This is a genomic window from Raoultibacter phocaeensis (assembly GCF_901411515.1).
Taxonomy (GTDB): domain Bacteria; phylum Actinomycetota; class Coriobacteriia; order Coriobacteriales; family Eggerthellaceae; genus Raoultibacter; species Raoultibacter phocaeensis.
Window position 1 is genome coordinate 288,358 of record NZ_CABDUX010000002.1, and the last position, 57,671, is coordinate 346,028.

Here is a 57,671-nt window from a genome sequence, read left to right on the forward strand (position 1 = left end):
GGCAATGCGGTCAGGCGGCGCGCATCGCCAAAGATGCCGGGTTCGACGGCGTGCAGATACACGCCGTGCACGAGGGCTACCTGCTCGACCAGTTCGCCATCTCGTTCTTCAACCAGCGAACCGACGAGTACGGCGGAACGCTTGAAAACCGTCTGCGTTTCGCACGTGAAGTATGCGAGGAGATCAAGCGAGAATGCGGGAGCGGTTTTCCCGTTACGCTGCGCTATTCTCCGAAAAGCTTCATCAAAGATTGGCGCGAAGGCGCCTTGCCGGGCGAAGCGTTCGAGGAGAAGGGGCGCGACGTCGCCGAAGGCGTTGAGGCTGCACGGCTCTTGGCGAGCTACGGCTACGATGCGCTCGATGTCGATGTGGGTTGCTACGACGCCTGGTGGTGGAACCATCCGCCGATGTACCAGGAAAAGGGGCTTTACCGCACCTACGCGAAGATAGTGAAGGAGGCTGTGGACGTTCCGGTCATATGCGCGGGCCGCATGGACGATCCCGACAGGGCGCTCGCAGCCGTGGAGGACGGCACCTGCGACATCGTGGGATTGGCGCGCCCGCTTCTGGCCGATCCCCAGTACGTGAACAAGCTGCGCGCCGACGACGTGGCGGGTATCCGCCCGTGCCTTTCATGCCACGAAGGCTGCCTTGGGCGCATGATCCGCTACAAGAACATCTCGTGCGCGGTCAACCCCGCATGCGCGCGCGAACGGTATGCGCAGCTCGTACCTGCGTTCGAGAAGAAGCGCATCGTGGTAGTGGGCGGCGGTCCCGCTGGAATGGAGGTCGCGCGCGTATGCACGGCGCGCGGCCATGATGTGGTGCTGTACGAAGCACGCGACCATCTGGGCGGAAACCTCGTGTGCGGCGGCGTCCCCGACTTCAAGGAGGACGATCGGGCGCTTGTCGCCTGGTATGTCGAGCAGCTGAAGCGTCTGGGCACAGACGTGCGGCTGAGCACGCCGATGACGGCGGAAACGCTTGCGAAGGAGACGTGCGATCATATCGTCGTCGCGACGGGGGCGCTTCCCAAGGCGTTTCCCCTCGGAGACGGTGTAGCGGTGTTCGGCGCCGAGGAAGTGCTGCTTGAGAAGGCGGACCCTGGAAGCGATGTCGCGGTGATCGGGGGCGGCCTCGTGGGATGCGAGCTCGCTCTGTGGCTTGCCAAGCAGGGCCGACGGGTGACGATCGTCGAGGCGCTTGAGGATATCCTTGCGCTCAACGGGCCTTTGTGTCCGAGCAATTTCGAAATGCTGCGCTTGCTGCTCGTGCAGCAGGGGGTCGACATCGTCGTCCAAGCGCGCGCGACGGCGTTCGAGGCAGGCGAGCTTACGGTGGAAACCCCCGAAGGAAGCAGGACCGTCACCGCAACGGGCGTGGTGGAATGCGTCGGGTATACCGAGAACGACGCGCTGTACGAGGCGTGCCGCTACGGCAAGCCCGCCGTGCACAAGATAGGAGACGCGCGCACGGTGGCGAACATCATGAACGCCCTATGGGACGCCTACGAGCTGGGAAGCTCGCTGTAGGTGCCGTCATGCGACCGAAGCGCCCCCGTACTTGCATGCGGGGGCGCAACGCATCGAGACTTTCAGTCGCCGAACTCCATAGCTTCGATGTAGCGCTCGTTGAACAGGGGGCTGCACGACAGTTCGAGGTATTCGCATCTCGTTGCTACCTGCTCGATGCCCTGCTTTCCCTCGTCGAACAACGCTTCAACGGCACCTTTGCCCGCAGCGTTGCCCAAAGCGGTGATCCGGTTGCCCAATGCGGGCGGAATGAGCCCGATCCGCTCGGCGCTTGCGGGGCGCATATGCATGCCGAAACCTCCCGCAAGAAAGACGGTGTCGATATCGCCGCAGCCCACGCCATACGTTTCCATCATCGTCTCGATGCCGGCACGAAATGCGGCCTTTGCAAGCTGCACGCAGCGAATGTCTTTCTGGGTCAGATAGACGCGGCGTTCGGCGTCGAGGTAGCAAACGGTTTGGCCGTGCTCTTCTCCGATGAGGTGCGCAAACGTTGCTTCGACTTCGTCTTTACTCGAAAGGTAGCCGGTCTCATCGACGATACCCGCTTCCACCAGGCAGGCCACAGCATCAAGCAGGCCCGATCCGCATAGCCCGAGGGGCTTCTTGCCATCGATCGTTTCGATGTCGAAGCCCTTTTCGGTGAGGGACGCTTGTGCGATGGCTCCCGGCATGGCGGGCATGCCGAAAGTGATGGAAGCGCCTTCGAATGCGGGGCCGGCTGCCGTGGCGCAGCACAGCATGCGTGTGCGATTTCCCAAAGCCATCTCACCGTTGGTGCCGATATCGATGAAGAGCTGCACTTCTTCGCGTTGTGCCATCCCCGAAACGTGCAAGCCGGCCGTGATGTCGCCGCCTACGTAGCCTGCGACCGCAGGAGCAAAGTACGCGTTTTCCGATGCGCCTTCGTTTTCCGAATAGAGAGAAAGCTCTGCGCCGAACAGGGAGCGCGGCGTGAAAGGCGTCACGCCGATCGAGGAGGGATCGAGTCCTGCGGCGAAGTGCTCCATGACCGTGTTGCCCGCAAGTGCCGTTCGCACGATACGGGAGGAATCTGCTCCGAACGTACGGCAGAGGTCCGCGCGGCCTTGATCGATGCACGTGCGCAAGAGGCCGCAGAGCATGCGCATGCCCTCGGGAGTCGAGGCGGCGTTGATGCGGGCGATAACGTCGGCTCCGAAGGCAGCCTGGGGGTTAACCTTGCCCGTTGCGCCCATCACCTTGCGCGTATCCAGATCGACGAGGTAGAACACCATCGTGGTCGTACCGATGTCGATAGCTAGGCCGAGCGGCGAAGGAGCTTTCCGAGGGGATTCGCCTCCGTGAGCCTGTGCCTCGGCATCCTCCGACCTCGCTTCGGCGTTCTCTGTTCGCGCGGGTGAGGCCGGTGCGCCTTCCACCCTCATCGCCCCGATGTCTTCCATGATGATCTCGACGCCGTCGGTTGCAGGAGTTTGGCAGGCGAGGCGGTAATCGATGCCCTCGGCGTCGCGAACGAGGATGCGGCAGCGCCCGCAGGTGCCGGCGCCCCCGCACGGAGCCAACATCGTCTCGCCCGCGCTTCTCAGGGCATCGAGCAAAGTCTGACCCGAAGCAGCCCCTATCGTGCGCGTCGTTTTGTCTTGATCGTGAATGGTCAGATGCATCGCATGTTCCTTCTCGCATGATCTATTACGGCAATGATATCGCATCGTGGGCCCGACGCACGGGACGAGGCGCCTTACGCGAGCGCGGACGGCAAAATAGGACATCACGCCCTATGACTCGGTTTTGATGCGCCTATACAATCGATGTGCCGGTTGCTCTGTACGCGTCGATGCGAACGACAGGGCGCAGCGGCTGCACTGACGTCGCGGTAGCGGGTGAAAAGCTCAGCCCGACTTCTGCCGACCCGCCACGAAAGGAAAACGATCGCATGCTTACGAAACGCCAGAACCTGCTTGAATGCATTCACGGAGGCAATCCCGACCGGTACGTTAACCAGTACGAGGCGCTGGGGCTCGTCATGGCGAGTCCCTTGAGCGATTATTCGCACCGGGATACCGAACACTACATCATCGATGCTTGGGGCTGTTACCAGATGCAGATCGAAGGGCAGCCAGGGTTGTTCCCGATGCACGATGCGGAGCACCGTGTCATCACCGACATCACTGAATGGCGCAACCAGGTGAACGTACCGGGGGCTGTCGACGATCCTTCGTTCTGGGAGCCCGTTGCGGCGCGCGCTGAGGCCATCGACCGCACCGAGCAGTTCGTATGCAGCGCTATCATCCCCGGCATCTTCGAGCGTGTGCACCATCTGTGTGAAATCACCGAAGCGCTCGTCAATTTCTACGAGGAGCCTGAAGAGATGCACGCTCTCATTGACGAGATCGTAGATTGGGAACTGCGCTTGGCCGAGGCGCACATCAAGTACGTGAAGCCCGACGCACTGTTCCATCACGACGACTGGGGCACTCAGATATCCACGTTCATGGCGCCCGAAATGTTCGAGGAGTTTTTGCTCGAACCCTACAAGCAGGTATACGGCTACTACAAGGACCACGGCGTTGAGCTGATCGTGCACCATTCCGACAGCTTCGGCGAGACGCTCGTGCCTTACATGATCGATATGGGCATCGATATCTGGCAGGGAACGCTGCGCTCGACCAACGACATTCCGAAGCTCGTGGATACCTACGGCGATAGGATCGCTTTCATGGGCGGCATCGAGTCGCAGATCATCGACAAACCCGATTGGACCGAAGGGGAGGTACGCGAGGAGGTGGAGCGAGCCCTGTCCGAAATAAACCGCACGAAGGGCTTCATCCCGTGCCTTACGGCCGGCCTGAACGACAGCGGTTATCCGGGGGTCTACGATGCCGTGAGCCAAATCATCGACGAGTGCTCGAAGCGGGATTTCGCATAGCGATTCGGAGCGAACGACCGTGCTCGGCAGCGTGCATTACGCTCTATGCGAGCTTAGAAACGGGGAAACGCGATGCTCGGAGACAGCTCCGGCCCGCTGCTCAAACCAAGAGAGCCGAAACCGCAAAGGGTTTCGGCTCTCTTTCGTCGGGGCTTTCTCGTGCGGCTCCCTTTTCTGGGCAACCGCGGTACGTCATGGGCGGCACCCTTGCAACCGAGCTCGTGGCGTGCAAGCTCACATGAACACGATGGTGATATCCTTGCGGGCGGGCTCTTGGCCTTTGTCGAGATACGCCTTTCCTCCGCCGATCTGCGTGCCCTGCGCGTCGTAGGTCATGCAGACGCCCATGTAGTTCTTCACGTGCTCTTGCCCGTCCTTCGCCTTTTCGGCGGCAAGCACGTACTTGTTCGCCTTCTCGTCGGCAAGAAACTGCGCCTCGAGGTCGAGCTTCGCGGCTTCGAAATCAATCGTGGCGTTCTCCTCGATGAACGCCTGGAACTTCTCTTCTCCCCGGATGGTCACGTTCACTTCCATGGTTCCCCCTTTGCATCGGTCTGAACGAATGATGCCCGCCGATTGCTCCCGAGCAGCCGGCGGGCAGGCGCATGCGGCACCGTCCGAAAGCAGGTACCGCATGCGCGGGTGTTAGGCTTGAAGCGGGCTGTAGAGTGCCCAGCGCGTCTTGCCGTCCATCTTCTTCGCGAGCTCTTCGATGTCGTCGTAGTACATGACCCATGCCTGGCATGCCTGGACGCACGAAGGGAGCTTTCCTTCGGCTGTACGCTCGGCGCACAGGTTGCAGGCTTTGGTGATCGTGGGGTTGTACACCCATTCGTAGGGCGTATCGGCCTTGATATCGGTCGAATACTCGTACGGGCCCACTTCGGTGAGCTTGATGCCGTATTCGCCTTTCGAGAGGCCGAGTTCGTTGCGACATGCGACTTCGCAGGAGTGGCAACCGGTGCAGTATTCGTAGTTGATGAGAATGCCTTTCATGGTGTACTCCTTAGTTCATCACGGTCACGACGGGCTCTTCGACCGGTTTGTACGGCTTGCCGGGCTCGTATTCGGCGAAGTCGCCTTTCTCGGCGATCACCTCATGCGGAAGCACATCGCCTTCCTGGCACGGGTAGATCTTGCAGAGCATGCTCTTGATGGCCGATCCGATGCCGCCCTGTCCGGTGCGGAATGCCTCGGTCATGTTGTTGAGGTTGGAATCGTATGTGCCGTAGAAGTTCGGCTCAGCGCCTTCTTGCTCGGGGAACCACCAGCCGTGCTCGGCATGCACGCGTCCCGGCTGCACCTCGATCGTTTCCTTGACTTTCTGCTTGAAGCGGGCGCCGCGGCTGTTCTCCACCCAAATCCATTCGCCGTCTTGTACGCCGTACTTCTCGCAATCGGCGGGGTTCACCATGATGAGCGGCCACGGGTGGAACTCGCGCATGGTGGGCAGTTGACGGTGCTCGGAATGGAAGAACTCGAACGAGCGGCCGCCGCCCGAAAGGATGATGGGGAACTCTTTGAACGTTTCGGGGGTCGAAAGCGGACTCTCGGGCGGTTCGATGTGATAAGGAAGCGGATCGACGCCCCAGTGGTCGTAGCCGAACGACCACAGCTCTATGCGGCCGGTGGGGGTGTTGAAGCCGGGCTGGCCGTCGGGGCGCAGCATGCCTTTTTCGTACTTGTGATACGTTGCATCCCAATCCCAGTACGCGGTGCCGTTGCAGCTGTTCTCGCTTGGGTTCTGAACCGTGTCCTCCCAGGTTCGGTCGTATTCGGTTCCGTTGGGATTGAGTTGGTCGGTCAGGTACCAGGTGCACCATTCTTTGTCGTCTTTCCACGGCCAGTGCTCGGGCTTGATGCGCTTGCCGAGTTCGAGACAGATCTGCTCGTCGGATTTCGCCTCGTAGTAATCGGTCACCTTCACCATCGTGCGTACAGGTGTCCACCACGTGCGGCACGAATTGCGCTCGCAGCTCATGGCGACGGGTAAAACGATGTCGGCGAGGGCTTGCGCAGTCGGCGTCATGAAGGGATCTGCCACCACGATGAACGGGACTTTCATGAGAGCTGCGCGGGTGCGGGCGGGGTCCATCGAGGCGCAGGCGAGCGCGTTCGAACTCTGGATCCAGAACATTTCGATCGAGTAGGGCTCTCCCGTTTCGATGGCGGCTAAGATGGCATCGGTGTCGGCGCACGAGACGATATTCGATTCGTTGATACCCGAGGTGGCGGGGATGAGCTTCTTCGCGTACACCTCCGGGTCGATGTACTCGTCGCCGAGGCCGTAGCGCTTTTCAATGAGGAACGCGCAGCGGTACAGCGCATTGCCGCCGGGGTTGTCGATGTTGCCGGTGATAGCCATGATGTCGGCGACCGCCTCGGTCACGCCGAGCGCGGCAATCTGCTGTTCGAACGCGAGGCCCCATTGGCATGCGCAGCTTGACGACGTGGCGATGAGCCGCGCCGCACCACGCAGCGCTTCGGGATCGACTTCGCAGATGGGGCTCGCCCATTCGGGCGTCTTGTCGGCTACGCGCTCAGCCAGAAGTTCGAAACCGTACGTCCAGCAATCGACGAAATCGTGGTCGTAGAGGTCTTCGGCGATAATGACGTTGAGCATGGCCATAGCGACGACGGCGTCGGTGCCGGGACGTACCGGCAGCCAGTAGGCAGCACGAGCGCCCCACCACGTCAGACGCGGGTCGACGGAGATGATTTTGGAGCCCATCTGCACGCACTGCACGAGCCAGTGGCCCAAGAATCCATCGGCATTCGATTTGATGGGCTCGTTGCCCCAAACGAGGATCACGCCCGGCGCCTGCCAATCTTCGCTTGCATAACGGTTGTAGTGCGCCTGCGATGCATCGACGATGATCATGTCGCCGTATTTGGCCGAGGTGCCGATCATGCGGGGCAGGTAGCAGGCGAAGCCGGTGAATCCGAACGTGGAGACGTTCGGCGTTTCCATGCAGGCGGAGGCGAAGTAGGGCACTTGCCAGCCGATGTTGCGGCCGGTGCCGTGTACGACCACGATCGACTGCGAACCGTGCTCCTCCTTGATCTTGAGCACCTTTTCGGTGATCTCGTCGTACGCCTCGTCCCAGCTGATGCGCTCCCATGTACCCTCGCCGCGCTCGCCCGCACGCCTCATCGGGTATTTCAGGCGATCGGGGTGGTTGACGGCTTCGGGCATGTCGAGGCAGCGCATGCACAGCTTGCCGTTCGCTACGGCGTTGAGCGGGTCGCCCTCGACTTTTTCGAGTTTGTTGTCCTTAGTGTACAAGAGGACACCGCATCCCATGTGGCAGCCGGGGGGCGACCAGTGCGTTGTGCGGGTAACGGTGAAATCCCCCTCTTGCCACTGCCACTCGCCTTCATGGTAAGCTTTTCTATCAAGCTTATCCATATACTCCTTGTAATCGGCCATAGTGCTCCTTCCTTTCGTCTGACACCATCGAGCGATGTTCGGTACGTCGCGATGCGTGACAGTTCGATTCTAGGAAGGGCGGGGCTTGCCCCGCATGCCGAGCGATGTCCTATTTCGTCTTCGGGTGCTTGAAAAGCATTAGCAATGGCGGCCTATTTCTTCGAGCGCATCTTGTTCGAGCGGTTTCACTCGGTTCGTATAAAGGAAGGGACCCAACAAGCTTGCTTCCTTCAAGGCGTTTTCGCATGCAGCTTACTTCGAGCCTGGAGCCTTCGAAGGACGCTCGGTCTGTTTCATCATGGGCGTTTGCGGCGACGCCGAGGCATTCGGAGCGATAGCCTCCATTTGCAGCCGTCCTAATACCTGAGGTATTATGATTCGCTTCGGCGAGGGGGTGATTAGGGTTTTTCGCCTCTTTGTTTCGGTGATTCGATCCCTTACCGTAACCGTATCGAATCAATCGCAATCCGAAAGCGGTGCCGGGAGACGTCGGTTGGAGGTATCCATAGTAATATATTACTCATAGAGCGGGCGCACAAAGGTTCAACGGGTGGTTTTCTCGTCCACGGAAAAGGCCGTCTGGGACGACGATCGTTATGGGGGTGATACCGTTGGTAGATAGCGGAGCAAAGGCGATGGTAGGAAAAGAAGGCGTACCGGAGCTCGGCTCGGATGGGTCTTCGTCGGACGGAGCGGGGGGATGGATTCTCGTCAACGCCCGTATCCTCGTCGGCCTGATCGGAGCCGTCTCGTGCTTCTCGTGGCTGTTCGTCATGTTGGGCACCTCGATATTTATTCCGTTTGCCGACCTCGAAGGCGTTGCAACGGGAGCCGCCCATCTTGCGTTTCTCGGAGGATGCTGTACGACGCTGCTCGCTTGCTGGCGGTTTTCCGATTGGCTTTCGGCCCATCGGATCGTGCAGGTGATCCTCGCCGCCGCTTTCACGCTGGCCGGATGCGTCGGGTTTTCGCTCTACGAGCTGGCGGCGACGTGGTACGGTGCGTTTGGATTCGTGCTCGGGTGCGGGTTTTCGCTCATCTATCCGCTGTACGGCGAATACATCTGCCTGTTCTTTCATTCCGACATCAAGCCCTATATTGTGGGTATTTTCGCGGCGAGCGTGTTCATGTGCACGGGACTACTCTTTTCGGGGCCCGATACGAGTTTTTTGTTTGCGATCATCTTTCCTGCGGTAGCTATTTCTGCGTACGCTGTCGCCATGGTGCTTCTGCGCCTCGATACAGTCGAAGGCGTGAAGGCGAAAGCGTCCGACAAGCGCAGCCAGGTGGTCTGGAGGTCGTATCTCGCAACGGCGACGTCGGGCATGGCGGCAGGTTTCGCACTCGGTTGCATTCTTTCGACCCAGAACGCGCAATCGGGCGTATTCGTGCTCATCGAGGTCGCCCTGCTCGGTACCTGCATCGGGCTGCTCGTCGATTCGCTTCATAAGAACTTCGCGAACGAAACCGCCACTATGAGGTTGTTTCTGCCTTTTTCAGCCGTGGTGGTGTTTCCGCTTTTGTTCGTGCCCGAAGAGATCCGCTACGTATTCGCCGTATTGCTTTTATGCGGCTCGATCTTTCCCACCACGTGCTCGCTCTCGGCGATATGCCGCCATGTAGTTCTCTGCGATCTTTCAGCCATCAGGGCTTTCTCATTCGGTCGTCTCATCTGTTTCGGGGGAATCGCACTCGGCATGATCATATCGTTCGCGGGGTTTTCGGAGTTGGCCGTGCAGGCCATCGGCTCGACGGCGACCATCCTCTCGATCATCCTGTTCATGGTCCTCGTCATATTCTCGGCGTCGTTTGTAATGACCGAAGACAATTATCCCGATCGGGATCGGTTCAAGCAAGCCGAGGTGAAGGCAGGATCGGGCGAGGGAGAAGCGGTACTCGTTGCCGGTCCCGGTACGCCAATCCGACGGTTGGCGGGCGAGCCTGCGGTATCAGACGAACCCGAAGTGATCGATGAGGGAAGACTCACGCGTCCCGGCATCTTCTATCTTAAATGCGATGCAGTGGCGAAGCGCTATGATCTGTCGAATCGGCAGAAAGAGGTGCTCGTCATGCTCGCCAAGGGGCGAAATGCCGAGTACATCACCGAGAAGCTCGTCATCTCGTCGCATACGGCTAAGGCTCACATCTACAACATCTACCAGAAGACCGGCGTCCATTCGCGCCAAGAGCTCATGGATCTGGTGGAAGAGATGGAGATCGAACTGCCGGGTTCCGACTGAGCGAGTGCATATCTCACGCAGCTCCCGTCCTCCTAATCCCTAGTGGCTTAGCGCAGGCGAATTAACCATTTTCACCCCATGAAAGCAGCTCTTCCATCTTCTATGGTTACGGAGAACGTGCGGTTGCGCCCAGTGCGCTTCTCACGGCAAACCGCATGCAAGACAAAAGGGAAGAGGTGTTTATGCTATTCGATTACAAGGCCTTTTTGGATGGGATCGATCGCGAAGCCTACCACGAGGGCGAATGGCAGTGGGAGGAAGACGGCTATACGGTCACCCGTACCTATAGCTATTCGGCTCCGGGATGCCATGATTCGTGCGGCGTGCTCATGTACACGAAGGACGGCAAGCTCGAGAAGGTGGAGGGCGATCCGCTCGACCCGTGCGCGAACGGCAGGCTGTGCATGCGCTGCTTGAACCTCGAGGAGGGCGTGAACTACGCCGAGCGGCCCAAGTACCCGCTTCGCCGCGCGGGGGCGCGCGGCGAGAACAAGTGGGAGCGCATCACGTGGGAGGAGGCGCTCGACGAGATCGCCGGATGGATCCATGAGAACATCGACGAAGCGGGCTACGGCCGCGAGTCCATCTTCGTGAACCACGGAACCGGGCGCAACATATCGTCGTGGGTGCCCTTCCTCGGCGGCGCGTGCCTGGGCACCCCCAACATCGGGGCCATCGGCTTCTCGGGCTATTCGTGCTACCTTCCGCGTACGTGCGGCACCGCTGCCGGCATCGGCGACTTTCCCATCGTCGACGCATCCGAGGGCCACGAGGACCGCTACGCCAACCCCGACTGGGTGCGCCCCGACGTCGTGGTCATCTGGGGCTGCGAGCCGCTCCGCTCGAATGCCGACGGATTCTTGGGCCACTGGCTCAACGTGTGCATGCAGCTCGGTACCGAGTTCGTGACGGTCGATCCGCAGCTCACCTGGTGGTCGGTGCGCTCCGAATACTGGCTTCCTATCCGTCCGGCCACCGATCTGGCTCTTGCCCTTGCGTGGCTCAACGTTATCACGGGCGAAGACCTTGTCGATCACGAGTTCATCGAGTACTGGTGCGCGTACTACGACGAGCTTAAGGAGCACGTGGCGCAATTCACGCCCGAGTGGGCATCCGAGATATGCCAGGTGCCCGCCGAGGACATAGCGGCGGCTGCCCGCTTTTATGCGAACGCCGAGCGCGGCGCCATCCAGTGGGGACTTGCATTCGACACGCAGGTCGACTCGATCCAGCTGTGCCAGACGGTCTCGAACCTCATGAGCGTCTGCGGCAACATCGACAAGCCGGGCACGAACATCCTCGTGCGCAACGGCTTCGAGATCAACCCGGGCTACGCGACCGCGCAGCTGTACTGCCCGCCCGAGACGTTCGCGAAGAAGCTCACCGTGGATCTCGTGCATCCTGGATGCGTGCAGTTCATCGGCATGGCCGACTGCGATGCGGTCAACCGCGCCTTCGAGACGGGAGAACCGTACCCCATCAAGATGTTCTGGTCGCAGGGCGCAAACGGCATCTCGTGTTCCGCCACGGCCGCACCGCGCGTTCACAAGATGCTCGAAAACGTCGAGTTCTGCGTGGTGGCCGATCCGTACATGACGCCGACCGCCGTCGCGTTCGCCGACATCTTCCTGCCTTTGAAGACCACCGCCGAGCGCGACTCGATGCGCGTGTGGTGGACGCCTTTGCGCGCGATGAAATCGGTCAGCGAATGGTACGAGGCGAAATCCGACGAGGAGCTCATCGTGGCGCTCGGAAACAAGCTCAACCCCGAGCTGTTCCAGAAGCGGTGGCCGACGCTCGAGGCGCTGCTTCAAGACTACCTCGATACCGGGTTTAACATCTACGACCCCGAGACGGGCAAGAGCTACAAGAGCGCGGGCCGCTCGAAGGCGGGCATGGTGGAGATCGACGACGCCCACACCGAGTACTGGAAGAAGCATCGCGAGGACGGCACCTGCTCATTCGACGCGCTCGTGGAAAAGGGCGGCTACGAGTACGACGACTTCTGCGACACGTACTACAAGTACGAGAAGGGGCTGCTGCGTCCCGACGGCCAACCTGGGTTCGCAACGCCTTCCGGTCGCATCGAGCTCGTGCCGTACGTGACGTTCGGCGCGTGGGGCATCCCGCCTCTGGCCGAGCATGTGGAATCGCTTTCGGTCAACCGGTGGCTCACCGATCCCGAATACAAGAAGGATTACCCTTTCATCTGCATCAACGGCTCGCGCTCCTACGAGTTCTTCCACTCCGAGAACCGCCAGCAGAAAACGATGCGCGAGTTCCATCCCATGCCCATCGTAAAGGTGAGCTCGCAAACCGCCGAAGAGTACGGGCTTTCCGAGGGGGAGTGGATCTGGATCGAGAACACCGAGGGCCGCTGCCGCCAGAAAGTGCACATCGACCCGACCCTCAACCCGAACTACATCCATGCCGAGCACGGCTGGTGGTTCCCTGAACAGGAGCCGGCGTTCCCGCATCTGTACGGCACGTTCGACTGCAACATCAACAACCTGACCGCCTCGTTCGAGACCGGTCAAGGCGGCATCGGCAACCCGCTCAAGAGCGTCGTGTGCAAAATATACAAGTGCACCGAGGATGTGGCCGAGCCGACGCCAGGCGAAGTCGTCACCAAGCTCGGCGGATTCCGCAGCGACTACGTTGCCGGGCAGCCGTTCGCATGGACAACCGATAATACGACGCGTGAGGGAGGGCGATTCTAAGTGAAGGGCATTCTCATCAACTACGAGTACTGCACGGGCTGCCACTCCTGCGAGGTGGCCTGCAAGAAGCACCTGGGCCTGCCCGCGGGCGAGTTCGGCATCAAGCTCTCCGAGACCGGGCCCTTCGAGTACGAGGGGAAATCCGGCAAGGAGCGCTGGGAGTGGACGTGGCTTCCCGTGATCACGAAGGCCTGCGACCTGTGCGCCGACCGCACCGAGAAGGGCAAGATCCCCGCCTGCGTGCAGCACTGCCAGGCGTGGTGCATGTACTACGGCGAGGTCTCCGAGCTCGCCGCCAAGATGGACGGGGAGTCGCGCTGCGCGCTGTTCACGCGCTAAGGCGCGAGCGGCAATAACCTCTGATCGGGGGCGCGGTGGGACAACCTGCCGCGCCCCTGCGCTTTTGTTCGTCCGCAGCTGCTGCGCTGCCGGACCTACATACGGGGGACCACAACGAGAGAAAGGGATGCGATGCTGTTTGATTACCGAGAGTTCTTAGACACGATCGACCGCGAAGCCTACCACGAGGGCGAATGGCAGTGGGAGGAGGACGGCTACACCGTTACCCGCACCTACACCTACTCCGCTCCCGGATGCCACACCTCTTGCGGCGTGCTCATGTACACGAAGGACGGCAAGCTCGAGAAGGTGGAGGGCGATCCGCTCGACCCGTGCGCGAACGGCAGGCTGTGCATGCGCTGCTTGAACCTCGAGGAGGGCGTGAACTACGCCGAGCGGCCCAAGTACCCGCTTCGCCGCGCGGGGGCGCGCGGAGAGAACAAGTGGGAGCGCATCACGTGGGAGGAGGCGCTCGACGAGATCGCCGGATGGATCCATGAGAACATCGACGAAGCGGGCTACGGCCGCGAGTCCATCTTCGTGAACCACGGAACCGGGCGCAACATATCGTCGTGGGTGCCCTTCCTCGGCGGCGCGTGCCTGGGCACCCCCAACATCGGGGCCATCGGATCGTCGGGGTACTCGTGCTATTTGCCACGCACGTGCGGCACCGCGGCGAGCATCGGCGACTTTCCCATCGTCGACGCATCCGAGGGCCACGAGGACCGCTACGCCAACCCCGACTGGGTGCGCCCCGACGTCGTGGTCATCTGGGGCTGCGAGCCGCTGAAGTCGAATGCCGATGGGTATTTGGGACACTGGCTCATTGCTTGCATGCAGATGGGAACCGAGTTCATTTCAATCGACCCGCAACTAACCTGGTGGGGTGCTCATGCAACGTATTGGCTGCCGTTGCGTCCCGCGACCGATCTGGCCATTGCGCTTGCGTGGCTCAACGTCATCACGACCGAGAACCTCCACGACGAGGACTTCGTCGACAAATGGTGCGCTTACTACGACGATCTGAAAAATTACGTTGCCGAGTTCACACCCGAATGGGCAGCAGAGGTGTCTGGAGTTGATGCCGACCTTATCCGCGAGTCGGCGCGCTTCTATGGAGGCGCCGAGCGCGGCGCCATCCAGTGGGGACTGGCGTTTGACACGCAGAACGACTCGATCCAGCTGTGCCAGACGGTCTCGAACCTCATGAGCGTCTGCGGCAACATCGACAAGCCGGGCACGAACATCCTCGTGCGCAACGGCTTCGACATCAACCCCGGCTACGCGACCGCGCAGCTGTACTGCCCGCCCGAGACGTTCGCGAAGAAGCTCACCGTCGACGTGATCCACCCCGGCTACGTCCATTTCATCGGCATGGCCGACTGCGATGCGGTGAACCAAGCTTTCGAAACCGGTAAACCCTATCCCATCAAGATGTTCTGGTCGCAAGGGGCCAACTGCATAACCTGCACGGCAAACGGCGCTCCTCGTGTATACAAGATGCTCGAAAACGTCGAGTTCTGCGTGGTGGCCGATCCGTATCTCACGCCGACCGCCGTCGCGTTCGCCGACATCTTCCTGCCTTTGAAGACCACCGCCGAGCGCGACTCGATGCGCGTGTGGTGGACGCCTTTGCGCGCGATGAAATCGGTCAGCGAATGGTACGAGGCGAAATCCGACGAGGAGCTCATCGTGGCGCTCGGAAACAAGCTCAACCCCGAGCTGTTCCAGAAGCGGTGGCCGACGCTCGAGGCGCTGCTTCAAGACTACCTCGATACCGGGTTTAACATCTACGACCCCGAGACGGGCAAGAGCTACAAGAGCGCGGGCCGCTCGAAGGCGGGCATGGTGGAGATCGACGACGCCCACACCGAGTACTGGAAGAAGCATCGCGAGGACGGCACCTGCTCATTCGACGCGCTCGTGGAAAAGGGCGGCTACGAGTACGACGACTTCTGCGACACGTACTACAAGTACGAGAAGGGCCTGCTTCGCCCTGACGGACAGGTCGGGTTCGCGACACCTTCGGGCCGCATCGAGCTCGTGCCGTACGCCACGTTCGGTGCGTGGGGCATCGATCCGTGGCCGAAGCACCACGAATCGATTCACTCGGTCAAGTGGCTCAACGATGCCGATTTCAAGAGAGAGTACCCCTTCATCTGCGTAAACGGGTCGCGCTCCTACGAGTTCTTCCACTCCGAGAACCGCCAACAGAAAACGATGCGCGAGTTCCATCCGTGGCCCATCGTGAGAATCAGCTCGCAGACGGCTGAGGAGTACGGCATCGGCGAAGGCGAGTGGATATGGCTCGAGAACACCGAAGGGCGCTGCCGCCAGAAAGCGCACATCGACCCGACCCTCAATCCGAATTACGTGTACGCCGAGCACGGCTGGTGGTTCCCCGAACAGGAGCCGGCGTTTCCGCACCTGTACGGTTCGTTCGACGTTAACATCAACAACCTGACCGCCTGTTATGAGACGGGGCCGGGTGGTATCGGAAGCCCCTTCAAGAGCATTGTCTGCAAAATATACAAGTGCGACGAGGCTGACGACAAGCCGATGCCGGGCGAAGTGGTCACGCAACGGGGAGGATTCCGCAGCGATTACGTGGCGGGTGAACCCTACGCCTACGGCAAGGAAGACAGCTGGCAAGAGCGAATGAAACGGGGGGAGGAGTAACCATGAAGGGCATTCTCATCAACTACGAGTACTGCACGGGCTGCCACTCCTGCGAGGTGGCCTGCAAGAAGCACCTGGGCCTGCCCGCGGGCGAGTTCGGCATCAAGCTCTCCGAGACCGGGCCCTTCGAGTACGAGGGGAAATCCGGCAAGGAGCGCTGGGAGTGGACGTGGCTTCCCGTGATCACGAAGGCCTGCGACCTGTGCGCCGACCGCACCGAGAAGGGCAAGATCCCCGCCTGCGTGCAGCACTGCCAGGCGTGGTGCATGTACTACGGCGAGGTCTCCGAGCTCGCCGCCAAGATGGACGGGGAGTCGCGCTGCGCGCTGTTCACGCGCTAAGGCGTAAACCGGTTGCAATCATGCGAGAAGAGCGCTGCGCACAAGTCCGCAGCGCTCTTTTTCTTACATACGGTAAACCTGAAAAACTCCTGATCAGAGCACAGCATAATACTTCATTGCTTAGCATCCTGACCTTATTTTGACCTCTTTTCGACCAGATAGGAATCCTCGCCCCATGAAAAACCGTCTGAAACAGAACAGAATCGTCGCAATTCGATCCCGGATCGAAGGCAAACGATCCTCAAGCGATGCTTCGGTGCGAGGACAGGGGGTGAGTGGCTGCGCCGAGTGGCCTATCCGGGTCGAGACGCAATCCTGGAGGAATCCTGGGGAAAGGTGAAACAATGACTGAAGAAAAGAAGGGGATACATCGGGCTTGGCTCGTCTTCATCGGCGTATGCATGATGATGGCAGGCGGCATGGGCTTGGTTCTCAACGTGATGGGCAACTACTTCGCCCCGATGGCGATGGCGTTCGGTCTGATCAATCCCGAAACGGGCGGTCCGGACGTTACGCAGGTAACGTTGCTCATGACCGTGTATTCGTACGTCATGCTTGTGTGGCTTCCGTTCTGCGGTCGCCTGTTCGACAAGGTTGACGCACGCATTCTGTTCGGCGTAAGCGGCATCCTCATCGTCGCCGGCCTTCTCTTGATGACGGTATGGACCGAAGTCTGGCAGATCTACATTTCCGGAGCGTTGTTCGGTTTGGCTGGCCCGGTAATCTTTCTGGTGGGTCCGTCGGTGCTCATCAACAACTGGTTTGCCCCGAAGCAGGCCGGTAAGTTCCTCGGTATCGCTTCCGCCTTCACCGGCGTTGGCACGTTCGTATGGTCGCCCGTGTTCGCAGGCATCATCCAGTCGAGCGGATACAAGACGGGCTTCATGGTGGAAGCCGTTGCCGCTGCGGTTCTCATCCTCATCCCGGCGTTTTTCTTCTTCCGCACGCGCCCCGAAGATGTGGGACTTAAGCAGTACGGCATCGAGAAAGAAGAGACCGTCGGGGGAGAAGAAGCGAAGAAGAGCGGTGTCAGCGGCAAGTTCGCACTCGGTACCATCGCGTTTTGGGCCATCCTCATCGGCGCCGGCCTCATTTCGCTCGGCGGCGGCTATAAATCGATGATGCCCACCGCTGTGCAGTCGGTCGGTGGCCCCGATCTCGCCATTCTCGGCGCGACGATGATCTCGGCTGCTGCGGTCGGCAACATTTTGGGCAAGATCACGCTCGGTACGTTGGCCGACAAGATCGGCATCCGCAACGCCATGGTCGGATTTGCCGGCGTGAGCATCATCGGCTTTCTGCTCATGGTTCTGTTCATGGGCGACAATCAGATTCCGATGCTCGTTGCGGGCTTCTGCATCGGCACGGGCGACGCCATGATGTCGGTCGGTCTGCCGCTCGTGACGCGTGCCTGCTACGGCGATCGCCGCTACGGCGAGATCTACTCCTACATGAACATGCCGATCGCCATTTTGGGCGGTCTGGGTGCAACGTTCGTGGCGCTCGTGGCAAACATGACCGGTGGTTTCCAAACCGCCTACGGGTGCGGTATCGTATTCATGGTCATCGTTGGCGCCTGCATGTTCATCGCCGTTACGACGGCTAAGAAGTTCCGCGACAAGTGGACCGTGGAAGGCGAACCGGAGAAGAGCCGTTCGTAAGCACCTGGTATTCGCATTGCATTCGGTGCGGTGGTTTCGCGCCGCACCGAATGAGCTCGATTGCGCCCGTATCGCGGAGGCGAAGCGGTGCGGGCGCACTGCGACACCATCGCCGCCCGAGCGCAGAAGCGCGTTTTGCGCGGGCAAGGCGTACTCGTAAAAACCCGGCGATCTATGTAGGATGCGCTGTGCGCATCGCCCGATAGACAGGTGATTTCCATGGAAAAAAAGGCTCCGCGGATGCATTTCGCGTGGGTGATTATGATCGGCTGCTGCTTCATGCAGGCAGGCGGTCTCGGCGCTGTACTCGACGCTGCAGGCGTGTTCTTCGTTCCCGTCTGCGAGGATCTCGGTTTGCTGAGATCTGAGATATCGCTGTACCTCACGTTCTACTTCATTGCCACCGTATTCGCCATGCCCATCGTGGGCAAGTGGATCACGAAATACAACATCAACATCCTTCTGAGCGTTTCGTTCGCGCTGGTTGTTCTCGCCGTAGCGCTCATGGGCACGTATACCGCCGCTTGGCAGTGGTGGATCTCCGGTATCGTGTTCGGTTTGGCGGGCAGCTTCATATTCGTGGTGCCTGCCCCGATTCTGATCGGCAACTGGTTCAAGAAGCGGCGCGGCATTGCGCTCGGCATCGCGATGTCGTTTTCCGGCATCGGCGGGGCTGCGCTCTCGCCGCTGTTCACGATCTTCATCCAAGAATTCGGATGGCGTAATGCGTACTTCATAGCCGCCGTCATCATGGCGGCGCTCGTGCTTCCCTGGACGATGTTCGTGTTCAAACTTCGCCCCGAGGATGTGGGCATGCGGCCTTACGGCTGGACCGAAGAAGACGAGCGCGCCGAGAAGATCCGCGAACAAGAGCACCGTGCTTTACCGGGCGTTCCGCTGAGCAAGGCACTCAAAACCGTACCATTCGTGTGCATGTTCTTGTTCGCCGGCCTCATAGCCTACTTTGCGGGATTCAATTCGCATCTGCCGGGCTTCGCCCAAACGGTGGGGCACAGCGCACTTGTGGGATCGTCGCTTCTGACGGCGGTTATGATCGGAAACGTTGTCGAGAAGCTGTTCGTGGGTTGGCTCAACGACAAAGTCGGTGTTCAGATCACGGTGAACATCCAGCTTGCGATGGTGGCGCTCGGGTTCATCGGGTTCATATTCTCGGGGGGAAACCTCGTGATGCTTTACATCTCGGCTTTCCTGTTCGGAGCGCAGAACTCGCTCGTATCGGTGTCGACGCCGCTTCTGATCCGTCAGATTTTCGGCGAACGTGATTTCCCGGCCATCTTCACCTACGCGCGCATCGGCACCGGCGTGATCGGCTGCTTCGGTCCGGTGACCGTCGGCGCCATCTTCGACGCGACGGGAAGCTTCATGCCCGCATTCGTGCTCGGCATCGGCATCACGGCTTTAGGGTTCATCGTGACGAGGCTTGCGTACGTGTACCGCAAGAAGCTGCACTGGGTCGATGAGAGCGGCACCGTACTGCCCGAAGCACCCAGCTCGAAGTTTTAAACGAAAAGCCTTCGGGGTTTCGCCCGACATCGACTTCGCACCTGCACCTCGGATGGCGCACGCGCCCCGCGACGAACTGCCGTGGGGCGCGTTGCCGTCTTCGCTTGCTCTGTCTGCAACGTTGGCTACTCTGGCTACTCTGACTCCGTCCGTAGCGTCGAGAGAGACGGGTTTCTGAAAGGTGCTATATTCCCTGTCCGTCAAGGCCCGCTAAACGACATTTTTTCAACCGCTAAATTATGCAATTAATGCATAGTACCTGATCATCGATATGTAGGCTACTAAGCAGTTTCACAAAAATGTCGTTTAGCGAGGGTTCGCGGACATCGCGGACATCGGGGGCATTCGCGGACATCGCGGGCATTCGCGGGCATTCTCAGGGTACTCGCCAGCATTCGCGGGCGATTGCGGGCGTATGCGTGCGTTTTCAAAAGCAACGGAGAGGAGGGAAGCGGCGCGAGAGGCCCTTCCGCTACATGCGCGCCAACTGCTTGTCGGTGATGGGAAGCGCTCGTTAGAAATAGCAAAATACCTGTTCAACGCGTGGTAATGTAAAAAATAACCACTCAATGCTTACGCGTTTTTCGCCTGCTGGAACAATAAGGTCGCGCGGTTCATGACAGCGGGGGAGGCGAACCGTATATTCATGTAAGCGCAGCGCAGGTGCGGGAAAGCAGCGGGTGCGGGGCGATCGGTCGCAGGGCGGAAGGTGCGGCAACTCGTCGCGTGTCCAGGGCTTGCTTCGCAGCAGTGCTCATGCGCACAAGCAGCGAGAGAGGAAGGAACGGTATGGAGTTTAAAAATGACTTGGGAAAGCCGTGGAAATACGAAGACGGCGATTTCACCGTCGTGCGTACCTCCATGTGGTCGCCCCCGGGATGCCATCCGGTGGGATGCGGCCTGAAGCTCTACGTCGACAAGGACGGCCGGCTCGACCATGTCGAAGGGGACGAGAACAATCCCATCACGAAGGGCCGGTTGTGCGCTCGGTGCCTGGCTTTGAAAGACTACGTGTACAATCCGAGCCGCGTCGTCTACCCGATGAAGCGCGATCCCGAGTTCCGCGGCCAGAGCGACAAGTGGGAGCGCATCACTTGGGACGAGGCGTTCGCCCTCGTCAAAGAGAAGCGCGATTACTTCCGCGACACGTACGGGGCGGAATCCATGGCCGTGTTCTCCGGAACGGGCCGCTCGGGGGGTATTCTTGTGTCCGATATGGCTCAGGCAGTGCTCGGTACGCCCAACGCGTGCTACACCCAGTCCGGCTACGCCTGCTATCAGCCCCGTTCGATGTCCTGTTCGCACGTGCTCGGCGCCTACTATCCCGAGATGGACTATGCGGGAGGCCTCGAAGGCACTTACGATAATCCGGCATACAACGTTCCCGAAGTTATGGTCATGTGGGGCAAGATGCCGCTCGCATCAAACGGCGACGGTCTGTGGGGCCATGCGGTCATCGATCTCATGAAGCGCGGAGCGAAACTCATCAGCGTCGACCCGCGCGTCAACTGGCTCGCCACGCGCGCCGAAGTGCATCTGCGCGTGCGCCCTGGCACCGATACGGCTATGGCCATGGCGTGGCTTTGGGTCATCATCAACGAGGATCTCTACGATCATGAGTTCGTCGAGTGCTGGACCTACGGGTTCGAGGAGTTCACGGGACGCATCAACGATCCCGAGTTGGGTATGACTCCCGAGAAGGCGGCCGAGATCTGCGAAGTTCCGGTTGAAGACATCTACAAGGCAGCCCGCATGTACGCAGCCGCAAAGCCCGCGTCCATCGCATGGGGCCTTGCGTTCGACCAGAACCAGAACGGCAACCAGGCAGCGCACTGCGTGCTTGCGCTTATGGCGATCACGGGCAACATCGACGTTCCCGGCGGTCAGATCGTCGCAGAGATCGATCCTGCCCCCGGCGTTAAGGACGAACTCGCCACCGATGGCGAGAAGGCCGAGTTCAACCTCGACAAAGCCGACGCGGGTGCAGACGACAACTCTGCTGAGGATGCAGCGCGTCCCACCCGTCGCATCGGCTGGGACAGTCTGCCCGAGGAGCTTCGCGATAAGACTGTCGGGTACAAGGAGTATCCGCTCTACGTCGACAACATCCGCAACGCTCAGGCAGACATCATGTTCGACGCCATGACCAAGGGCGAGCCGTACCGTATCCGCATGGGCTGGATCCAATCCACCACGCTGCTTGCCCCGACGTGCTGCGCTCAGCCTCACGGCTGGTACGAAGGCCTGAAGAACCTCGAGTTCTGCATGGCAACCGACCTGTTCGTAACGCCCGCCATCGAAGCTGCGTGCGACCTGTTCCTTCCCCTGGCATCCTGTGCCGAGAAGGACGACGTGGTCATGACCCATTACGGCGGGTCCCCCGTGTTCTACGGAGCCGTGAACAAAGCCGTCGACGTGGGCGAAGTGAAGGCCGATATGGACCTCATCATCGAGCTCGGCGAATACCTCGAACAGGATTGCCTGAAAGACGAGAACGGCGAGCGCATGTTTAAGGATCTCGAAGATTTCCTTACCCAGCGCCGTACCTCCGGTCCCATCCGCATGGATTTCGACAGCCTGCGCAAAAAGGTCGGCTTCCAGCGCGGCGTGAACTACCGCAAGTACGAGACCGGCAAACTGCGTCCCGACCGTCATCCCGGATTCCTCACCCCGACGGGCCGTGTGGAGCTGTGGTCGACGGCCTATGCGCAGTACGGCGAAGATCCGCTGCCCTACTACCAGGAACCGGCGTTCAGCCCGCACAAGGATCCCGAATTGGCAAAGAAGTATCCCTTCATCCTCACTACGGGCGCGCGCAACTACGCTTCGTTTCATGCCGAGCATCGCCAGATTCCCGTGCTTCGCGAACTGCACCCCAATCCGATCATCGAGATCCATCCCGAAGACGCCGCCGAGATCGGCGTAGCCGAAGGCCAATGGGTCGAGATCAAAAACGATTTCGGCCGCGCGAAGTTCAAGGCAGTTGTCTCACCCATCGTGAAGAAGGGCACCGTCCAGACCGATCATGGCTGGTGGTTCCCTGAGATGCCTGCTGACGACGAGGCGCGCGACGAGCTTGTTCCCGTCGGTGAGATCCTGGAAGACGGCCCCTTGGAGTTCGATATCAACGGAACCCATATCCGCAACGGCTACGTTAAGACCGACCATGCCGACGAGAAGGGCCTGTACGGTTTGTGGCAGTCGAACGTGAACGACCTTGTGTCCAACCACTACAACTCGAAGCTCGGTTACGGCGGCCCCTACAAGTGCAACTGCTGCAGCATTACTCCGTTGAAAGAGAGCTACGACACGGATATGGACCTTGTCGTCGAAAAATTCGGGAAGTTGGTGTAACCATGGCTGATTATGGACTGCTGATCGACTACGAGTACTGCACCGGATGCGAGACCTGCGTGGTGGCCTGCAAGGAGGAGCACGATTTTCCCGTGGGCAAATGGGGCATCCGCGTACTTGACGACGGTCCGTGGCAGAAGGACGATTCCGGCGAGGGCGGCAACTGCTTCAACTGGAACAAGATACCCGTACCGACCGATCTGTGCGATTTGTGCGCCGATCGAACGGCGGAGGGCAAAGACCCCTCCTGCGTTCACCATTGCCAGGCATTCTGCATGGAATTCGGTACGATCGACGAGCTTGCGGCCAAGCTCGGTAAGAAGCCGAAGCAGGTGCTGTGGGCACCGCTCGAGTCGTAAAGGTTTCATGCATGTGCTACTGCTGCAATCTCTGCAATAGGTGCGGTCGTGCCGACGAGATGAAGGACAAGCTGGGAAAACGGGCATGTCCTGCGTGCGGTAGGCTGGAGCCCGACAACGGCGTTGCCGTCTGTCCGGAATGCGGGGCGGCTTTGCCGCCCCCCTTCCCGCCGCTGCCGAGCAATCCGCCCCGCCGAACGTAAGGGCGCGCGGAGGGCCGTACCCGAAAGGGGGCTTATGAAGATCAAGGATCGTACCGTATTGAAGAACCTCGGCTCATGCGGGTTCGGGGGAGCATCCAATACCGGATGCGTCGATGTGCTCGACGGGAAGGTCGTGCGCATTAGACCGCTTCACTACGATGAGCACTACACGCCCGAGGACCTGAACGAATGGCGCTACGAGGTGCGCGGGCATACGTTCAGGCCGGGCATGAAAACGCTGTTGCCGCCGCTTTCGCTCGCATACAAGAAGCGCGCGTATTCCCCGAACCGCGTACCGTACCCGCTCAAGCGCGTCGATTGGGATCCGTCAGGCGATCGCAATCCGCAGACGAGAGGCATCTCCCCGTACGAGCGCATCAGCTGGGACGAGGCGACCGACATCATCGCCTCCGAAATCGAGCGCATCGGGCGCGAGTACGGGCGGCGCTCCATCCTCATCCAAGGGGAGGGCCACGGGGAGACGAAAGTGGTGAGCGGGGCGCACGGGTGCTCGTCGCTCATGCTCGATTACGTCGGCGACGAGCCGGGCGACTACCTTATCCAGGCGCGCCAACCCGACAGCTGGGAGGGGTGGTACTGGGGTGCCAAGCACGTGTGGGGCATGGAAACCCACGGACAGCAGAACCCGCAGGACAACGTCATCAAGGACGTGAGCGAGCACAGCGATGCGGTGTTGTTTTGGGGCGCCGACCCAGAGACCACGCCGTGGGGCTGGGGCGGATTGCAACCGAGCCGCCTGTGCTACTGGTTCACCGAAATCGGTGTGAAGCAGATACATATCGCACCCGATGTGAACTACACCAACGCGGTCCATGCGGACAAATGGATACCCATCCTGCCCAATACCGATGCGGCATTTCAGCTTGCGATCGCCTATGTGTGGATGACTGAGGGGCTCTACGATAAGGAGTACGTGGATGCCCACGTCGAGGGGTTCGACTGGTTCGAGTACTATGTGCTCGGCCACGAAGACGGCGTTGCGAAAACGCCCGAGTGGGCGGCCGAGAAGTGCGGGGTGCCGTCGTATCGCATCAAAGCGTTCGCGCGGTACTGGGCAACCCACAAGGTGTCCATTGCGCACTGCAACGGCGGCGGCTACATCCGCTCGTGCTTCTCGCATGAGCCGGCGCGGCTGGAAGTGTGCCTGCTCGGCATGCAAGGGCTCGGCAATCCGGGCGTCCACCAGTTCAAGTTCATCGAATGGGTGCTCCAGGGCGTGAACCCTGTTCCGCCGAGCGAGATCTATCCGACGCTCATGGGCGTGTACCACGGGTGGCGTATGGGAGCGCCCAAGCATTTCATCCCCAAAACGATGACGCCCGATGCGATTCTCGGCGGGTATACGCACGACAAGCCGATGACCTGGTTCGGTCATGTGGTGTGCTATATGAAGCGCGAGGATCAGTTCCTCGAATTCCAGTATCCCGAAGAAGGGGCGCATCCGATCCATATGATATGGAGCGATACGCCGTGTTGGGAGACGTGCTGGAACGGCGGAAACGCCTATCAGGACGCCGTGCGCGACGAAAGCATCGAATTCTATCTCGTGCAGCATCCGTGGATGGAAAACGATACGCTTCTCGCCGACATCATCCTGCCCGTGTCGACGCTGTTCGAGCTCAAGGACATCCAAGCCGACATTTTTTCGGGGCAATGGAACAAGATCATCTACGAAGATCAGGCAATCGAGCCCGTCGGCGAAGCGAAGGGCGATTACGAGGCCGTGTGCGAAATCGCCAAGAAGCTCGAAGCGTACGGAGGCGAGTACGAGGGCCTTTACGAGAAGCTCACCTGCGGGCGCACCATCGGCGAGGACATAGAATACGGCTACTCGATCAGCGAAGTGCCGCTTGACGTGTACCCGTTCGAGAAGCTCAAAGAACAGCAGTACTTCGCGTTCCCCACGAAAAAGGATTGGGAGAAGGATCCCGTGGGACTCGAGCTGTTCGCAAAAGACCCCGCTGGCCATCCGCTGCGAACGCCCTCGGGCAAGCTCGAGTTCTACTCGATCGGTTTGGCGGAGCATTTCCCCGACGATACGGTGCGCGGCCCGGTGCCCCACTGGATCGAGGAGGCCGACGGACACGAAGAGCGCATCACGTCGGCGCGGGCGAAGGACTATCCGTTTTTGCTCGTATCGAACCATCCCCGTTGGCGGGTGCACGCCCAGCACGACGATATCCCGTGGCTGCGCGAGATACCGACCTGCAAGGTGAGAGGGTCCGACGGATACCTCTACGAACCCATTTGGGTGAACCCCGCCGATGCTGCGGCGCTCGGGCTTGCAGACGGCGATATCGCCAAACTGTTCAACGAACGCGGTGCGGTGCTCGGCGGTGTGATTGTGACCGAGCGAATCATGCCCGGCGTACTGTACCAGGATCACGGTGCGCGAACCGATATCCTCGCATACGGTGCGGGCGGCCTCGACCGCGGGGGAGCGAACAACCTCATCTGTCCGAGTGCGACCACCTCGAAGAACGCAGCGGGCGAAGTGACGAACGGGTTTCTCGTGGGTATCGAGAAAGTCGATGTGAACTCGTTAGCCGAGCAGTATCCCGAAGCGTTCGCACGCGACTACGATCCCGCCGCGGGCCTATGCGCTTCGGCGCGTATCGTGAGGGAGGACTAAGCTATGGGCAAGGTGTTTTTGATCGACGTTGCGAAGTGCAACGGATGCTACGACTGCCAGATCGTCTGCAAAGACGAGCACTGCGGCAACGATTGGCGGCCCTACGCCGCGCCGCAACCCGAGACGGGGCAGTTCTGGATGAGGCTCGAGGAAAAGACGCGCGGGCAGGTACCGGTAGTCAGGGTGGCGTACAAACCGGTGATGTGCGCCCACTGCGCTTCGGCTCCCTGTGAAACAGCATGCCCTGACAACGCGTTCGTCCGACGCAGCGACGGGTTGCTCCTTATCGACCCCGAAACGTGTACGGGGTGCGGCCGGTGCGCCGAGGCGTGCCCGCAGGGTTCGATCTACCTCAACGCTGAGCTCGGCATCGCGCAGAAATGCACGGGGTGCGCGCACCTGCTCGACAACGGATGGGCGGTTCCCCGGTGCGTCGACGCCTGCGCCCACGACGCCATCCTCTACGACGAAGAGGAAAGCCTCGCTCCGCTCATTGAGGGTGCCGAGATGATAAAGGGGGTTGCTCCGTTCGGTGCCCGTGCGTACTACCACAATCTGCCGAAGCGCTTCGTCGCCGGCTCGATCGTCGATTTCGAAGCCGACGAGCTGCTGATCGGGGCTGAAGTGACTTTGATTGGCGCCGAAGGCTCGAGCTTTGCGCAGAAAACCGATCAGATGGGCGATTTCCTGTTCGATCAGGTACCGCCCGATGTATATGCGCTGTCGATTGCGGCTGAGGGCTATGAAACCTTGACGAGGGAAGTGGACGTGCGCGAAATCGACCGCTCTGTCGGCGACCTCGGAATGGCGAAACGCTAAACCGCGGCATCACGGATGGGCGCTCATCTGGCCATGATGCGGCACAGCAGGGCGACCGTTTACAGGGGGGTCTCGCGGCGTTTGGCGAGGCCCCTCGCGTTTCCAGCCGATTTCTCGTCGCGGGAAACGTGCTCTCAGCGTTGCCGAGTTTTCAGCCGGTTGTTCGTGAGTGCGGCGCATGCAGCCGCGACTGCTGCAAGAGCGGCAAGCCCTGAAACGCCGAGCGCGTATGCGCCCGTTTCGATGATCGACGTGCTTATAATAAGCGGACCTAAGAGAGCGGCGGGGATGAGCGTAAGGTTGAGAATCGAAAGGTTTTCCGCGTAGTGCAGGCTGCCGAACGCTTGGGCGATGAATCCCGATCCGACGACCGACGTACCCCCGATGCCGAGGCCTCCCACGATGACGCCGGCAACCATGAAGGCGGCCGATGCGTGCAGAAGCGCCGCAAGAACGAACAGGCACCCGAGCCCATGCGCTAACGCCACAACGGCCATGGTCGCGGCGATGCCCGCCCGATCGAACAGAAGCCCGACGACCAGTCGGCCGCATCCGTTGCATACCGAGAGGATGCCGACAATGGCTACCGCGAGCGGTACGGCGCTACCCGCGGCGAGCGCGAGCTGGTTTGCGGAGCCGATCAGCCCGAGACCGATACAGCTTACGGCGAGCATCCAGCATGCATACGTATAGAAAACAGGCTGGCGCAGCATGTCTGCGGTTGTGCAATTAAGCGGCGAGGCGGCTGCTTTCGGGTCGGATGCGGACGATCGCGATTCCATCAGAGAAAAGGCAAGGGCTGCGGCTTCCTGCTCGGTGGGCTTGCGGACGGCGAGCGAAAGGCTTCCGACAAGAACGGCGATGCACGCCGAGAGAGCGATGTAGGACCAGCGCCACCCTATGGCCGAAAACAGCCCCGCGGCAGCTGAACCGAGTATCATGGTGGACATGCCGTAGCACAGAAGCATCAACCCCGACACCGTTCCCGTACGATCGGGATACCAAGGCGCCGTGGCGCCCATCGTCGTGTTGTAGGCCATGCCGACGCAGCAGCCTCCAAGCACGCCATAGGTCAGGTACGGCAACCATGGCATGTCCTGCTGCACGAAGATCGCCGTCAAGGAGAACGCCGCGAACACGCCTGTTGCCGACACGATGAGCGTCGTGCGCGAAGACGCGCGGGCGGAAAGTTTCGCCCCTGTTATGCCGCCTGCGCAGAAGGCCCACATGAGTACCGTGAAGGTGAAGGATATCGTAGCCGCATCCCAGCCGAATTCTTCGGCGAGCGGCGCTGAGAACACCGACCATCCGTAGATGAAGCCGATGGCGCACATGATGATGCACGACACGAGAAGTTTGAGCCTGCGGAGGCGCGTAAGCGGCATGAGGTCTGTCGATGATGCGGGCGACATGGTCTTCTTTCCTCGTGGGGTTCGTTCGAGCGTGGCGGCTTCGGGCTTATCGGTTCTGCTTACTTTTGGGGACCGCGCGCGAGACGGTATTTCGTTCGCCGCATTTCGGGCATGCAGGCGTGCCCGGAGTTCTGATTTCTCCGCAGCGGGCGCAGCGCGTCTCCGCTTTGACGGAGAAGATGCCGCATTTGTTGCAATGGGTGCACGGGTAACATCCCATGGTGTGCCTTTCGCTCGGTTGTCTTGCCGATGCGACTTTACCGCGGGCTGCGCGACCCCGCATTCCCCGAAAAGGATGCACTTTCGGCAGACGTGTTCGAACCGTAGGCCTTGGGGGCTGGTTTTCGGGTCGTATTGGGAATGAGCTCTATCAAGCCTAGCAATAGTTCCAATAAAAATGTATAATCCCAATACAAATGGAATTATACAAAAAGGGCGGGAATGAAAGACTTCAAAGCATATCTCGAAGAAGAACTAGGGCTTGCCTTGACGGCTACTCCTTGGAATGATGCCGCTAACCTGCCCGTGTTCCTCTCCCGTGCGGCGCAGTACTGGCAGTGCGTAACCGGCGGCGTGCGGTTTCTTGTCGCTGAAGTGAACGGCGGCGAATCTCTTCCTGATTTGAAGAGGATACCATCGCAGCTTGCTCGGAGGACGGATTTATCCGTTGTTGTCGTTGCTGATATCGATGCAAGGCAGCGAAAAGCCCTTGTTCGGCAAGGCGTGCCCTTTATCGTCCCCGGTCGGCAGGCGTACCTTCCTTTTCTGGGATTTGTTGCAACCTCTGCGCGGCCGGTGCGTGCGCTCGGTGAGCGATTGTCGCCGAGCGCGCAGGCGGCGCTCGTTGCGCTTATTGCTAATCCGGAGATCCGCTTTGCAGGTGAGTTACGTGAGCTTACGGAAATGCCTTCGAGCAGCGTATCAAGGGCTCTTGATGAGCTATCGCGCAGAAAGCTCATCGTAAAGACGAAAGAAGGACGGGATATTGTTATCTCTCGCAGTGCAGAAAGAAACGTGCTATTGAAAAACGCGATGCCGTATCTCGCAAGTCCCGTCATGCGAATTCTTTACGCGAGGAAAAGTGGTCTAACGAGTGAATTATCTCTAGCGGGTGAAAGTGCGCTGTCCGAACGGACGATGATTGGCGCGCCGTCCATCGAACAGCGTGCCGTCTTTCGAAAGGATCTCGGTGGTTCAGAGTTTGAAGAGGTGCAGGAGGGCGAGCTGCCCGATATGGAAGTTTCTCAGATACAGATCTGGAGCTATGATCCGCTTGTCGCTGGTCGCAAGGAAATCGATGATGTGTCGCTCGCTTTGTCTTTGGTTGGGGAAAATGACGAGCGCATCAACGGCCAACTCGATGCGTTGTTCAATGAGGAGGATCTATGGCAGTAAGTGAAGTGCATGGGTTGAATCGTTTCGTCGAGTACATGCGCGGTTTTGAGGATTGTTATACGGTTATTGGCGGAACCGCCTGCGACATCATATTGAGGGATGTCGGCCTTCCTTTTAGGGCTACAAAGGATATCGATTTGATTCTGCTCATCGAGAATCGGTTTCCAGAGGTTGCAAGTGCTGTTTGGAAGCTCGTAAAAGCCGGCGATTACGCATGTGGATCGAAGAACTCTGATAATGTTCACTTCTACCGCTTTACGGAACCTAAGGCTGCTGGGTTTCCAAGCATGGTCGAGTTGTTCAGCAAAGCTCCATCATTCATAGAGGAGCCAGAGGGATTGACTATTGTTCCTCTGCCGGTTGACGACGAGATATCGAGCCTTTCGGCTATTCTGCTGGACGAAGATTACTATGCATATATGAAATCAGGCCGAAAGACGGTTAACGGCGTCACTGTACTTGACGAGGTACATTTAATCCCGTTCAAGGCAAGGGCTTTCATTGACCTTTCTGCGCGTAAAGTGCGTGGGGAGCACGTTGATTCGGGCGACATAAAGAAGCATAAGAAGGACGTGTTCAGGCTTGCTCAGCTGTTCGGACCCGATGCATCCTCCGTGCTTACGGAATCGATAAAGTCTGATATGACAGAGTTTTGCGAGATGGTGCAAAAGGAAGGTGTTCCGCTCAAGCAGATGGGCGTTCCGCTGACGCTCGATGAAGCAATCGAGCTGCTGTATCGCGTTTATGGTCTGTGAAAGGTGGCAGGTCCTCGCAGTAAGGATGTATCGCAAAGGGCAATAAACTCAATAAAGGATGCTCGGGGGAAATGCAGTGAAAAGCATGGGGAAAATATCGGAGCGCCTTATTCGCCAGATGGTACGCCTGCCGAGCACGCAGCCCGTTCTTCTGCGTGTTTCGCCATATGCTCGTTCTCGCGGTACAATAACCCGATGCACCGAAGCGCGGTGCAGGGAAGAGACGAGGAGCATACATGGCTACGGAAAACAAACTCGGAGGCAAGATCACCACGTTGCGCGAGTCGCTGCAGCTAACGCAGGACGAATTGGCGCTTCGGTGCAACTGCGACGTCGAGGTTATCCGCGACCTAGAAAACGGTGCGACGGCGCCGTCGCTTGCTCCGCTTATCAAAATTACCCGTGCGCTCGGCGTGCGGCTCGGCACGCTCATGGATGACGACGAGGCACTGGGCCCTGTGTACGTGAAGGCCGACGAAATCGAAGAAGCCACGCGCGCGAGCAGTTTGGAAACCGCATCCGACGCGGGCGATCTGCGGTTCTTCAGCCTTGCGGAGGGCCGTCCCTCGCGCCATATGGATCCGTTCATCATCACCATCAAACCCTCGGGCGAAACCGATCACGTGCTTTCGCAGCACGAGGGCGAGGAGTTCCTCTACGGCATGGAGGGATGTGTCGAGATCGAGTACGGCAAAGAGGTGTTCGTACTCCGTCCCGGCGAGAGCATCTACTACGATTCGATCGTACCGCATCAGGTGCGGGCCCACGACGGGCAGAGCGCCAAGTTCCTCGCCGTCGTGTACACGCCGATGTGAGGTGGGCTATGGAAACCGATATCGAATACAAAGGCGAGCCCGGCTCGCCCGATTATAAGCTCCACTCGGAAAAGACCATCGGCCGCTATTTCCGCGACCAGGTGGCGATCGATCCCGACCACGAGTTCGTCGTGTATCCCGACCGCAATCTGCGTTGGACGTATAGGGATTTCGACGAGCGCACCGACAATCTCGCGCGTGGGCTTCTCGCCATCGGCATGAAGCCGGGCGACCATCTGGGCGTTTGGGCGCGCAACATTCCCGATTGGCTCACGTTCATGTACGCCACCGCCAAGGCGGGCATCGTCATGGTGACGGTGAATCCGGTGTACAAGAGCCACGAGCTTGATTACGTGCTCAAGCAGTCGGACATGAAGGCGCTCTGCGTGATCGACGCGTACCGTGACGTCGATTACCTTGAGATCATCCGCGGACTCGTGCCCGAATCGCTTACCCAGCAGCGCGGGCATTTGAAATCGGAAAACTATCCCATGCTCGAAAACCTCATCTACATGGGACCCGAGAAGCACCGCGGATTCTACAGCGTGCCCGAACTGATCCTTTTGGGCGAATACCTCCCCGAAGACGCGCTCCCCGAGGCCGAGGCGCAGTTTGATAACAACGACGTGGTCATGATGCAGTACACCTCCGGCACGACGGGATTTCCGAAAGGCGTCATGCTCACGCATCGTAATATCTTGAACAACGGGTTCTATATCGGCGAGGGCCAGAAGCTCACCGCCGATGACCGGGTGGTTTTGCCGGTGCCGTTCTTCCACTGCTTCGGCTGCGTGCTCGGCGTGATGGCCAACCTCACGCACCGTTCGACCATGATCATCGTGGAGGACTTCAATGCGAGCCTTGTGCTGCAGGCCATTCACAAAGAGCGGGCGACGGCGGTCTACGGCGTACCCACCATGTTCATCGCCGAGCTCAACCATCCCGACTTCGAGAAGTACGATCTCACGAGTCTGCGCACCGGCATCATGGCGGGAAGCCCCTGTCCGCCCGAGACCATGCGTGAAGTCATGGACAAAATGCACATGACCGAGATCACGATCTGCTACGGGCTTACGGAAACGAGCCCCGTGTTCACGCAGACTTCGGCTGACGACGATATCGAGCACAAGTGCGAAACGGTCGGGCGCAAACACGAGCCGGTGCTCGTGAAGATCGTCGATCCCGATACGGGGCGCGTGTGCGGCATCGGCGAGCCGGGCGAGCTGTGCTGCAAAGGCTACAACGTCATGAAGGGTTACTACAAGATGCCCGAGGAAACCGCACGGGCAATCGACGAAGAGGGATACCTTCATTCAGGCGATATCGGTACGGTCGATGCGGACGGCTATTACCGCGTAACCGGTCGCGTGAAGGACATGATCATCAGAGGCGGCGAGAACGTCTATCCGCTCGAGGTCGAGAACTTCCTGCTCACGATGCCCGGCGTGCTCGACGCGCAAGTCGTAGGCGCTCCCGATGCGCGCCTCGGCGAGATCGTGGTGGCGTTTGTGCGCACCAGGCCGGGTCATGAGGATATGACCGAGGAGGACGTGCGCGCTTTCGCGATACCGCGTATCGCGCGCTACAAGGTGCCCAAGCGCGTGTTCTTCGTCGATGAGTTCCCGATGACCCCCTCGATGAAGGTACAGAAGTTCAAACTGCGCGAGATGGCGCAGGAGTACATCGAGGCGGGGAAGTAGAACAGGATTTCCGCGATGCGGGCCCCGGCTGTGTGAGCGGCGTTTCGATTCTTGGACTAGGAAAGCGACGCCGTTCAGCAGTCGGGGCTTTTTCTTGGTATAGGCATGGCACGACCGCTTGACGGGAGGTGCGGGCTGTAACGGGTTTTCGAAAGACTCCGAAGCACTGCACGGCGCAATGCATTACTCGCTTGCAGCAGGATGGGCTTCCGATTGCTCGAGTAAAGCTTTGAGCTCATCGGACGTATGTACGCCGAGCTTCTTGAAGATCGAGTACTTGTGCGCTTTTGCCGTGGAGGGCGAGATGCCCAGAGCGTTGCCGATGTAGGTCGGGTTACGTTCGTTTGCGAGGTAGCGCAGGATATGTCCCTCTCGCTCCGTTAACCCGTACTTTCGTTCCAGATCGAGGATCGCTTTCTTTCGTCTGCCCGGCACGCTTCCGCCGATGATGTCGTAGAGCGGGGTACCGGATCGCGTGTACTCGATATCGTCAAGCGCGTCGATGAGGTCGACAAGATAGTGCCCCATCTGCTGTTTGCTTTCGGTGTTGGCAAGATAACCGGGTATGGCGTTATAGAGGATTGCTGCAGCTTCGAGCACTTTCGATTCGCTTTCTTTCATGAGCTTGCTTTCGTTCGAATATAATACTGTTAAGTAGTATATAGAATATCGTATTGGTAGAAAAATGGGAAGCGAAGTTTTGATACGTGTGTACCAACGGTTACATTGGAGTGTTAGATTACCTGTTCATTGCACTATAGTGCTAAAAAAATCAAATCCCCCCGAAAGGGGGATTTGACTGGATCGCTCCAATAATCTGATCCATGGAGTATTAGACTGAACGCGAATCTAGGGAATGAAGCACGTGACCTTGCTTCCTCGATTCGCCAGTGCGGCGGAAAGTTCTTCAACAGGCACAAGCTCCATGCACTGTGCGAGGCAATGGTGGACGCATGCGGGTTTCTTTCCTTCGGCTACGCGCTCTTCGCATAAGTCGCAGAGGTCGGAAGGGATGGGGACATAATCCCAAAGCCACCTGCCTTGCATCTTCGCCGGACCTAGCTCGTTGAGCTTGATGCCCCATTCATCGAGCGGGATATCGTGTTCTTTGCGACACGAAACTTCGCATACGTGGCAGCCGGTGCAGTACTTGTAATCGATCAGTAAGGCGAATTCTTTCATACTAGGCCTCCTTCCTTATCGCGACAGGGCTTGAGGGATCAACTCCGATTGCCCCCTCTTCGGTATCAGGACTCAGGGTGCCGAACGCGTCAAGGCTGTCAACTTTGTATATCTTGCAGAGTACGTTCTTGAACGGTGCGCCGAAGCCGATGCGGCCGATTGCGCGATGGGGGATGAGGCTGTTGATATTCGCTTTCCAAACGCCGTTCAGATTCGGTGCTTCGGCATCTTGCTCGGGGAACCACCAGCCATGCTGTGCGTGGATTACGCGCGGATCGACGATCGGGGTAATCTTGGCTTTCTCGATGGCTTTGCCAAGCGGGTTTTCGATGCACACCCAATCGCCGTCTTCGATGCCGTATCGTGCGGCTGTTTCGGGGTTTATCTGCACAAGCGGGTTGGGCATGATGGCGCGCAATGACGGCACTTGCCTATGCTCGGAATGGAACGAGGTGGTTTCGCGCCCGCCTGTCGTCATGATGAGCGGGTACTCTTCGGCAAGATCGGGCCTGCTGAACGGCGTAAGCGCATTCTCCTCGAAGTAGGGGAGCGGATCCTCTCCCCAGTCCTCGTACAAACTCGAGCAGAGTTCGACAAGGCCCGTCGGAGTGTTGAAGCCGGGCTCACCGTCGGGGCGCAAAAGCCCCTTCTCGTATTTGCGGTATTCGAAGTCCATCTGCAGCCATCCGTCGTTTTGCAGGTCTTCGAATGTCATGTCGACGCCGCCGTTGTGAAGCTGCTCGGTGAAGAAATCGCCCACGTTGTCCCACGGCCACGCCTTCGGATTGAGCCGCTTGCCTACGAGGAAGTCTATCTCCAAGTCGGATCTGCAATCGCCCACTTCCACGCACTTGTTCATGGCCATGACCATGTGAGTATTTCGGCCGAAATGGGGGAGCACCATTCCATCATGCTCGGCAAAGGTGGTTACGGGAAGGAAGAGATCGCACAGTCCCATGGCGGTCGGTGTCATGAACACGTCTTGGCACACGTTGAATTCCATCTTCTCAAGCGCCTTGAACCAGCGTTTGCCCTGCGCGTTCGTCGTATTGGCAATGCCGTTAGTAGCATAGAACCATGCCATCTTGAGCGGATAGGGCTCTTCGGTTTCAAGGGTATCGAGAATGCAGTCGGGATGCGCGATAAGGTGCGCCGCCCGAAAGCCCTTGTACTTCGGATCGGTGATTTGTTTCTCGAGCATGCCTGGGGGGAGTTGCTGGGCGCATTCGTAGCGCCATTTGCCCATGAAGCTGGCGGGCACGGCAAGCGTGACGCCGCCCGGTACATCGAGGTCGCCGAGGATTGCGGCTAAGATGAGCACCGTGTGGCCCGCTTGTACGCCGTTGCTGTTCGTATCGATGGCAAGTCCCCACATGAACGAGGAGGGATGGTTCAAAGCGATGGCGCGGGTGGCTGCTGCGATGGTGTCGGCGGGAACCCAGGTGATTTCTTCTACTTTGGCGAGCGGATACTCTGCTGCGCGTTCCTTAAGCTCGTCAAAACCGTAGCACCAGTTCTCTACGAAATCATGGTCGTAGAGATCCTCTTCGATGATGAGGTTGATCATGCCGAGGCCGAGGGCGGCATCGGTGCCGGGGCGCAGTTGCAGATGGTATTCGGCATGCGCAGCCATCCAGGTGACGCGGGGATCGATAACGATGTACTTCGACCCGCGCTTCATGAGGTCGATGAGCGTGTGCCCGAAGAATCCATCGGGGTTCGAGAACAGCGGATCCTTGCCCCAGAGTACGATGTACTTGGGCACTTCGTAGCGCGGATCGTCGAAGCGGTCGGGGAAGAAGGCGGCATAGTCGAGTTCGGGATAACCTGCGCCGAGGATGAAATCAGCTACCGAGCAGCGTGGACCGTAGCATGAATCGCCGCTCATGGGGAAGCACGAGTTGGGCGTGCCGAGCGCAGCGTAGGCGAGCGGTGTCTTGTACAGCGTCGCCTCGCGTCCCGTTCCCTGAAAGGCGACGATCGATTCGGCCCCCCAGTTCGCCTTGACGTAGTTCACCTTCTCTTCGATGATGTCGAGCGCCTCATCCCAGGTGATAGGTTTCCACGCTTCTTTGCCACGGTCCTCGCGCTCGCGGTACAGCGGTGTGAGAACGCGCTTCTCGTTGTACATGTACTCGGGAAGCGTCAGGCAGCGCACGCAAAGGCGACCCTGCGTGATGGGGTGGTCGGGGTCTCCCTCGACATCCACGACCTTCCCGTTTTTTACGGTGAGGTACATGCCGCATCCCACGGGATGATCGCCCGGCGGCGACCATGCGCAGGTACGGCACTTGATAACGCCATCACCGCAATCGATTATCCTTTCCGACATAATCTCTCCTCTCGTCTTCTTTCATTGGAATATTCATGCTGTACTCGCCTATCGTGCTTGCGCTTTCGTTCAAGTCCTCACGCGCGAAACGGGGTAGGCGGACATGCTGAGGGACCCTACTCGCTTCGAGGCGCACCAGGTGCCTGCGGCGCGGACGGAGCTGGGGGTGCTCCCGGCGCTCCCGAGTCGGGAGTTTTCGGTGCGCTGGGAGCGGCGGGAGCTGGAATCTGCGAAACCGCTTCTTCGATGCCTTCGGTTGACGTTTTGCAGAAGGGGCATTTCGAGGGAAGCTGGCCGGCGACACGGTTGATCCGCTTTCCGCATGCGGGACACTGTAAGGGGGGAAGCTCTGTTTCGGCGGGTCTGAAACACATGATGGGCACCTTTCTCGTGTGAGTTCCGAATCCATACAATAGAACTAATAAGTACTAGAGTATTAGATTTGATGCTATACAAAATAATACTATTTTTTACTAATTGATAGTACCGAATAGGACTATAAACTATTCTATTTTCAATATAATTGACATGAACTAGTAGTGCACAGATATCGTAATAAAATGCCTTTTATCAGCAGTTATAAAGAACATAGTCGAAACCACGTGATTCTTTATTCTTAAAATAGAATAATATACCCTCTTGTTTAGTCATACTAAAAGGTATTATTTTGATCTCGCAAAATAAGACTTATAAGACTAGTATAAAAAGGATTAAAAGGAGTTCTGTATGTGTTTCAGACCAGCAGCGGTTTCCATGACCACAACGTGCCCGAAGTGCGGAGCTGAATGCGCGCTCGACGTGAAGACGTGTCCCCAATGCGGCTTTGAGTTGCCCGAAACCCCCGCTATGCCACAAGCACCTGGAGCACCTGGGGCTCCGGGTATGCCTGCTGCGCCGGGAGCGCCCGCAGCCCCCAAAGCGCCCGGTGCTCCGCAGTAAAAAGCTCCCGGCATAGCAAGGCTCTACATAGGCCTTGCGCACCGGTTGTCTTTATAGAATCCGACACGATGGTCAGAGACGAGTATGAGAGAAAGGGAGGAGCATGGATTACCAAGAATTCCTCGATTCGGTAGATCGTAAGGCCTACCATGAAGGCGAATGGCGGTGGCAGGAGGGCGAATATACCGTTACCCGCACCAATCACTGGTCGCCTCCGGGCTGCCATAATGGTTGCGGAGTGCTTTTGTACGTCGATGGGGAAGGCAAGCTTGCTCATATAGAGGGCGATCCCCTTGCCCCGTTCAACGGCGGAAAGCTCTGCATGCGCTGCCTTGATATGGTGGAGGCTGTAAACCATCCCGACCGGCTGAAATACCCCATGCGCCGAGCAGGCAAGCGCGGTGAGAACAAGTGGGAACGCATCACGTGGGACGAGGCCTACGACGAGATCGTCGAGAAAGTCAATGCCGTCAAACGTGATTTCGGCTCCCACACCATCCTGTTCGTGCATGGAACTGGTCGCAACATCGGCTGGCAGCTGCCGCTGTTCGCCTCTACGGCGCTCGAGACGCCGAACGTATGCAACTTCGGGTTCACGGGCTTCGCGTGCTATCTGCCGCGCATGATCGGAGCATCGGCGAAGATGGGCGAGATGACCATCATCGATGTGTCCGAAACACATGAGCAGCGTTACGCCGATCCTTCGTTCAAGCGCCCCGATGTAATCATGGTATGGGGAAACGAGCCTTTGAAGGCGAATGCCGACGGCTTTTTGGGACATTGGATACTCGAATGCATGCAGATGGGTACGAAGATCATCTCCATCGATCCGCGACTGACGTGGCTCGGAGCAAAAGCCGAGTATTGGCTGCAGGTACGTCCTGGAACCGACGGAGCGCTCGGTATCGCCATGCTGAACACCATCATCAACGAGGATCTGGTCGATCACGAGTTCATCGATCTGTGGTGCTACGGCTACGAGCAGCTTGTCGAGTCGGTGCAGGGTAAGGACGCCGAGTGGGCGGCCGAAATATGCGGGCTGAACGCCGATGATATCCGCGGCGCGGCGCGTATGTATGCGAATGCCGAAAACGCCTCTATCCAATGGGGCCTTGCATTTGAGCAGCAGCTTTCTGCGCTCGGCGTTACCGCGGCGGCATGCGACCTCATGGGCGTGACCGGTAACATCGACAATCCTGGTGGCAATCTGCTCATCAAGTGTGCGTTCGACATCGAAAAGCGCTATGGGTTGGGAGATTTCAAGATCCCGCGCGAGAACTACGCAGGGAAGATGACGCTTTCGGCTGGCATAGAATCCTCCGATATCGTGGCATGTGCTTCCTCCGACGCGCTTTTGCATGCGGTCGAGACGGGCGAACCTTTCATGCCCCAGATCCTCTGGCTGCAAAGCGCCAATCCGCTCTCGTGCTCGGGTATGGATGCTCCGCGCATGTACGAAGCCATGAACAAAATCCCGTACTGCGTCGTTGCTGATCCGTTCATGACGCCGACTGCCGTCGCCCATGCCGACATCGTCTTGCCGGTCGCCATGAGCTGCGAGCGCAATTCGGTGCGCACCTGGTGGACGCCTGCTCGGTCCATCTCGAAGTGCACGAGCTTCTACGAGTCCAAATCCGACGAACAGATCATCCTCGATCTTGGCCGCAGGCTTAAGCCCGAAAACTGGCCGTGGAAAGATGATAAGGAGCTTTCTACCTGGTACCTCACCGATCAGTACGCCGAAGGAGGTACGCGCTACGAGGGCGATTTCGAAGAATTGCAGGCGCGCGGCGGCTATAAGTACGATCCGTGGGACGCCGAGTACTACAAATACGAGAAGGGGATGTGCCGTCCCGACGGTCAGCCCGGCTTCGATACGGCTACCGGTCGCTTCGAGTTTTGGAGCTGGGGATACAATCATTGGGGCGTCGATCCCATGCCGTATCATATCGAGCCGAAAGACAGCCCGGTATCCACGCCCGAGAAGTTCAAGGAATATCCGCTCATCGCCACATCGGGCGGCCGCTCCTATGAGTTCTTCCATTCGGAGCACCGCCAACTCGAGACCATGCGCGAATTCCATCCGTGGCCGCTCGTGACTATTCATCCTGAAACGGCTGAGGAGTACGGTATCGAAGAGGGAGATTGGGTGTGGGTTGAGACCACGCATGGCCGCTGCCGTCAGAAGGCGTTTCTGTTCCCCGGTATCAAGAAAGACACCATCCACATGGAGCACGCATGGTGGTATCCGGAGCAAGAAGCGGCTGAGCCGAGCCTGTACGGAACGTTCGATTCCAACATCAATAACCTTGCCCTGAACTTCGAGACCGGCCAAGGGGGCATCGGATCGGGCATCAAGAGCTTCCTCGCCAAGATATACAAGTACCAGGAAGGCGATCAAATGCCCGGCGAGAAAGTTACCCGCGAAGGCGGCTGGGGCGATTACATTCCGGGCGTAATGGCGGGAGACAAAGATTCTGCCGAGAAACAGGCAGCTGAAGGCAACGATGCGCTGCAAAAGCAGCTTGAGAACGCGCGTCGCGTGCAGAGTCTCAAAGTGGAAGACGCCGATATGCAAGGACGCAACGCCCTCGAATATGCGAAAGAACACGCCGATGAGGTAATCAAGTAACGGACCGCACGATCAAGAGAAGGAGGCGAATAACCGTGACTAAGGCGATTCTCGTCAATTACGACTACTGCACCGGATGCCATTCATGCGAAGTGGCATGCAAGAAAATCCTTGACCTGCCAAAAGGCGAATTCGGCATCAAGGTTTGCGAAGTGGGGCCGTTTCAGTACAGCGAACGTGCCGGTTTGAAAGACTCGTGGGAATGGACGTACATGCCCGTGATCACGCAGGCATGCGATCTGTGCGTCGAGCGCACCGAGCAGGGCAAAATGCCCATGTGCGTACAGCACTGCCAGGCGTGGTGCATGTATTTCGGCGAAGCCGAAGAACTCGTCAAGAAGATGGACGGTCAAACCCGCTGGTCGCTCATCACCGTGAAAGACTAACAGGGGATAGAGCGCAGGCGACGGAAATCGTCTGCGCTCATAAGGGGGCTTCTCGCTTCGGCTGCGTGCTGCAGCCTACGGGAAGAGCGGGAAGCGCCCGCATTCGAAACGGGGTGTACTAACGTGACAATAACGGACGAAATCTGCGCGCACGTTGTTGCGGCAGACTACTCATTGCTCGACGACTTCACGGTCTCCCGATTAAAAACCCGCGTGCTTGATGCGATAGGGGTCATTGCCGCCGGTGCTCATGCGCCTTTGTGCGACGAGCTGTTCGATCTGCTGAAGAGCTACGGAACTGCTGCTCAGAGCGCAGCGTTTTTCCGCAGTGAGAAGATCGATGCGCCTTCGGCCGCCATGATCAACAGCTTCTCGATGCGGTCGTACGACTTCGAGGCCATCGAGGCCGAGAACGAGAACAGGAAAAGCAGCGCCGCGCATATCAGCGGCACGACGGTTCCGACCGCATTTGCCTGTGCTGAGCGGGCGGGGGCAAGCGGACGCGATTTCATGGTGGCGCTCGCCCTCGGCGACGATATCGCTGCACGATTGGGTGCGGCTTCGGGGTTCGACGTGTACGGGGGCTGGGATAACACCAACACCATCAACGGCCTCGGCGCTACCGTCATCGCCGGCAAGCTCGCGGGGCTTGACGAGCGACAGCTCAACAACGCGCTCGGTCTCGATCTCAACATGCTCGGCGGATCAATGGACAACATCAATTACAAGACGCTTGCCTTCAAGCTTCCGATGGCACTCGCTTCGCGCAACGCCATCTTTTCGGCCGATTTTGCGGCACGGGGCATGACGGCTACCCATGATGCATTCGGGGGGAAGAAGGGCTACTTCTTTTTGTATTGCGGAGAGAAGCAACAGCCGGAGCTTCTGTGCAAAGATCTAGGCAAGGTCTTCTACGGTGATGTGGTCATCAAACCGTGGTCAGCGTGCCGGGCCACCCACCCGTCTATCGATGCGTGCCTGCAGATCGTTGCCGCGCACGATATCGATCCCGAGCAGGTTTCCAGAGTGGTCGTGCATACGACACCGCGCACAGCCCAAGGGTTTGTGGGGCAGCCGTTCGATCCGGGCGAAGAGCCTCAGGTGAGCGGTGCGTTCAGTATCATCTATACCGCAGCGGTCGCCATCGCAACAAAAACGGTACGCCCGGATTCCATGAACCTAGCGGCCATGCAGGATCCGGCCCTCAAGCGCCTCATCGAAAAGATCGAGATACAGCCCTCGCTTGCGCCCGACGAGTACCAGACGGCGGAGGCTGACATCGTGATGGCGGACGGAGCGGCGTACCACGCCCGATGCGATGTTCCAAAAGGCGACATCTACAAGAGCCCGATGAGCGAAGAGGAGGTGTTGGATAAGTTTTACAGAAACATCGAGTTCTCCCAGACGCTTTCACGGGCTGATGCCGATCGCGTCGTGAAGGCGGTTTCGCGTCTTGAAGAGCTCGATGACATCGGCGAACTCGTTGCGTTCATGAGGTAGCCCAGGTTCATGAGACAAGGTCATAGATAGGAGAATGAAATGACCGCAGAACAAAAAGCTAAGACAAAGAAGGCTTTAGGCGTCACCGTGCAGATTGCCGCGTTGCTCGTCATCACGCTGCAGTATGCGAAATCGTTCTCGACACCGGCTATGTCTGCTATCGGGGCGGCATATGCCCCAGCTGGCATTGATTCGCTCATGCTCAAGAACATCGAAGGTCTTCCATCGCTCATGGCCATCGTCGGTGCATTCGCCGTCGGTGTCATGGAGCGGTATATGAAAAAGAAGACCATGCTCATCATAGCTATGGCCTGCACGCTTGTCGGAGGCGTCGCTGCAGGCTTCATGCCCGAGACGACAGAGGGTTTTTACGGTATCCTAGCCTGTCGCGTGATTCTCGGTTTCGGTCGCGGCATGATCTTCCCGATGGCGTCGTCGTTTATCGCCGATCTGTTCGACGGTAAAAAACGCGACCGCCTCATGAGCTTCAAAACGGCAGTCGGCGGTCTTTCTGGCTCGCTCTTCCAGCTCATCGGTGGATTCCTTGCCGTCCTTTCCTGGCGCTATGCGTTTATCGGCTATCTGTTCATCGTGCCTATCGTGCTGATGATCATCTTCTGGCTGCCCGAACCCGACGTAAAGCCTGCTGGAACCACGGCTGACGGCAAGAAGCAAAGTGCGCTCAAATCGATAACGGTCGCTGCATGGATCGTTATCCTGCTTGCCGGTATTTGGAATTTCTTCCAATTCTCGTATTTCACCAATATCTCGCTCTGCATCAAAGAAGCGGGGCTCGGTGATACCGGATTCGCCGGCATCATCAGCTCGACGCAAACGCTTGCTTGCGCGGTGGGCGCCATCTGCTACGGAGCGTTCATCAAAGGTCGTCTGCGCGGATTCGACCTGCCGATCGCGCTTTTGGGTGAGGCTGTCGGCTTCTTTATCCTGACGCACGTGATCACGGTGCCCGGCTATTATGCAGGAGCCATTATTTACGGTTTCGCGTTCGGTATGTTCAATCCGGCCCTTATACTGCAGATCGTGAAAGTGCTGCCGAAGGAAGGCGCGACATTGGGGTTGTCGCTTCTGGCAGCCGCACAGAACCTCTGCCAATATTTCTCGGCTTACGTGCTGGCGTTTCTTGCGGGCATCATGGGCGTTGCGGCTACTGGTCAGTTTGCCGGCTGGAACGTTGCGTGGCCCCTTGCGACGGGAATGGCGGTTTTGGTTGCCGTGATCATTGTGGCAACGAAGGCCAAGCACCCCGAGCTAATTGCAGGGTTGCGTGAACCAGCGGTTCCGGCCGAGCTCGAAGCGAAAGACGAGTAGGGATGAAGATGCGGCATTCGGCACTGTAGGGATGCATCAAGCGTGGGGCAAGCTATGTACCGGGTAGCCGTATCGGGCGATGAGGTGGGTAGTGTCCCCTCGATAGCATAGATCCGCACGAGCGGGGGCTGGGCGATCCTGTTTCGCCCGGCCCCGAATAAAGGGGGAACTGTGATGGCGCTTGTCAGGGATGGCAGGTTGTTCGGAACGATTCACTATGCGTTTGTTATTATGGTCTGCTGCTGTTTCGTGCAAGCGTTCGGTATGGGCCTAATTTTGAACTGCGGGAGCTTATTCTACGTTCCCGTCTGCGAAGATCTCGGTTTTCTCCGTTCCGAGATATCCACCTATATGACGGGGTACTTCATCGGCACGACGCTTGTGACGCCCTTGGCGGGCAAGCTTCTTTCGAAGTACGATACGCGCGTCGTCATGTCTGTGGCTATCGTTGTGCTTTCGGGAGCTGTTGTAGCCATGAGCACGTACACCGAGATATGGCAATGGCAGGTTTCGGGTTTTCTTGTCGGCGCTGCGGGGGCCGGCATCTTCGTCTTGCCTTCCGCGTCGCTTATTGGAAATTGGTTCATCAAGCGGCGGGGATTCGTATACGGCATCGTCATGGCATGTTCGGGCATTTCGGCAACCGTGTTCTCGATGGTTATCAGCTCTTTGATTCAAACGGCTGGATGGCGATCGGCTTACGTGTTCGTCGGTGTGGCATCGCTCGTGGTTATTCTGCCATGCAGCTTGCTCATGCGGAAAAAACCGACCGATCTGGGTATTGCGCCGTACGGCTATCAAGCCGAAGTTCAGGACGGGAAAGAGAAGCTGCCCGTCATGCGCGGTGTTGCTGTCAAAGTGGCTGTTGCGTCGCTTGCGTTTTGGTGTTTGTTTGTGTTTGCGGGCATCGCCTCGTTCATACACGGCGGAATCGAACAGCATATGCCCGGATATATCCAGTCGATTGGGTTCACGGCGTCGTTTGCGGCCATCATCGTCTCGGCTGAATCGGCGGAATCGGTAGTCGACAAGCTTGTTATGGGATGGCTCAACGACAAGATCGGCGTGAGGAAAACCACCATCATCGAACTGGTTCTCATCTTTGTCGGCATCGCGGGATTCATCGTGTTTAAAAACCCCGTCTTCCTGATTCTCTCGACGTTTCTGTTCGGTATCCAGGATTCGCTGATGTCGGTTAGCCTCCCCTTGCTCATACGCGACCTATTCGGGTCGAAGAACTATACGCAGATTCATGCATGGATTCGCACGGGCGTCGGCTTGTTCGGATCGTTCTCGGGGGTACTCGTCGGTGCCGTGTACGACTCGACGGGAACGTTCGTGCCAGCGTTTGCGGGGCTTATGGGCACCTGCGTTTTGGCCATAGGGTGCGTAGCCTTGGCGTACCGTTCCCGCAAGAAGCTCGTATGGACAGCCGATGATGGAACACCGTGCGAACACCGCGATATCGTTCAGGCGTGATAAAGGAAAGCAGATGCTATCACCACGAGAGAATGCTATGGCGATATTGAATCGGGAGCAACCCGATTATTACAACGATTTCATGGATGTGGTCAGATGGATCCCCGATCCCGTCCGCGCACGCGATGCGATTCCCCAAGACGGAAAAGAGCATAAGGATTCATGGGGAACCGTCAAGGTGTTTTTGCCTGGTTCGCCAGGAGCACATCCTCATTTTACTTCCGACAACCTCGTCATCCCCGATATCGAAGCCTGGGAGAGGTACCTTAGGGTTCCCGAAATCGAGAATCTTGATTGGTCTCGCGCGAAAGAGGCGGCAGCCCAGATAGACCGCAGCCAGCATTTTGCAGGCTTGTTCATGGCGGCAGGCCTGTTCGAGCGCTCTCATTTCCTCATGGGCATGGAGGATGCTTTGTGCAATTACCTCGAATACCCCGACGAGATGGCCGATCTGCTCTCTGCCATTGCGAATTTCAAGATTCGCGAAATCGAAATCGCAGCCGAGACGGTGAAGCCCGACATCGTCTTTTTCCAGGACGACTGGGGCAGCAAGCAGAACCTCTTTCTGCCGCCAGCGGTGTGGCGCGAGATCATCAAGCCGCTGCAGATGAACATAGCGGATGCGATCCACGCGACGGGAGCTCTTTACGTGCATCATGCCGATTGCATTTGCGAGCCCATCGTCGAGGACATGGTGGAGCTGGGAATCGACATCTGGCAGGGTGTCATTCCCCAAAACGACATCGTGGAAATACAGCGCATCACCGAGGGCAGGCTGCCCATGGTCGGAGGCGTCGATGTGCCGGCAATCGACGTCGAGGGGCTTCCCGAAGAGGCGATTCGCGCCGAAGTGCGTCGCGCGATAGACACGTACTGTCCCGCTGGTCGCTTTTTTCCGGGTAAACCGAGCGGTCGCTGCTTTATCGAGCGCAACAACGCCATCTTCCTTGACGAGCTTGACTCATACGGGCGCATATGGGCTCGAGAGCATCCCGTTTCTAGGGGGTAGAAAACGGCATGTGCTATCAGTGCTCGGGGTGCGGAAGATGCCTTGAGGGGCAGGGTGTTCCTTCAGCAGCTCGGTGTCCGTGCTGCCGCCGGGAAGTTGACCCCGCTGTACGGTACTGCCCTTCATGCGGGGCGTTCATCCGCCCGAAAGCAGGAAGCGTTAAGGTCAAAGTGTCAGGTGCGCGCAGAGCTTCACCTGGCAGCGAGCACGGGGATATGTCTCGATAGCGAAGTGCCCCGTCTTACGAGGGCGTTTGTCAAAAACAGCGAAAAGCTCGAGATATATCGCTGAAATCGATGAAACGGCCCAAGGCGTTCACGACGGGGCCTCATGCTACACTTGCGTCATGGAGCCATCTGCTTAAGTCGAACGGGGGAGACTTAAATGCGGTACGACCATGCCAACGTGCTTGACGCATCGATCAATTTGAAATTTCAGCAAAAAGAATCTCCTGTTCAGGAGAGGCGCCGGGTGTTTTCCGTACATATCCCGGTTCTCTGCCTGATCGGATTCTCGTTGTACCTTGGTTGGATATTCTGCTTGTTCTGGAGTCCATCCATTGTGCCGATGGGGATATTCAGCGATTACCAGATCCACCTCATGCGCATGGCTATGACTATCGCAATGTTCTTCGCGTACGTCATACTCGGCCTCTTCGCGCGGTTTTTCGCATCTGAGCGGGGAGGAGCACTGCTCAAGGGAATCTCGCTTGTGCTGAGTCCCATGGTGTGTATTGTGGGCTTCTTTTCCCAAGGTATCGGTATGCCGGTTGCATTCGCGCTGTGGGCGGCAAGCGGGATAGGGTCTTCCGCTCTCTTGCTCGTGTGGTCGAAAAAGATCGTCGAGTTGACGAGAAAGCAAGTCATATTCTCGGTTTCGAGTGCATTTCTCATCGGTGCTTTCCTTTTTATTTCAACTGCGTTTATGCCGATGGGCATCGCTTATCTTGCGATCGGCTCGCTTCCGGTCATTTCGGTCGTGTTCGCCGTGTTTGCCATGTCTCGTTCTCTTACCATCGATACAGACGTGCTCGATGGGGGAAAGAAACGGGAAGAACACCAGTCGCAGGCGGCTGGAAAACCGACTTCTAGCTGTGACGAGAACGGCGATGAGGGCAAATCAGATCGCAAGGTTTCGTTCATGCGCACGATCCTGCTCGCGTTGGCATACAGCGTGGGTATCGGGTTCGTCGGATCGTGTGCAACGGTTACGGCGTATTATCCGGACGGATTGTATGTCATCGCCGCCGGCAACGCGTTCGCAGCGATCTTCACGGTTTTGTTCCTTGTGAGGAAACCGAAGGACATTGCCGTTATTCTCATCGAGGTATTTCTGCCGATCATGCTCGTATGCATCTTTCTGTTTTCATTCGTGGGGCATGCCGGCCAGCTTGTGTGCATCTTCGTCATGCTTGCGCTCTTGGCATGCCATGACATCGTCGACATCGCCGACGTTTCGAAAAGTTCGCTTCTGTTCGGTGAGAACTACATTCGGACGTTCGCAGTCGGTCGAACGCTGAACGGACTGGGCTGTACATTCGGATGGATAGTCGGTATGGCGCTCAGTTTCTCGCCTGGCATCGATGCAAGCGGCAGATTGTTCATATGCTTTGCGCTCGTTGTCTTTCTCGTGGTCATCACGAGTTTCGCCGTGTTCCACCCGGGTCCGCTCTCGTATGTTCGCTCCGTGAAGATGGATGCGGTTCTCGAAGCGCGGAGGGCAAGCGCGATCGAGGGGGACCCAGGAGCGCTGCTCCATGCGAAAGTCGAGCGAATTGCCCAGATGTACGATTTGACTGCGCGGCAGGCGGAGGTTCTGATATGCCTTGCCCAAGGGCGCAACGCCAGCTATATCGCTCAGAAGTTTACGATCTCCACACATACGGCGAAAAGTCACATCTACAATATATATAATAAATTAAGTATTCACTCGCAGCAAGAGCTACTCGATATTGTAGAAGTTGCGCAGTGCGAGGAGCTCACGCAACGGACTCCGACATCACCTGCGGATTCACATGCTTAATACCGAGAGTCTGATCTTCTGCCCATCAGTATCTAAGCGCCTTGGCCTCGGTGCGGCGCATTGATAGGCTTCCGATGACCGTTCGGTATGGGAGGCGAGGCCTTCCAGCGGGGGCAAGGGGGATACTATGTCAAACGGAAAAGTGAAACACCGTTCGAAGCTCGGCACGAAAGCAACTCTGCTTTTGTGCGCGTGCGACAGCAATGCGCTCGGTTCTGAGATGACGCCTATCCTTGCGGTAATCGCGCTTGCTTTTCCCGGGGAGAACGTCAATCTCCTTGTGGCGCTGCCGCCTCTGTGCATCATTCCCGCATCGCTCATCGCGGCGAAACTCTCGTACTATATCAGCCGAAAAACCATTCTTACCGTCGGCCAGATACTGTTTATCATCGGCGGTATAGGAGGAGCATTCGCTCCGAACTTCGAAATGCTTCTCGTGACGCGCGTGTTTTTCGGGCTTGGCTGCGGTTTGGTGTACCCGATCGTGCCGACGCTCATTTCTTATTTCTTTGCCGGAAATGAGCGTGCGAGCATGATGGGCGGCGCCAATGCCGTTGGCAGCATCATCGCCATGGTCTTCTCGACCTTGTCCGGGACACTCGCCGTTATCGGATGGCACGTTCCGTTTTTCATCAACATATTCTTCATCTTCGTGCTCATCATGCAGATCATCTTTTTGCCGAAGGTTCCGCCCGAGAAAGACATGCCGTTTGCAAAGGAGGCTGCAAAGCTTTCTCCCGAGCAGAAGCGCATAGGCCGTCGCGCCTGGATGGGCATCCTGCTCATGTTTGTGACGATGACCATCAGTATGGTCTACCTTTTGAAGCTTGCGATTTTCATACAGGAGACAGGTATCGGCGATTCGGTTATGGCGGGGCTCGCCTCGTCGTCAACCACGTTCGTTGCGCTCGTCATCTCGCTTTTGTTCATGTTCATTTTCAGAAAGCTCAAGCGCTATACCGTGCTCGTCTCTATGGCTTCGATCGCGCTTGCGTTTACTCTGCTTGCCTTTGCGACGACTCCTGCCGGAGTGTTCGCCGGTGCCATCGTGTACGGCGTGTACCTCGGCACGATCATTCCGTATCTGCAAACGACGTTGAGCGGGCTCGTTCATCCATACCGCCGCACGTATGCGCTTTCGATTCTGTCGATGGCGATGTTTGCAGGTCAAGCTTGTTCGTCGGTGTACGTACAAACGGTCGAGGGCATCATCGGCACCAGTACGGCAGCCATGTTCGAGGTCATGTCGGTGACGTTCATTGCCTTGTTCGTCATTGTGCTCGTGTATTTGCTCGCTACGCGGAAAAACGCCGAGTTTCCCTACAGCGATGTGACGGAGTGAGCCGTGTGCTGCCCGTGCAACCATTGCGGCAAGTGCGCCGATCGACAAGGGCGCTGCATCGTGTGCCATAAGAAGCTTGCTCACGTGTTCGCACCCGTGTGCGACGCATGCGGTGCAGCGCAACCGCCGACGCCGGGCACGCCTCTTACGGTAAGCTCGGGCGGGTTTCACCGCAACGACGAAGCGCACCGCGGGCAGGAGTGATTCGACGACGGCTGGCTGAAGGCGCATAAACCATAAGTGACGGGGGTGCGATATGGGCGTAAAAAGAGGTTTGCTGATCGATTACGAGTTTTGTTTAGGCTGCTCGGAATGCGAGACTGCGTGCATGGCCGCTCACGGGTGCGGTCCCGATATGATGGGCATCAAGGTTACGAAGCTCGGCCCGTGGAAAACGCGCGATGGGGCATGGCAATACGATTTCGTCCCGATACCGACCGATTGGTGCGATTTGTGCGCTGAGCGACTGAACAAGGGGAACAGGCCCGCGTGTGTGCGCCATTGCCAATATGGCGTCATTACGTACGGTTCGATTGACGAGCTCGTCTCATTCGTGAAAACCAAGCCCAAGATGATGCTTTTTACGCCGAAGAGCCCCGATAACGTTTAGCTTCGAAGGCCGTCCATCGATCCGAACAGGTGCTTGTCGATGTTGGCGATGGGCGATGCACCGCTTTGCACCGTGGTGAGTTTCTCGTAGAGCGACCCCCAGATCGCATCGATGTGACTCAGGTAAAAGGCGCGCAGGTCCTTTTCGTCGAGTTGGCCTTTCTTCCTGAATCGGTAAAGATCGTTGCAATGCCGGTACAGCCCCATGACTACCGAAGCGCACAAAACCACCTGATCGTTCGGCTCGATGCCGCAGTTTAGCTGTTCCTGCTTGAACAGGTTGCAGTAAATCGATTCGGTTGCGAGGATGTTCTCGAGCTCGAACCTGGCGAACATGCCGTGCTCATCGCGGGCCGAATGGAGAATATAGCTTACATCAAACAGACAGAACATGGTTTTGAAATCGTACACCATGGTTTCGAGCACTTTGGTTTTCAACGGCATCTCTGCAGGCAGATTACTCGCAAACGACTTGAGAGAGTAGATGTTCTCCTTGCCGAATTTCCGAAGGATCGATTCTTTGGTGGGAAAGTACTTATAGAGCGTACGGGTCGAAACATCGGCTTCCGCTGCGATATCGGTGAGGGTTGTTTGCTTGTACCCCTGCTCGCAAAACAGGTCGATGGCAACATCGTAGAGATGTTGCTCGGTCAGCTGCTTTTTTTCTTCGCGATTCGCCATGATACCCCGTCTTCCCTACGGCGTCGAACCGGTGGTTAGTTTCGGTTCGACGTACCAAACGCATGATTTCATTATAGACGTTCGGGACGATGACCGACGGGCTTATCGCCTGTCTTCCGCGGTGGTTTCGTCATCGAAGGCGGGAGTCTCTTCGACGGGGCGCGCGATTCCCGCTGGAAGTGGAAGCGGCTTGCCGCAGGCGGAGCACCGATGAGCTTCCGGTTTAACGGGAGCGCGACAGAAAGGACATGCGTGTTCGAGTTCCCTCATCCACTCGCGGCATGTTCCGCAACCGCTGCAACTGTAGCATGCGCCCATCGACATCCGTTTCTTCCGTATTGCTTTCGGGAAAATGATACGCGACGAAAAGTAAGTTGCCAGGAGCTGTAAAGCGGCAGGCAGTGAATGGCTATTGACCGGGTCGAACCAGATCAAAAGCACGCTTTCGTGCCATTTTTCACGACTTGGCACGCGCGATGCGAAAGCTGTCGCAAGACCGTTCGGAATGAAAAACTTACTTTTTTCCTGCTAGACTTGCGGCAGCAGAAACATCTGATTGAGAAGGTTGGCGGCATGGCTTTGCGACAAATCGAAAGGGCGCCGTTTACGGGGGGTTTGGCATTCTCCTGGCGCTTCGTCGAGCAAAGCTTCCATAACGACAACCGTCTCTCGTGGTGGCTCTCGCATCTTTCCTCACCGCTTGACTAAGCGCGTTTTTCGCAACGCACCATCGCTAAAAAATCTATTCGATACGGCCTGACGCAGGGTTTCTCGCCGTGCGCATAGTGCCGATTTCAACTCGGAAGAACAAGGGGGAGACAACGTGACAGACGGTATCAGCACCACAATCAAAACCATGGGATTCTGCGGACCGTGCTCGGCTTCGGAGCCCGCCGAAGTCGATGTGAGAAACGGAAGGATCGTTCGCATCCGGCCGTTCGACTACCAAGCGAACGCTTCAGGGGGAGTGCTTCCTCGCTGGTCGATCAAGGCGCGCGGCTGCGAGTTCAAGGCGGCGGAGAAATCGGAGATCACCCCGTTCGCTTTGGCGACCAAACACAGAGTGTATTCGCCCAACCGCATCCTCTATCCCATGAAGCGCGTGGATTGGGATCCGAACGGCGAACGTAACCCGCAGAACCGCGGGCGTTCGAAGTATATACGTATCACATGGGATGAAGCTACGGAGCTTATCGCAAGCGAAGTGAGGCGCGTGCACGAGCGCTACGGCGTGAATTCGATCTTCGTGCAATCGGACGGACACCATCAGGTGAAGACGCTTCACGGTCCTCGCGGATGCGAAGGCGCGCTGCTCGATGTGCTGGGAGGCTATTGCCTGCAAGCACGAAATCCCGACAGCTGGGAGGGCTGGTATTGGGGCGCGAAGCACATCTGGGGTTGCGATCCGGTGGGCGAAGGAGATCAGCAGAACCTGTTTTTCGATGTCGCCCAAAACACCGACACCGTGCTGTTCTGGGGTTGCGACGTCGTAACGACACCGTGGGGATGGGGTGGCCATTTCCCAAGCCGGTACTGCTTCTTCCTGCACGATATCGGCGTGCGCCAGATATACATCTGCCCCGATGTGAACTACGGTGCTGCCGTGCATGCCGACAAGTGGATACCGGTGCTTCCCAACACCGATGCGGCTTTGCAGCTTGCGATCGCCCATACGTGGATCAAGGAAGGCACGTACGATAAGGAGTACCTTGCAACCCACGCTGTGGGTTTCGACTGGTTTGAGTACCATGTCATGGGCGGCGACGACGGCATCGAGAAGACCCCCGAGTGGGCCGAGGGCATCTGCGGCGTGCCTGCCCGCATCATCAAAGCACTGGCCCGGTCGTGGGCGAAGGAGAACGTGTCGATCGCCCACAGCAACGGCGGCTCCTACATCCGCTCGACGTATTCGCATGAACCAGCGCGCCTCGAGGTTGCGCTGCTCGGCATGCAGGCGCTCGGACATCCTGGGCGCAACCAGCTCAAGATGATGGAGTACCAGCTGTTCAGCCTGCCCCAGCAAACGCCTATTCCCCGTTCTCAGTTTATTCCGAACCTGTTCGCGGTTCTGCTTCCCTATGCGGCCGATACGCGCGATTCGATCGTTCCCGAAACCCTCGTGCCCGAGGCGCTTGCGGGCGAATTCGACCACGAGCATCCGCTTACCTGGTACGGCTGTACCGTTGCCGGCGTACCGGTGGAGGATCAGTTCCGCAAGATGCAGTACCCGGCAGAGGGCTCAGAACGGATCCATATGGTGTGGATCGATTCACCGAAATGGACGTCGTCATGGAACGGCGGCTTCAAGTTCATCGAAGCGCTCCATTCCGATCATATCGAATGCGTGGTCGCGCAGCACATCTGGATGGAGGATGATTGTCTGCTTGCCGATATCATCCTGCCCGTGAACACGAAGTTCGAAGAGCGCGATATCAACTGCGACATCATGTCGGGTAACTACAACACGCTCGTCCTGGAAGAGCAGTCGATCGAGCCGCTTGGAGAATCCAAGAGCGATTGGGAATGCGCAGTCGCCGTTGCCGAGAAGCTTGGAGTCGTCGAGCAACTTACCGGGGGCACGTCTCTCGAGGACAAGATGCGCATCGGGTTCGAGAACTCGGGCGTTCAGGACTTCATGTCGTTCGAGGAGTTTCTGGAGAAGAAAAGCTTCATTGTTCCGCCTGCCGAGGGGTGGGAAGACGATGCGGCAGGGTTTTACGGATTCTATGCCGATCCCGAGCGCCATCCGCTTACGACGCCGACCGGCAAGATCGAGTACTATTCGTCTCGTCTGGCGGAGAATTTCCCCGAAGACAAAGAGCGCATGCCCTATCCGCGGTGGATCGAGAAAGGGGAGACGCATCCGGATGAGCGCTTGACCACTCCACGTGCGAAACAGTACCCCTACCTGCTCGTATCGAACCATCCTCACTGGCGCTTACATTCCCAGCTGGACGATTGCGCGTGGTTCCGCGAGATCAAGACCTGCAAGGTCATCGGCCCCGACGGATACGCGTACGAACCGATATGGATCAACCCCCTCGATGCGCATGCACTCGATGTTTCATCGGGCGATGTGGTGAAGATATTCAACGATCGCGGCTGGACGATGGGCGGCGTGTACGTAACCGAACGCATACGCCCTGGCGCCGTGCTGCAGGATCACGGTGCCCGTATGGATCCGATCGAGCTTGGCGTGTCGGATCGAGGCGGTACCAACAATCTGATCGCTCCGAAAGCCATTGCTTCGAAAAACTGCGCAGGCGAGGTGACGAGCGGGTATTTGGTGGGTATAGAGAAAGTCGATGTATTCGAATTGGCGCAGCGGTATCCCGAGGCGTTTTCGCGACCGTACGATCCCGAGACCGGCCCGCTGCACATCGTGGATGCTTGGCTCGAGGAAGGCAAGGAGGTGCTCTGATGAAGGTGTTTATCGTTGACGTCGCGAAGTGCAACGGGTGCTACGGGTGCCAGGTGGCATGCAAAGACGAGCATGTAGGCAATACGTGGGAACCGTACTCGCTTCCGCAGCCCAATACGGGACAGTTCTGGATGCGTGTCAAGGAAAAGGACCATGGTCAGGTGCCAAAAGTGTGCGTCGAGTACACGCCGTGGCCATGCATGCATTGCGATGACCCGAAATGCAAGCAAGCGGCTCCCGAAGCGGTCTATAAGCGCGATGACGGATTGGTGATCATCGATCCGGTGAAAGCGAAGGGTCGTCGCGAACTCGTTGAAGCATGTCCGTATGGTGCCGTTTTCTACAACGAAGAGCTCGATGTAGCACAAAAGTGCACCGGGTGCGCCCACTTGGTGGACGAGGGCGCGATGCCGCACTGTGTCGATCTGTGCGCAACCGGGGGTCTCAGATTCGGCGATGAGGAAAAATTCGCCGAAGAGATAGCTCGCGCCGAAACGTTCGTTCCGGAGGATGGATGCAAACCGCGCGTGTATTACCTGAACCTGCCGCATCTGTTCATTGCGGGGGACGTGTGGGATCCCTCCGAAAACGAGATCGTCGAGAATGCGAAGGTGACGCTCGTCCTGCCTGACGGAACCGAACGCGAAACGAAGACCGACGACTTCGGCGATTTCTATTTCCGCCGCATAGACGAAGGCGTCTATGACGTGAGGATCGAAGCGGACGGATTTGAACCGGTCGAGAAGCGCGGGATCGAACTCGATGAAAGCTTGAACCTTGGAGATTTCCCGCTTGTAAGGGTTTCGGGTTAGCGGCTGCTGCCTAAAGGGCTTTGTTCGGCGAAATTCGGAGCAAAACGCTTCGATAAAGGGGCGAATGATAAGACGAAAGCGGAAGACCGAGGAGGATACTATGCCAACACTGCATTTTAACGAACACGCGTCACCAGCAATGGTCGAACTCGAAGACGGTACACGGGTGTACCGTACGTGCTCGGCGGGCATCGGTTGCCATAATCTTGGGTGCGGGCTCAAAGTGTTCGTAAAGGACGGGAAGCTTGTCAAAGTGGAGGGTGACGAGGAGAATCCCATCTCAAAAGGCCGTCTGTGCGTACGATGCCTGACGGCGAAAGAGTACTATTACCATAAAGACCGAATCCTGCATCCTTTGAAGCGTGCCCGCGAGGATCGGGGAAAGGATGCATGGGAGCGTATCAGCTGGGATGAGGCCCTCGATACGATCATCGCGCACTACAAACAAACCGTCGAGGAATACGGCATTGGCGCGGTAAGCGTCTGGTGCGGCACGGGCCGCGAGGCGAGCCAAGTACACTTCCAGATGGCGAACGACGTATTCGGCACGGTGAACGCAGTGCATCCTAACAGCGGATGGTCCTGCATCGTGCCGCGCATGGCGGCGATGCTATGGACTATGGGCAGCTCCTACATCGAGGCTGATAACTCGATCGGGTTTCCCGACCGCTACGACGATCCGCGATGGGTCTGTCCGAACTACATGCTTGTATGGGGACGCGATCCCTTGCGGTCGAACCCCGATGGGCTGTTCGGTCATTCCATCGTGGAGATGATGAAGCTCGGCATGAAGCTCATCGTTGCCGACCCACGCGTGAACTGGCTCGCGACGCGCGCCGAAGTCCATTTGCAGCTGCGTCCCGGCACCGACGGTGCGCTTGCTCTCGGACTGCTCAACGTGGTGATCGAGGAGGATCTGTACGATCATGAATTCGTCGAAGCTTGGTGCTACGGCTTCGATGAGCTTGCGGCGCGCGTGAAGGAGTATCCGGTCGACAAGGTCGCCGCGATCACCGAGGTCGACGCCGAAGACATACGGCGCGCCGCTCGCTGCCTCGCCCAAAGTCCCTCGACGCTTTCGATGGGGCTCGCGGTCGATCAGAATCCCAATACGCTCCAGATCGGCCATGCGCTCCTTTCGCTGTTCGCCATAACGGGCAGCATGGATGTGCCAGGAGGCTGCTTCATGGGTATGCCTCCCATCTTTGCAGGCATGGCTGAAAACGCCCTGGTGGCCGAAGAAGCAGGCGAGCCCGAGGGGCTTGCCCTGCACGGCAACATCGGCGTCGAGCCGCTCGGCCACGACCGGTATCCTGCTATGAGCGCCATCGTAAATACGACTCATCCCGATGCTACGCTCGACGTGCTCGAGACGAACGTGCCGTACAAAATCCGCTTTGCCTATATCTTCGGGCACAACACCATCTCGTGCATGGTTCCGCAGCCTCACCGTTGGCTCGAGGCGATGCGCAAGATCGATTTCGTCGCGGTGGCCGATCTGTTCATGACACCGACCATCATGGGAGTTGCTGACATCGTGCTGCCAGCGGCGACATTCTTCGAAAAACAGGGCTACGTGTCCAATAACAACGCTTCGCAACCAGGTCAGATGGGTGCCATCATTCCTATTCTCGAACCCGAGGGGGAATGTCGAGCCGATCTCGAGATCATGCTCGAGCTGCATCGCAGGCTCTATCCCAACAGCAAAAAGCCCGGGTGGGCGTCTTCTTCGGATTTCATCGACAGCCAGCTTGAGAAAATGCGCGGTGTTGATGCGACGTACGAAGATCTGTGCGAGCACGTGGTCGGCCAGTACGAGATCGAGTACAAAAAATACGAGAAGGGCCTTCTGCGGGCCGATGGCTCCCCTGGGTTCAACACGCCCACTGGGCGCATCGAGCTGTATTCGACGGTGCTGCAAAACCTCGGTGACGATCCTCTGCCGTATTACATCGAACCGAAATTCAGCGCGGTGTCGCGTCCTGATCTGGCAGAAGAGTACCCGCTTACGGTGACGACGGGCGGACGTCGTTTCACCTCGTTCCATTCGGAAAACCGCCAGATCGAGACGCTGCGCGAAATCCACCCGTGGCCGACGGTACAGATACATCCCGCTACTGCGGACGAATACGGCATTACCGAGGGCTCCGAAGTCGTGATCGAAAACCAGCTCGGAAAAGTGGTGATGCGGGCGCATCTGACCCCTATCGTCAAAGAAACCGTCGTGAGTTGCGATCACGGCTGGTGGCTTCCTGAAGCTGATCCTGAGAGCCTGTTCGATGTCTTCAAAGTGAACGTAAACCAGCTCATTCCCCACGAGGAAAACGGACCGCTCGGATTCGGAACCCATTACAAGAGCATGCCCTGCAAGATATATCGGGCCGAGTAGCGAAAGGAAGCGATGATGGCTCAGTATGGACTTCTCATAGACAACGAATACTGCACGGGCTGCCATTCCTGCGAAGTAGCGTGCAAGAACGAACACGATCTGCCCCACGGACAATGGGGGATCAAGGTTCTCGAGCTAGGGCCGTGGAAGCTTGAAGACGGCAAGCATTGGGAATACCGCTATATACCGGTTCCCACAACGGTGTGCGATCTGTGCGCAGACCGTGTGGCTGCAGGCGAGCGACCCAGTTGTGTGCACCATTGCCTTGCGAGCGCCATGGAGTACGGAACGCTCGAAGAGCTTGCGGTCAAGATGGCCGAGAAGGGAAGGATGGCTTCGATCTTCGTTCCGTAGGCGCTGTCTCGCGCGTGCAAAGAGCGTCGTGCATTGCGATGGTAGTGCTTTGCACGGCGCTTCGGCACAGGTGCAGGGCTTTGCGATTCGGACGTGAAAAGAACGTTGTCAAACGGCATGCGAGCTGTAAAACCCCTTATCGGAAGCTTGCTCCCTGTTCAAAACTTACTTTTTGTCACCCATACTCTCTATGGATGGAATGGATTGAAGGGGAACATCGACCTTGTGCCATCCGATTCCGGCGAGTCGTTTTTGCAAAGGCTGCTCGTGCCAAGTTGCTTTCGCAAAGATCTCTAACGATTGTCGGTGCCAGGGGAGATGTTGGTTCGAGGAGGTGAAAAGGTACCCGGATCCAGCAGGCGTCACTTAGTATCATATTACAAAGGAGGAATTACCCATGTCTGAGAAAATGAA

42 protein-coding genes (2 of these 42 only partly in view) are annotated in these 57,671 nt (G+C 58.2%); 33 read left to right on the forward strand and 9 right to left on the reverse strand.

Going from position 1 to position 57,671, the window contains the following annotated elements; all coding sequences use genetic code 11:
- Window positions 1–1,532: the 3' portion of an oxidoreductase gene (locus tag FJE54_RS09080; RefSeq protein ID WP_139652475.1), read on the forward strand. Its footprint begins 457 nt before the window's first position; the window shows 1,532 of its 1,989 coding nt (coding positions 458–1,989); its start codon lies off the left edge, out of view; it ends in the stop codon at window positions 1,530–1,532.
- 62 nt (window positions 1,533–1,594) lie between these two features.
- Here FJE54_RS09080 and FJE54_RS09085 read toward each other — a convergent pair whose 3' ends face one another.
- Window positions 1,595–3,178 carry an ASKHA domain-containing protein gene (locus FJE54_RS09085; RefSeq protein WP_180326678.1) on the reverse strand — a complete coding sequence of 528 codons (1,584 nt, stop codon included), beginning with the start codon at window positions 3,176–3,178 and terminating at the stop codon, window positions 1,595–1,597.
- Between the two features lie 269 nt (window positions 3,179–3,447).
- Between FJE54_RS09085 and FJE54_RS09090 the strand changes: the two genes are divergently transcribed.
- Window positions 3,448–4,440, forward strand: a complete 993-nt coding sequence (locus FJE54_RS09090; protein ID WP_139652477.1) for a uroporphyrinogen decarboxylase family protein — start codon at window positions 3,448–3,450, stop codon at window positions 4,438–4,440.
- Between the two features lie 234 nt (window positions 4,441–4,674).
- On the opposite strand, the gene FJE54_RS09095 is transcribed toward FJE54_RS09090, so the two are convergent.
- The 3 genes from FJE54_RS09095 to FJE54_RS09105 form a co-directional block, all read right to left on the reverse strand.
- Window positions 4,675–4,974, reverse strand: a complete 300-nt coding sequence (locus tag FJE54_RS09095) for a hypothetical protein (protein ID WP_139652478.1) — start codon at window positions 4,972–4,974, stop codon at window positions 4,675–4,677.
- Between the two features lie 111 nt (window positions 4,975–5,085).
- Window positions 5,086–5,436: a 4Fe-4S dicluster domain-containing protein gene (locus FJE54_RS09100; protein ID WP_139652479.1), complete on the reverse strand. Its 351-nt coding sequence runs from the start codon at window positions 5,434–5,436 to the stop codon at window positions 5,086–5,088.
- Window positions 5,437–5,446: 10 nt separating this feature from the next.
- Window positions 5,447–7,870, reverse strand: coding sequence for a molybdopterin-dependent oxidoreductase (locus tag FJE54_RS09105; protein WP_139652480.1), 2,424 nt, complete (start codon window positions 7,868–7,870; stop codon window positions 5,447–5,449).
- A 635-nt stretch (window positions 7,871–8,505) separates the two neighbouring features.
- On the opposite strand from FJE54_RS09105, the gene FJE54_RS09110 reads away from it, so the two are divergent.
- The 11 genes from FJE54_RS09110 to FJE54_RS09160 all read left to right on the forward strand — a co-directional run bounded on the left by FJE54_RS09110 (window position 8,506) and on the right by FJE54_RS09160 (window position 26,762).
- Window positions 8,506–10,110 carry a response regulator transcription factor gene (locus FJE54_RS09110; RefSeq protein WP_255467330.1) on the forward strand — a complete coding sequence of 535 codons (1,605 nt, stop codon included), beginning with the start codon at window positions 8,506–8,508 and terminating at the stop codon, window positions 10,108–10,110.
- A gap of 155 nt (window positions 10,111–10,265) precedes the next feature.
- Window positions 10,266–12,830 (forward strand): molybdopterin-dependent oxidoreductase, encoded by a 2,565-nt coding sequence (locus FJE54_RS09115; RefSeq protein WP_255467331.1) that lies wholly within the window; start codon window positions 10,266–10,268, stop codon window positions 12,828–12,830.
- On the forward strand, window positions 12,831–13,169 hold the full coding sequence (locus FJE54_RS09120) for a 4Fe-4S dicluster domain-containing protein (protein ID WP_139652482.1): 339 nt from the start codon (window positions 12,831–12,833) through the stop codon (window positions 13,167–13,169).
- Window positions 13,170–13,301: 132 nt separating this feature from the next.
- Window positions 13,302–15,848: a molybdopterin-dependent oxidoreductase gene (locus FJE54_RS09125; protein WP_139652483.1), complete on the forward strand. Its 2,547-nt coding sequence runs from the start codon at window positions 13,302–13,304 to the stop codon at window positions 15,846–15,848.
- Window positions 15,849–15,850: 2 nt separating this feature from the next.
- A complete protein-coding gene (locus FJE54_RS09130) occupies window positions 15,851–16,189 on the forward strand; it encodes a 4Fe-4S dicluster domain-containing protein (RefSeq protein WP_139652482.1) in 339 nt (112 codons plus the stop codon).
- A gap of 344 nt (window positions 16,190–16,533) precedes the next feature.
- Complete coding sequence (locus tag FJE54_RS09135) at window positions 16,534–17,850, forward strand: MFS transporter (RefSeq protein ID WP_139652484.1); 1,317 nt, start codon at window positions 16,534–16,536, stop codon at window positions 17,848–17,850.
- Window positions 17,851–18,069: 219 nt separating this feature from the next.
- Entirely contained in the window at window positions 18,070–19,374 is a 1,305-nt protein-coding gene (locus tag FJE54_RS09140) for an MFS transporter (protein WP_139652485.1), read from the forward strand.
- A gap of 789 nt (window positions 19,375–20,163) precedes the next feature.
- Window positions 20,164–22,728, forward strand: coding sequence for a molybdopterin-dependent oxidoreductase (locus tag FJE54_RS09145; RefSeq protein ID WP_139652486.1), 2,565 nt, complete (start codon window positions 20,164–20,166; stop codon window positions 22,726–22,728).
- A gap of 2 nt (window positions 22,729–22,730) precedes the next feature.
- The gene (locus FJE54_RS09150; RefSeq protein WP_139652487.1) at window positions 22,731–23,087 is read left to right on the forward strand and encodes a 4Fe-4S binding protein; all 357 of its coding nucleotides are present in this window, start codon (window positions 22,731–22,733) and stop codon (window positions 23,085–23,087) included.
- Between the two features lie 237 nt (window positions 23,088–23,324).
- Complete coding sequence (locus tag FJE54_RS09155) at window positions 23,325–25,943, forward strand: molybdopterin-dependent oxidoreductase (protein WP_139652488.1); 2,619 nt, start codon at window positions 23,325–23,327, stop codon at window positions 25,941–25,943.
- A gap of 3 nt (window positions 25,944–25,946) precedes the next feature.
- Complete coding sequence (locus FJE54_RS09160; RefSeq protein ID WP_139652489.1) at window positions 25,947–26,762, forward strand: 4Fe-4S dicluster domain-containing protein; 816 nt, start codon at window positions 25,947–25,949, stop codon at window positions 26,760–26,762.
- A 134-nt stretch (window positions 26,763–26,896) separates the two neighbouring features.
- Here the strand turns inward: FJE54_RS09160 and FJE54_RS09165 are convergent, their stop codons facing one another.
- The gene (locus FJE54_RS09165; RefSeq protein ID WP_139652490.1) at window positions 26,897–28,174 is read right to left on the reverse strand and encodes an MFS transporter; all 1,278 of its coding nucleotides are present in this window, start codon (window positions 28,172–28,174) and stop codon (window positions 26,897–26,899) included.
- Window positions 28,175–28,615: 441 nt separating this feature from the next.
- On the opposite strand from FJE54_RS09165, the gene FJE54_RS09170 reads away from it, so the two are divergent.
- From FJE54_RS09170 to FJE54_RS09185, 4 genes are all read left to right on the forward strand, one after another.
- The gene (locus FJE54_RS09170; RefSeq protein WP_139652491.1) at window positions 28,616–29,569 is read left to right on the forward strand and encodes a helix-turn-helix transcriptional regulator; all 954 of its coding nucleotides are present in this window, start codon (window positions 28,616–28,618) and stop codon (window positions 29,567–29,569) included.
- Window positions 29,560–30,324 (forward strand): hypothetical protein, encoded by a 765-nt coding sequence (locus FJE54_RS09175; protein WP_139652492.1) that lies wholly within the window; start codon window positions 29,560–29,562, stop codon window positions 30,322–30,324. The genes FJE54_RS09170 and FJE54_RS09175 overlap by 10 nt, the downstream gene beginning before the upstream one ends.
- Before the next feature lie 236 nt (window positions 30,325–30,560).
- Window positions 30,561–31,139, forward strand: a complete 579-nt coding sequence (locus FJE54_RS09180) for a helix-turn-helix domain-containing protein (protein WP_139652493.1) — start codon at window positions 30,561–30,563, stop codon at window positions 31,137–31,139.
- A gap of 8 nt (window positions 31,140–31,147) precedes the next feature.
- Window positions 31,148–32,839 (forward strand): AMP-binding protein, encoded by a 1,692-nt coding sequence (locus tag FJE54_RS09185; RefSeq protein ID WP_139652494.1) that lies wholly within the window; start codon window positions 31,148–31,150, stop codon window positions 32,837–32,839.
- 183 nt (window positions 32,840–33,022) lie between these two features.
- Here FJE54_RS09185 and FJE54_RS09190 read toward each other — a convergent pair whose 3' ends face one another.
- The 3 genes from FJE54_RS09190 to FJE54_RS09200 all read right to left on the reverse strand — a co-directional run bounded on the left by FJE54_RS09190 (window position 33,023) and on the right by FJE54_RS09200 (window position 36,353).
- The gene (locus FJE54_RS09190) at window positions 33,023–33,460 is read right to left on the reverse strand and encodes a helix-turn-helix transcriptional regulator (RefSeq protein WP_139652495.1); all 438 of its coding nucleotides are present in this window, start codon (window positions 33,458–33,460) and stop codon (window positions 33,023–33,025) included.
- A gap of 228 nt (window positions 33,461–33,688) precedes the next feature.
- Window positions 33,689–34,021, reverse strand: coding sequence for a 4Fe-4S dicluster domain-containing protein (locus FJE54_RS09195; RefSeq protein WP_139652496.1), 333 nt, complete (start codon window positions 34,019–34,021; stop codon window positions 33,689–33,691).
- Window position 34,022: 1 nt separating this feature from the next.
- A complete protein-coding gene (locus tag FJE54_RS09200) occupies window positions 34,023–36,353 on the reverse strand; it encodes a molybdopterin-dependent oxidoreductase (protein WP_139652497.1) in 2,331 nt (776 codons plus the stop codon).
- A 726-nt stretch (window positions 36,354–37,079) separates the two neighbouring features.
- Between FJE54_RS09200 and FJE54_RS09210 the strand changes: the two genes are divergently transcribed.
- The 11 genes from FJE54_RS09210 (at window position 37,080) to FJE54_RS09260 (ending at window position 49,601) form a co-directional block, all read left to right on the forward strand.
- Window positions 37,080–37,292 carry a zinc-ribbon domain-containing protein gene (locus FJE54_RS09210; RefSeq protein WP_139652499.1) on the forward strand — a complete coding sequence of 71 codons (213 nt, stop codon included), beginning with the start codon at window positions 37,080–37,082 and terminating at the stop codon, window positions 37,290–37,292.
- A 103-nt stretch (window positions 37,293–37,395) separates the two neighbouring features.
- Window positions 37,396–39,924 (forward strand): molybdopterin-dependent oxidoreductase, encoded by a 2,529-nt coding sequence (locus FJE54_RS09215; protein ID WP_139652500.1) that lies wholly within the window; start codon window positions 37,396–37,398, stop codon window positions 39,922–39,924.
- A gap of 35 nt (window positions 39,925–39,959) precedes the next feature.
- Window positions 39,960–40,310, forward strand: coding sequence for a 4Fe-4S dicluster domain-containing protein (locus FJE54_RS09220; RefSeq protein WP_139652501.1), 351 nt, complete (start codon window positions 39,960–39,962; stop codon window positions 40,308–40,310).
- A 123-nt stretch (window positions 40,311–40,433) separates the two neighbouring features.
- On the forward strand, window positions 40,434–41,810 hold the full coding sequence (locus FJE54_RS09225) for an MmgE/PrpD family protein (protein ID WP_180326679.1): 1,377 nt from the start codon (window positions 40,434–40,436) through the stop codon (window positions 41,808–41,810).
- A gap of 39 nt (window positions 41,811–41,849) precedes the next feature.
- Window positions 41,850–43,139, forward strand: a complete 1,290-nt coding sequence (locus tag FJE54_RS09230; protein WP_139652503.1) for an MFS transporter — start codon at window positions 41,850–41,852, stop codon at window positions 43,137–43,139.
- Window positions 43,140–43,313: 174 nt separating this feature from the next.
- Window positions 43,314–44,618: an MFS transporter gene (locus tag FJE54_RS09235; RefSeq protein WP_139652504.1), complete on the forward strand. Its 1,305-nt coding sequence runs from the start codon at window positions 43,314–43,316 to the stop codon at window positions 44,616–44,618.
- 13 nt (window positions 44,619–44,631) lie between these two features.
- A complete protein-coding gene (locus tag FJE54_RS09240) occupies window positions 44,632–45,627 on the forward strand; it encodes a uroporphyrinogen decarboxylase family protein (protein ID WP_139652505.1) in 996 nt (331 codons plus the stop codon).
- Between the two features lie 471 nt (window positions 45,628–46,098).
- A complete protein-coding gene (locus FJE54_RS09245; protein ID WP_180326680.1) occupies window positions 46,099–47,649 on the forward strand; it encodes a helix-turn-helix transcriptional regulator in 1,551 nt (516 codons plus the stop codon).
- 127 nt (window positions 47,650–47,776) lie between these two features.
- Window positions 47,777–48,991, forward strand: coding sequence for an MFS transporter (locus FJE54_RS09250; RefSeq protein ID WP_139652507.1), 1,215 nt, complete (start codon window positions 47,777–47,779; stop codon window positions 48,989–48,991).
- 3 nt (window positions 48,992–48,994) lie between these two features.
- Entirely contained in the window at window positions 48,995–49,195 is a 201-nt protein-coding gene (locus FJE54_RS09255) for a hypothetical protein (protein WP_139652508.1), read from the forward strand.
- 52 nt (window positions 49,196–49,247) lie between these two features.
- Entirely contained in the window at window positions 49,248–49,601 is a 354-nt protein-coding gene (locus FJE54_RS09260; protein ID WP_139652509.1) for a 4Fe-4S dicluster domain-containing protein, read from the forward strand.
- On the opposite strand, the gene FJE54_RS09265 is transcribed toward FJE54_RS09260, so the two are convergent.
- Window positions 49,598–50,281 (reverse strand): TetR/AcrR family transcriptional regulator, encoded by a 684-nt coding sequence (locus FJE54_RS09265; RefSeq protein WP_139652510.1) that lies wholly within the window; start codon window positions 50,279–50,281, stop codon window positions 49,598–49,600. The genes FJE54_RS09260 and FJE54_RS09265 overlap by 4 nt on opposite strands.
- Window positions 50,282–51,104: 823 nt before the next feature.
- On the opposite strand from FJE54_RS09265, the gene FJE54_RS09270 reads away from it, so the two are divergent.
- The 5 genes from FJE54_RS09270 to FJE54_RS09290 all read left to right on the forward strand — a co-directional run.
- Window positions 51,105–53,702: a molybdopterin-dependent oxidoreductase gene (locus FJE54_RS09270; RefSeq protein ID WP_218971916.1), complete on the forward strand. Its 2,598-nt coding sequence runs from the start codon at window positions 51,105–51,107 to the stop codon at window positions 53,700–53,702.
- Entirely contained in the window at window positions 53,702–54,514 is an 813-nt protein-coding gene (locus FJE54_RS09275) for a 4Fe-4S dicluster domain-containing protein (RefSeq protein WP_139652511.1), read from the forward strand. Before FJE54_RS09270 ends, FJE54_RS09275 begins: the two co-directional genes overlap by 1 nt.
- 100 nt (window positions 54,515–54,614) lie before the next feature.
- Entirely contained in the window at window positions 54,615–56,903 is a 2,289-nt protein-coding gene (locus FJE54_RS09280) for a molybdopterin-dependent oxidoreductase (protein ID WP_139652512.1), read from the forward strand.
- A gap of 15 nt (window positions 56,904–56,918) precedes the next feature.
- A complete protein-coding gene (locus FJE54_RS09285) occupies window positions 56,919–57,257 on the forward strand; it encodes a 4Fe-4S dicluster domain-containing protein (protein WP_139652513.1) in 339 nt (112 codons plus the stop codon).
- Between the two features lie 397 nt (window positions 57,258–57,654).
- Window positions 57,655–57,671 carry the 5' portion of an MFS transporter gene (locus FJE54_RS09290; RefSeq protein WP_139652514.1) on the forward strand. It continues 1,219 nt past the right edge of the window, so only the first 17 of its 1,236 coding nucleotides appear in the window; the start codon lies at window positions 57,655–57,657; its stop codon lies off the right edge, out of view.

Excerpts from the sequence above, each read along its gene's own strand:
- FJE54_RS09085 (WP_180326678.1), bottom strand. The coding sequence starts at position 3,178 with ATGCATCTGACCATTCACGATCAAGACAAAACGACGCGCACGATAGGG.
- FJE54_RS09090 (WP_139652477.1), top strand. The coding sequence starts at position 3,448 with ATGCTTACGAAACGCCAGAACCTGCTTGAATGCATTCACGGAGGCAAT.
- FJE54_RS09095 (WP_139652478.1), bottom strand. The coding sequence starts at position 4,974 with ATGGAAGTGAACGTGACCATCCGGGGAGAAGAGAAGTTCCAGGCGTTC.
- FJE54_RS09100 (WP_139652479.1), bottom strand. The coding sequence starts at position 5,436 with ATGAAAGGCATTCTCATCAACTACGAATACTGCACCGGTTGCCACTCC.
- FJE54_RS09105 (WP_139652480.1), bottom strand. The coding sequence starts at position 7,870 with ATGGCCGATTACAAGGAGTATATGGATAAGCTTGATAGAAAAGCTTAC.
- FJE54_RS09110 (WP_255467330.1), top strand. The coding sequence starts at position 8,506 with ATGGTAGGAAAAGAAGGCGTACCGGAGCTCGGCTCGGATGGGTCTTCG.
- FJE54_RS09115 (WP_255467331.1), top strand. The coding sequence starts at position 10,266 with ATGCAAGACAAAAGGGAAGAGGTGTTTATGCTATTCGATTACAAGGCC.
- FJE54_RS09125 (WP_139652483.1), top strand. The coding sequence starts at position 13,302 with ATGCTGTTTGATTACCGAGAGTTCTTAGACACGATCGACCGCGAAGCC.
- FJE54_RS09130 (WP_139652482.1), top strand. The coding sequence starts at position 15,851 with ATGAAGGGCATTCTCATCAACTACGAGTACTGCACGGGCTGCCACTCC.
- FJE54_RS09135 (WP_139652484.1), top strand. The coding sequence starts at position 16,534 with ATGACTGAAGAAAAGAAGGGGATACATCGGGCTTGGCTCGTCTTCATC.
- FJE54_RS09140 (WP_139652485.1), top strand. The coding sequence starts at position 18,070 with ATGGAAAAAAAGGCTCCGCGGATGCATTTCGCGTGGGTGATTATGATC.
- FJE54_RS09145 (WP_139652486.1), top strand. The coding sequence starts at position 20,164 with ATGGAGTTTAAAAATGACTTGGGAAAGCCGTGGAAATACGAAGACGGC.
- FJE54_RS09150 (WP_139652487.1), top strand. The coding sequence starts at position 22,731 with ATGGCTGATTATGGACTGCTGATCGACTACGAGTACTGCACCGGATGC.
- FJE54_RS09155 (WP_139652488.1), top strand. The coding sequence starts at position 23,325 with ATGAAGATCAAGGATCGTACCGTATTGAAGAACCTCGGCTCATGCGGG.
- FJE54_RS09160 (WP_139652489.1), top strand. The coding sequence starts at position 25,947 with ATGGGCAAGGTGTTTTTGATCGACGTTGCGAAGTGCAACGGATGCTAC.
- FJE54_RS09165 (WP_139652490.1), bottom strand. The coding sequence starts at position 28,174 with ATGTCGCCCGCATCATCGACAGACCTCATGCCGCTTACGCGCCTCCGC.
- FJE54_RS09170 (WP_139652491.1), top strand. The coding sequence starts at position 28,616 with ATGAAAGACTTCAAAGCATATCTCGAAGAAGAACTAGGGCTTGCCTTG.
- FJE54_RS09175 (WP_139652492.1), top strand. The coding sequence starts at position 29,560 with ATGGCAGTAAGTGAAGTGCATGGGTTGAATCGTTTCGTCGAGTACATG.
- FJE54_RS09180 (WP_139652493.1), top strand. The coding sequence starts at position 30,561 with ATGGCTACGGAAAACAAACTCGGAGGCAAGATCACCACGTTGCGCGAG.
- FJE54_RS09185 (WP_139652494.1), top strand. The coding sequence starts at position 31,148 with ATGGAAACCGATATCGAATACAAAGGCGAGCCCGGCTCGCCCGATTAT.
- FJE54_RS09190 (WP_139652495.1), bottom strand. The coding sequence starts at position 33,460 with ATGAAAGAAAGCGAATCGAAAGTGCTCGAAGCTGCAGCAATCCTCTAT.
- FJE54_RS09195 (WP_139652496.1), bottom strand. The coding sequence starts at position 34,021 with ATGAAAGAATTCGCCTTACTGATCGATTACAAGTACTGCACCGGCTGC.
- FJE54_RS09200 (WP_139652497.1), bottom strand. The coding sequence starts at position 36,353 with ATGTCGGAAAGGATAATCGATTGCGGTGATGGCGTTATCAAGTGCCGT.
- FJE54_RS09210 (WP_139652499.1), top strand. The coding sequence starts at position 37,080 with ATGTGTTTCAGACCAGCAGCGGTTTCCATGACCACAACGTGCCCGAAG.
- FJE54_RS09215 (WP_139652500.1), top strand. The coding sequence starts at position 37,396 with ATGGATTACCAAGAATTCCTCGATTCGGTAGATCGTAAGGCCTACCAT.
- FJE54_RS09230 (WP_139652503.1), top strand. The coding sequence starts at position 41,850 with ATGACCGCAGAACAAAAAGCTAAGACAAAGAAGGCTTTAGGCGTCACC.
- FJE54_RS09235 (WP_139652504.1), top strand. The coding sequence starts at position 43,314 with ATGGCGCTTGTCAGGGATGGCAGGTTGTTCGGAACGATTCACTATGCG.
- FJE54_RS09240 (WP_139652505.1), top strand. The coding sequence starts at position 44,632 with ATGCTATCACCACGAGAGAATGCTATGGCGATATTGAATCGGGAGCAA.
- FJE54_RS09250 (WP_139652507.1), top strand. The coding sequence starts at position 47,777 with ATGTCAAACGGAAAAGTGAAACACCGTTCGAAGCTCGGCACGAAAGCA.
- FJE54_RS09260 (WP_139652509.1), top strand. The coding sequence starts at position 49,248 with ATGGGCGTAAAAAGAGGTTTGCTGATCGATTACGAGTTTTGTTTAGGC.
- FJE54_RS09265 (WP_139652510.1), bottom strand. The coding sequence starts at position 50,281 with ATGGCGAATCGCGAAGAAAAAAAGCAGCTGACCGAGCAACATCTCTAC.
- FJE54_RS09275 (WP_139652511.1), top strand. The coding sequence starts at position 53,702 with ATGAAGGTGTTTATCGTTGACGTCGCGAAGTGCAACGGGTGCTACGGG.
- FJE54_RS09280 (WP_139652512.1), top strand. The coding sequence starts at position 54,615 with ATGCCAACACTGCATTTTAACGAACACGCGTCACCAGCAATGGTCGAA.
- FJE54_RS09285 (WP_139652513.1), top strand. The coding sequence starts at position 56,919 with ATGGCTCAGTATGGACTTCTCATAGACAACGAATACTGCACGGGCTGC.